The 56578-nt window shown below is 68.8% G+C and carries 44 protein-coding genes and 15 pseudogenes (1 of these 59 cut by a window edge); 27 read left to right on the top strand and 32 right to left on the bottom strand.

The genetic code is table 11. The annotated features are described in order from the left end of the window. Positions 1-596: the 5' portion of a MerR family transcriptional regulator gene (locus ACH4F2_RS32315; RefSeq protein WP_398136296.1), read on the bottom strand. Its footprint begins 358 nt before the window's first position; only the first 596 of its 954 coding nucleotides appear in the window; it begins with the start codon at positions 594-596; its stop codon lies off the left edge, out of view. Between the two features lie 584 nt (positions 597-1180). Between ACH4F2_RS32315 and ACH4F2_RS32310 the strand changes: the two genes are divergently transcribed. The 3 genes and pseudogenes from ACH4F2_RS32310 to ACH4F2_RS32300 form a co-directional block, all read left to right on the top strand. Next, positions 1181-1660, top strand: a complete 480-nt coding sequence (locus ACH4F2_RS32310) for a DUF6545 domain-containing protein (protein WP_398136295.1) — start codon at positions 1181-1183, stop codon at positions 1658-1660. A gap of 668 nt (positions 1661-2328) precedes the next feature. Next, a complete protein-coding gene (locus ACH4F2_RS32305; protein ID WP_398136294.1) occupies positions 2329-2652 on the top strand; it encodes a hypothetical protein in 324 nt (107 codons plus the stop codon). Positions 2653-2656: 4 nt separating this feature from the next. Further along, positions 2657-3007 (top strand): annotated as a pseudogene (locus ACH4F2_RS32300) (transposase); the annotation flags it as partial. Positions 3008-3517: 510 nt separating this feature from the next. On the opposite strand, the gene ACH4F2_RS32295 reads toward ACH4F2_RS32300, so the two are convergent. After that, complete coding sequence (locus ACH4F2_RS32295) at positions 3518-4345, bottom strand: enoyl-CoA hydratase/isomerase family protein (RefSeq protein ID WP_398136305.1); 828 nt, start codon at positions 4343-4345, stop codon at positions 3518-3520. Positions 4346-4465: 120 nt separating this feature from the next. On the opposite strand from ACH4F2_RS32295, the gene ACH4F2_RS32290 reads away from it, so the two are divergent. Further along, entirely contained in the window at positions 4466-4861 is a 396-nt protein-coding gene (locus tag ACH4F2_RS32290) for a winged helix-turn-helix transcriptional regulator (RefSeq protein WP_398136293.1), read from the top strand. A gap of 328 nt (positions 4862-5189) precedes the next feature. Here the strand turns inward: ACH4F2_RS32290 and ACH4F2_RS32285 are convergent. Next, a pseudogene (locus tag ACH4F2_RS32285) lies at positions 5190-5623 on the bottom strand (transposase); the annotation flags it as partial. Positions 5624-5640: 17 nt separating this feature from the next. Between ACH4F2_RS32285 and ACH4F2_RS32280 the strand changes: the two are divergent. From ACH4F2_RS32280 to tpg, 3 genes and pseudogenes are all read left to right on the top strand, one after another. Beyond that, a pseudogene (locus tag ACH4F2_RS32280) lies at positions 5641-6307 on the top strand (IS256 family transposase); the annotation flags it as partial. 489 nt (positions 6308-6796) lie between these two features. After that, positions 6797-9042, top strand: a pseudogene (tap, locus tag ACH4F2_RS32275) (telomere-associated protein Tap). Positions 9043-9054: 12 nt separating this feature from the next. Continuing rightward, positions 9055-9612: a telomere-protecting terminal protein Tpg gene (gene tpg, locus ACH4F2_RS32270; RefSeq protein WP_398136292.1), complete on the top strand. Its 558-nt coding sequence runs from the start codon at positions 9055-9057 to the stop codon at positions 9610-9612. A 364-nt stretch (positions 9613-9976) separates the two neighbouring features. Here the strand turns inward: tpg and ACH4F2_RS32265 are convergent, their stop codons facing one another. Beyond that, on the bottom strand, positions 9977-10372 hold the full coding sequence (locus ACH4F2_RS32265) for an endonuclease domain-containing protein (RefSeq protein ID WP_398136291.1): 396 nt from the start codon (positions 10370-10372) through the stop codon (positions 9977-9979). Positions 10373-10582: 210 nt separating this feature from the next. Between ACH4F2_RS32265 and ACH4F2_RS32260 the strand changes: the two genes are divergently transcribed. Then, positions 10583-11431, top strand: a complete 849-nt coding sequence (locus ACH4F2_RS32260) for an NlpC/P60 family protein (RefSeq protein WP_398136290.1) — start codon at positions 10583-10585, stop codon at positions 11429-11431. A gap of 2080 nt (positions 11432-13511) precedes the next feature. On the opposite strand, the gene ACH4F2_RS32255 is transcribed toward ACH4F2_RS32260, so the two are convergent. The 7 genes and pseudogenes from ACH4F2_RS32255 to ACH4F2_RS32225 form a co-directional block, all read right to left on the bottom strand. Beyond that, a complete protein-coding gene (locus ACH4F2_RS32255) occupies positions 13512-13865 on the bottom strand; it encodes a hypothetical protein (RefSeq protein ID WP_398136289.1) in 354 nt (117 codons plus the stop codon). Between the two features lie 100 nt (positions 13866-13965). After that, positions 13966-14779 (bottom strand): annotated as a pseudogene (locus ACH4F2_RS32250) (IS5 family transposase). 67 nt (positions 14780-14846) lie between these two features. After that, on the bottom strand, positions 14847-15542 hold the full coding sequence (locus tag ACH4F2_RS32245) for a hypothetical protein (RefSeq protein WP_398136288.1): 696 nt from the start codon (positions 15540-15542) through the stop codon (positions 14847-14849). Between the two features lie 488 nt (positions 15543-16030). After that, positions 16031-16456, bottom strand: coding sequence for a transposase (locus tag ACH4F2_RS32240; RefSeq protein ID WP_398136287.1), 426 nt, complete (start codon positions 16454-16456; stop codon positions 16031-16033). Between the two features lie 16 nt (positions 16457-16472). Then, positions 16473-16691 (bottom strand): annotated as a pseudogene (locus ACH4F2_RS32235) (transposase); the annotation flags it as partial. 136 nt (positions 16692-16827) lie between these two features. Next, complete coding sequence (locus ACH4F2_RS32230; protein ID WP_398136286.1) at positions 16828-17268, bottom strand: DUF6010 family protein; 441 nt, start codon at positions 17266-17268, stop codon at positions 16828-16830. 316 nt (positions 17269-17584) lie between these two features. After that, positions 17585-18274: a DJ-1/PfpI family protein gene (locus tag ACH4F2_RS32225; protein WP_398136285.1), complete on the bottom strand. Its 690-nt coding sequence runs from the start codon at positions 18272-18274 to the stop codon at positions 17585-17587. A 201-nt stretch (positions 18275-18475) separates the two neighbouring features. Here ACH4F2_RS32225 and ACH4F2_RS32220 point away from each other — a divergent pair, with 201 nt between their 5' ends. Further along, complete coding sequence (locus ACH4F2_RS32220; RefSeq protein ID WP_398136284.1) at positions 18476-19414, top strand: GlxA family transcriptional regulator; 939 nt, start codon at positions 18476-18478, stop codon at positions 19412-19414. Positions 19415-19447: 33 nt separating this feature from the next. Here the strand turns inward: ACH4F2_RS32220 and ACH4F2_RS32215 are convergent. Then, positions 19448-20184, bottom strand: a pseudogene (locus tag ACH4F2_RS32215) (transposase). Positions 20185-20371: 187 nt separating this feature from the next. Here ACH4F2_RS32215 and ACH4F2_RS32210 point away from each other — a divergent pair. Together ACH4F2_RS32210 and ACH4F2_RS32205 are read left to right on the top strand one after the other, a co-directional pair. After that, positions 20372-21319 (top strand): annotated as a pseudogene (locus ACH4F2_RS32210) (salicylate synthase); the annotation flags it as partial. A gap of 215 nt (positions 21320-21534) precedes the next feature. Further along, positions 21535-22034: pseudogene (locus ACH4F2_RS32205) on the top strand (transposase family protein); the annotation flags it as partial. 194 nt (positions 22035-22228) lie between these two features. On the opposite strand, the gene ACH4F2_RS32200 reads toward ACH4F2_RS32205, so the two are convergent. Then, on the bottom strand, positions 22229-24607 hold the full coding sequence (locus ACH4F2_RS32200; RefSeq protein WP_398136283.1) for an Orn/Lys/Arg decarboxylase N-terminal domain-containing protein: 2379 nt from the start codon (positions 24605-24607) through the stop codon (positions 22229-22231). A 457-nt stretch (positions 24608-25064) separates the two neighbouring features. Here ACH4F2_RS32200 and ACH4F2_RS32195 point away from each other — a divergent pair. The 3 genes and pseudogenes from ACH4F2_RS32195 to ACH4F2_RS32185 form a co-directional block, all read left to right on the top strand. After that, positions 25065-25289: pseudogene (locus ACH4F2_RS32195) on the top strand (transposase); the annotation flags it as partial. 13 nt (positions 25290-25302) lie between these two features. After that, positions 25303-25551: a hypothetical protein gene (locus ACH4F2_RS32190; RefSeq protein ID WP_398136282.1), complete on the top strand. Its 249-nt coding sequence runs from the start codon at positions 25303-25305 to the stop codon at positions 25549-25551. A 124-nt stretch (positions 25552-25675) separates the two neighbouring features. Next, positions 25676-25882: pseudogene (locus ACH4F2_RS32185) on the top strand (DDE-type integrase/transposase/recombinase); the annotation flags it as partial. Between the two features lie 72 nt (positions 25883-25954). Here the strand turns inward: ACH4F2_RS32185 and ACH4F2_RS32180 are convergent. Next, entirely contained in the window at positions 25955-26503 is a 549-nt protein-coding gene (locus ACH4F2_RS32180) for an alpha/beta hydrolase (protein ID WP_398136281.1), read from the bottom strand. Positions 26504-26901: 398 nt separating this feature from the next. Here ACH4F2_RS32180 and ACH4F2_RS32175 point away from each other — a divergent pair, with 398 nt between their 5' ends. Beyond that, positions 26902-27507 (top strand): hypothetical protein, encoded by a 606-nt coding sequence (locus ACH4F2_RS32175; protein ID WP_398136280.1) that lies wholly within the window; start codon positions 26902-26904, stop codon positions 27505-27507. Between the two features lie 119 nt (positions 27508-27626). On the opposite strand, the gene ACH4F2_RS32170 is transcribed toward ACH4F2_RS32175, so the two are convergent. Then, positions 27627-31454, bottom strand: a complete 3828-nt coding sequence (locus tag ACH4F2_RS32170) for a DNRLRE domain-containing protein (protein ID WP_398136279.1) — start codon at positions 31452-31454, stop codon at positions 27627-27629. A 325-nt stretch (positions 31455-31779) separates the two neighbouring features. Here ACH4F2_RS32170 and ACH4F2_RS32165 point away from each other — a divergent pair. From ACH4F2_RS32165 to ACH4F2_RS32145, 5 genes and pseudogenes are all read left to right on the top strand, one after another. After that, positions 31780-31996, top strand: a pseudogene (locus tag ACH4F2_RS32165) (Tn3 family transposase); the annotation flags it as partial. Beyond that, positions 31987-32211, top strand: a complete 225-nt coding sequence (locus ACH4F2_RS32160; protein WP_398136278.1) for a hypothetical protein — start codon at positions 31987-31989, stop codon at positions 32209-32211. The pseudogene ACH4F2_RS32165 and the gene ACH4F2_RS32160, both read left to right, overlap by 10 nt. Before the next feature lie 229 nt (positions 32212-32440). After that, positions 32441-32908: a MarR family transcriptional regulator gene (locus tag ACH4F2_RS32155; protein WP_398136277.1), complete on the top strand. Its 468-nt coding sequence runs from the start codon at positions 32441-32443 to the stop codon at positions 32906-32908. Positions 32909-33258: 350 nt separating this feature from the next. Further along, complete coding sequence (locus tag ACH4F2_RS32150; RefSeq protein ID WP_398136304.1) at positions 33259-33408, top strand: hypothetical protein; 150 nt, start codon at positions 33259-33261, stop codon at positions 33406-33408. A 144-nt stretch (positions 33409-33552) separates the two neighbouring features. Beyond that, positions 33553-33699, top strand: a complete 147-nt coding sequence (locus ACH4F2_RS32145; protein ID WP_398136276.1) for a hypothetical protein — start codon at positions 33553-33555, stop codon at positions 33697-33699. Positions 33700-33803: 104 nt separating this feature from the next. Here ACH4F2_RS32145 and ACH4F2_RS32140 read toward each other — a convergent pair whose 3' ends face one another. After that, complete coding sequence (locus ACH4F2_RS32140; RefSeq protein WP_398136275.1) at positions 33804-34502, bottom strand: TetR/AcrR family transcriptional regulator; 699 nt, start codon at positions 34500-34502, stop codon at positions 33804-33806. A gap of 119 nt (positions 34503-34621) precedes the next feature. On the opposite strand from ACH4F2_RS32140, the gene ACH4F2_RS32135 reads away from it, so the two are divergent. Next, positions 34622-35140, top strand: a complete 519-nt coding sequence (locus tag ACH4F2_RS32135; protein WP_398136274.1) for a hypothetical protein — start codon at positions 34622-34624, stop codon at positions 35138-35140. 116 nt (positions 35141-35256) lie between these two features. On the opposite strand, the gene ACH4F2_RS32130 is transcribed toward ACH4F2_RS32135, so the two are convergent. After that, positions 35257-36195 carry an alpha/beta hydrolase gene (locus tag ACH4F2_RS32130; RefSeq protein ID WP_398136273.1) on the bottom strand — a complete coding sequence of 313 codons (939 nt, stop codon included), beginning with the start codon at positions 36193-36195 and terminating at the stop codon, positions 35257-35259. 107 nt (positions 36196-36302) lie between these two features. Between ACH4F2_RS32130 and ACH4F2_RS32125 the strand changes: the two genes are divergently transcribed. Continuing rightward, the gene (locus ACH4F2_RS32125; RefSeq protein ID WP_398136272.1) at positions 36303-36938 is read left to right on the top strand and encodes a TetR/AcrR family transcriptional regulator; all 636 of its coding nucleotides are present in this window, start codon (positions 36303-36305) and stop codon (positions 36936-36938) included. On the opposite strand, the gene ACH4F2_RS32120 is transcribed toward ACH4F2_RS32125, so the two are convergent. The 3 genes from ACH4F2_RS32120 to ACH4F2_RS32110 all read right to left on the bottom strand — a co-directional run bounded on the left by ACH4F2_RS32120 (position 36881) and on the right by ACH4F2_RS32110 (position 39169). After that, a complete protein-coding gene (locus ACH4F2_RS32120) occupies positions 36881-37324 on the bottom strand; it encodes a hypothetical protein (RefSeq protein WP_398136271.1) in 444 nt (147 codons plus the stop codon). The genes ACH4F2_RS32125 and ACH4F2_RS32120 overlap by 58 nt on opposite strands. Before the next feature lie 107 nt (positions 37325-37431). Continuing rightward, complete coding sequence (locus tag ACH4F2_RS32115; RefSeq protein ID WP_398136270.1) at positions 37432-37833, bottom strand: DUF6336 family protein; 402 nt, start codon at positions 37831-37833, stop codon at positions 37432-37434. Between the two features lie 121 nt (positions 37834-37954). Next, on the bottom strand, positions 37955-39169 hold the full coding sequence (locus ACH4F2_RS32110) for an NmrA family NAD(P)-binding protein (protein WP_398136269.1): 1215 nt from the start codon (positions 39167-39169) through the stop codon (positions 37955-37957). Between the two features lie 214 nt (positions 39170-39383). Here ACH4F2_RS32110 and ACH4F2_RS32105 point away from each other — a divergent pair. Further along, positions 39384-39521, top strand: a pseudogene (locus tag ACH4F2_RS32105) (HNH endonuclease); the annotation flags it as partial. Positions 39522-39622: 101 nt separating this feature from the next. Here the strand turns inward: ACH4F2_RS32105 and ACH4F2_RS32100 are convergent. The 7 genes and pseudogenes from ACH4F2_RS32100 to ACH4F2_RS32070 form a co-directional block, all read right to left on the bottom strand. After that, on the bottom strand, positions 39623-39853 hold the full coding sequence (locus ACH4F2_RS32100) for a recombinase family protein (protein WP_398136268.1): 231 nt from the start codon (positions 39851-39853) through the stop codon (positions 39623-39625). A 418-nt stretch (positions 39854-40271) separates the two neighbouring features. After that, positions 40272-40916 (bottom strand): transposase, encoded by a 645-nt coding sequence (locus tag ACH4F2_RS32095; protein ID WP_398136267.1) that lies wholly within the window; start codon positions 40914-40916, stop codon positions 40272-40274. Between the two features lie 96 nt (positions 40917-41012). Further along, positions 41013-41714, bottom strand: coding sequence for a response regulator (locus ACH4F2_RS32090; protein ID WP_398136266.1), 702 nt, complete (start codon positions 41712-41714; stop codon positions 41013-41015). Next, positions 41711-42952: a sensor histidine kinase gene (locus ACH4F2_RS32085; RefSeq protein WP_398136265.1), complete on the bottom strand. Its 1242-nt coding sequence runs from the start codon at positions 42950-42952 to the stop codon at positions 41711-41713. The genes ACH4F2_RS32090 and ACH4F2_RS32085 overlap by 4 nt, the downstream gene beginning before the upstream one ends. Positions 42953-43047: 95 nt before the next feature. After that, the gene (locus ACH4F2_RS32080) at positions 43048-45261 is read right to left on the bottom strand and encodes an MMPL family transporter (protein WP_398136264.1); all 2214 of its coding nucleotides are present in this window, start codon (positions 45259-45261) and stop codon (positions 43048-43050) included. A 190-nt stretch (positions 45262-45451) separates the two neighbouring features. Continuing rightward, positions 45452-45981, bottom strand: a pseudogene (locus ACH4F2_RS32075) (DUF4158 domain-containing protein); the annotation flags it as partial. 388 nt (positions 45982-46369) lie between these two features. Further along, entirely contained in the window at positions 46370-47962 is a 1593-nt protein-coding gene (locus tag ACH4F2_RS32070) for a hypothetical protein (protein WP_398136263.1), read from the bottom strand. 267 nt (positions 47963-48229) lie between these two features. Between ACH4F2_RS32070 and ACH4F2_RS32065 the strand changes: the two genes are divergently transcribed. After that, positions 48230-49039, top strand: a complete 810-nt coding sequence (locus ACH4F2_RS32065; RefSeq protein WP_398136262.1) for an alpha/beta fold hydrolase — start codon at positions 48230-48232, stop codon at positions 49037-49039. A gap of 130 nt (positions 49040-49169) precedes the next feature. On the opposite strand, the pseudogene ACH4F2_RS32060 reads toward ACH4F2_RS32065, so the two are convergent. The 3 genes and pseudogenes from ACH4F2_RS32060 to ACH4F2_RS32050 form a co-directional block, all read right to left on the bottom strand. Further along, a pseudogene (locus ACH4F2_RS32060) lies at positions 49170-49361 on the bottom strand (hypothetical protein); the annotation flags it as partial. Between the two features lie 1475 nt (positions 49362-50836). Then, positions 50837-51931 carry a barstar family protein gene (locus ACH4F2_RS32055; RefSeq protein ID WP_398136261.1) on the bottom strand — a complete coding sequence of 365 codons (1095 nt, stop codon included), beginning with the start codon at positions 51929-51931 and terminating at the stop codon, positions 50837-50839. 124 nt (positions 51932-52055) lie between these two features. Then, the gene (locus ACH4F2_RS32050; RefSeq protein WP_398136260.1) at positions 52056-52214 is read right to left on the bottom strand and encodes a hypothetical protein; all 159 of its coding nucleotides are present in this window, start codon (positions 52212-52214) and stop codon (positions 52056-52058) included. A 282-nt stretch (positions 52215-52496) separates the two neighbouring features. Here ACH4F2_RS32050 and ACH4F2_RS32045 point away from each other — a divergent pair, with 282 nt between their 5' ends. Further along, complete coding sequence (locus tag ACH4F2_RS32045; protein ID WP_398136259.1) at positions 52497-53234, top strand: dienelactone hydrolase family protein; 738 nt, start codon at positions 52497-52499, stop codon at positions 53232-53234. A 78-nt stretch (positions 53235-53312) separates the two neighbouring features. Here ACH4F2_RS32045 and ACH4F2_RS32040 read toward each other — a convergent pair whose 3' ends face one another. After that, positions 53313-53630, bottom strand: a complete 318-nt coding sequence (locus tag ACH4F2_RS32040; protein ID WP_398136258.1) for a hypothetical protein — start codon at positions 53628-53630, stop codon at positions 53313-53315. 2 nt (positions 53631-53632) lie between these two features. Beyond that, a complete protein-coding gene (locus ACH4F2_RS32035) occupies positions 53633-54079 on the bottom strand; it encodes a transposase family protein (protein WP_398136303.1) in 447 nt (148 codons plus the stop codon). 139 nt (positions 54080-54218) lie between these two features. Between ACH4F2_RS32035 and ACH4F2_RS32030 the strand changes: the two genes are divergently transcribed. Together ACH4F2_RS32030 and ACH4F2_RS32025 are read left to right on the top strand one after the other, a co-directional pair. Beyond that, positions 54219-55637 (top strand): HEAT repeat domain-containing protein, encoded by a 1419-nt coding sequence (locus tag ACH4F2_RS32030; RefSeq protein ID WP_398136257.1) that lies wholly within the window; start codon positions 54219-54221, stop codon positions 55635-55637. Next, positions 55634-56299 (top strand): HEAT repeat domain-containing protein, encoded by a 666-nt coding sequence (locus ACH4F2_RS32025; RefSeq protein ID WP_398136302.1) that lies wholly within the window; start codon positions 55634-55636, stop codon positions 56297-56299. The genes ACH4F2_RS32030 and ACH4F2_RS32025 overlap by 4 nt, the downstream gene beginning before the upstream one ends. The last annotated feature ends 279 nt before the right edge of the window (positions 56300-56578 follow it).

Genomic DNA, 56578 nt, shown 5'->3' with positions numbered 1-56578 from the left:
GCCTGGTACTCCGCCATGCGACGGACAGCGGCGCGGAAGTCGGGGTCCTGGGTGAGTTCGGCGAGTTCCACCCAGGCGTCGACCTGATGGGGTTCGGGGTCGTCCGGCAGTTCGGGCATGGCCGAGCGCATCATGTCGACGAAGTCGGCGTTGGCGTCGAACTCGCCAAAGGTGTCGTCGATGAAGTCGGTGATGAGGCGTCGGCGTTCGTCGTCGGAGAGCTTGGCAAGCTTGTGCATGAGGTCCATTTCCTCGGGGGTGGAGTCCCGTTTGGCCACCGCTCGCAGCACCGCGCGCCGCAGTCGCAGAGTGCGGATCTGCACCTCCAGGGCGTCGGCGTGTGCGGCCGCGACCTCGGGCACCGAGACCTCCCGGTCCAGCACCTGCCGGATGACAGCAAGGTCGAGCCCCAGGTCACGCAGGGTGCGTACCAGATCCAGACGCGCCAGTGCGCCGATGTCATAGAGACGGTAGCCAGCCGGGCTGCGGTCCGTCGGCGGCACGATTCCGGTGTCGGAGTAGAACCGAATGGTCTTGACCGTCAGCCCGGTCCTCCGGGCCAGGGCCCCGATCGTGAAGAGCGTGTCGCCGTCCATGCCTGCACCTTCGTGCCTCCCCCTACGGGAGACTCAAGCCCAGTCTCCCTGCTGGTGCTTCCACCCCACTGGGTGGTCGCCAATCCAAGGTCTTGACAAGTCCCCAGGGGCGTCTGTCTTCGTCCGCAGTGTTGTCGATCTGGCACGGCTCATCTCGGTCGGATGCGGCGAGTATCCGTAGCGGTCTGAGTGATGTGATCCTGAGACATTTCGCCACAACCGCTGCGCGCTCGCTGGCCCGGCGGCCCGGCGGCCCGACGATCACGGCGGTGCGGCGGGTGGCGTTGCTGCCGCCCCGGGCGGTGGCGAGAGTCGGGCAGGTTCGAGATCCGTCGCGGGCCTCTCTGATCACGACAGGAGGCTCTCATCGACGTGTATCGGCGCAGGGCACCGCATGGCCGGGCTGCACGGAGCCGCCCGATCACTCACTGCGGACCAGCATCCCGAAGCCGTCCGCCGGGCTGTCGAACAGATCCTCGCCTTGCACGCAGTGCCGCGCGAGGCCATCCTCACCGTGGCGGCACGTGCGGAATCAGCCTCGCAGCACGAGGTGGACGCGGAGACCTTCGGGCCCTGGGTTCATCGTGCCTCAGGTCGGCCCCTTCCTGCAGCAGCGGGTCCGTGAGAAGCGCGAGTACAGGCAGCTACGCCCGCTGTGGTTGACCGTGCGCGACGTGGTGCCCTCACCCGTCGCGCCGGCACTCGGCCGCCGGCTGCCTCTGGGCCTTCGTTTGGTGCAGCGTCAACAGAGGATCCACGATGCTCTGCGCATCCTGGCGCCCTATCTCGACCGCGACCTTTACCGGCGTGCGAGCAACGCTTTACCAAGCGGCGTCAACGAAGAGAAGGCGCGAGGCCTCGCCGGAGCTGTCACCATCCGCGCAGCCATCGACGCACACCGCGGCGAGAAGCCCGCGCGAGTGAGCCCCGAGAGGCAGCAACTGGGTGCCGATCTCAGCGATTACATCGACACGATTTCGCAGGCGCTGCGGCACCCCCGCCTCATCGACAGCATCCGCCAGCAGGCCACCAGCACACAAAGCGTCAACATCGATGTCCCCTAACAGCAGTCGGCCAACAGCAGTCGTCGTCGGAGCCAGCGCGACAGGGTTGTTCGCTGCCGCCGCACGACTCACCGACGTGATCAGCGACCCGTACGGCGAGGTGAGCCCCGTACGCCGCGCCGGACGGCGCTCTCTGCGCGGGCATGGCAGCATCCGGAACGATCGCAACGGTGATCGCCCGGTGGTCCGCCGTCATTGCTCCGGACGTCGCCACCGACCTACGCCACCGCGAGATCCGGTGGCTCCAGGACCCCGGCGTACAGGTCTGCCACTCCGGGCCCCTCCCTCGCAGCGGTAGACGGGAGCCCTGATGCCGACCGCTCTCGGGTGCCACGCTGCCCCGCGTCCCCGTCGCGGCAGGCACCTCTCCGGTGCCCCGGACGTGCCCCGTACGCGGTCCGGGGCACCGCCACATGTCAGGAACGCGCACTCTCACTCAGAGCACCGTCCACTACCTCAGACCTGCCACACCCACAGGTCAGCGTCTGAACTACGCCCCTGGCCATGCGGCCTGTGCACGACGGCCGCGCGGCCTTGTGCATGGCGGTGCGCGCCGGACGACCAGGCGTAGTTGGGTTGCCGAACTGGTGACATGATGCGATCACCTTGACCGGCGGTTAACTTGGAAAAGCGGGGGTGTGCTGCCTCATCGAGAGGACGGTCTTGAAATGGATGAAATTCGGACCGGAGAGGTCATCGACCCGAGGACCCTGGAACGCTCACAAGTCAGCGAATTTCCCACGCCTGCGCACTACTTCTGCTCAACCACGGGGCATGGGCTCTTCTCCCGCAGGTTCAACACGGCCGGGGTCAAGCCGAATCACTTCTGCCTCGCGACGATGAGTGAGGTGGACTCGCGATTTGTCCCGGTTTTCGGCGACGCGGTGCTGACCGTCCACAATGTGACACCACTGACCGACCAAGTCCTCATCCGGGCCGAGACAACTGGGTCGACAGACCTGCGGCTCATGATCTGGTTCTACATCTGGTAGTCATGCCACCCTCGAACTGCGCCACCGCCAGCGGGCCCGGGCCGAGGACCGCATCCGCGCCGCCCGCGTCACCGGCCTGCGCAACCTCCCCCTCCACGACGTCGCGCAGAACCAGATCTGGCTGGAGATCATCCAGGTCGCCCTGGACCTGTTGGCCTGGATGCCCCTGCTTGCCCTGACCGGCCAAGCCCGCCTGTGGGAGCTCTGCCGCCTGCGGCTTCGGCTGTTCTCCACTGCTGCCCAGCTCATCACCACCGGCCGACGCCGCTACCTCCGCCTGGCCAGACACTGGCCCTGGACCGATGTGATCACCAATGGCCTGGACCGGCCACAAGCCCTCCCGAATCCCGGCTGAGCAGCACGTTCCCCTCCCTGCGAGCACCCCCCCGACCGGAGACGTGGAACCCGGCGCGCACCCGACGCGACAACCGGGCCATCAGCCTGCCCAGACTCCGAAAACCCGCACCAGCACTCACCACAAAGGGACCGTCAGCAAAGCTGACGGTCCCTCATGAACGGTCGAGGTTAAGAATCAGATCAAGAGCTTCGACGGACCCGTCCACCTCCATCTCCGCCTCAAATCAGTAGCCGAGCAGCGCGTCGACGACATCGAGCAGGTCGTCGCCGGTGTTGCTCGCGAGGGTTTCCGTGTACGGGAACAACCCGGCGTGCTCGCGCAGCACGGGGATCCGTATCCGCACGCACAGGAGCTGCGCGGTGGCTTCGTCGCATTGGCCGCTCCTGTCTGCAGCAGGAACAGACGAGGCGCACCGTTCGCCGCGGCATGGTGACAACGCCCCTGCCTTTGGGACAGGTATCGTGCGGCTCAGGGGAGTGAGCCGAAGCTCAGAAGGCGCTCATTCAACTACCCGGCGAGATCGCGGAACAGACCCTCGAGATCCTGTTCGCCCTCCCGGGTCTGGGCGCCGTTGGCCAGCCCGGCGCCCATGAGCTGTGCTGTGGCGGGGCGGAATACGAGCCCGGCCCAGGCGTCGTTCTCCCGCGCCAGACCATCAGAATGATCGCGGAGGACGATGGCGCGCTTGGCCGCCGCGACGACGCTGCCGGGCAACGCGGCGATGTTACCGGCGAGGCGGTCGACGAACTCGTCGAGCTGATCGGCGGGGACGGCTCGGTTGACCCAGCCGTACCGCTCGGCAGTCTCGGCGTCCATCAGGTCGGCACCGAGCACGATCTCCAAGGCACGGTTACGGCCGACGCGCTCGGTGAGGTACTGCGTCGCGCCGCCACCGGGGACGATGCCCATGAGGGCTTCAATCTGGCCGAGCCCGGCCTTGCCGATCGCCGCGAACGCCATGTCCGCGGCCACGACGAACTCGGCTCCGCCGCCGCGCGCCTTGCCGGCGAGCTTGACGATGGTCACCTGAGGCTGGCGGCGTAGCTGCTCCCCGACGGCCTGAAAGACGTTGACGCCGTCCGGCAGGTCGGCCATGAGTCCGGCGAGGGCGTCCGGGGTGACGGTCATGTCGACGTGGGCGAGGAAGAAGTCGGGGTCCGCGCTGTCGAACACGATCACGCGTACGGTGTCGTCGCCGGCCAGCGTGGTGAGCAGGCGCCGCACATCCGTCATGACCGCGACGCTGAGGACGTTGACCGGCGGGTTGTCGATCGTGACCTGTGCGACTCCGCCCTTCTGGCTGACCCGCAAGGTTTGGTAGTCGTCGTGTCCCACAACTTTTCTCCTGGGTGTCTGACAGGACTCTGGTTCCTGTTGTATACCTACCGTGAAACCGTCCTTGACCTGCGTCAATAACGCACTTCAGGCATCCTAGGGATCGTGGAGGATACCGCCATGGCCACTTCCGAGGCCGTCTACCGGGCCATCGCCGAGCACGACGTGGCGTTTCGGTCCGACTGTCCGAGCCGGCCGATCCTCGATCAGATTGCCGACAAGTGGTCGATGATGGTGATGGCGGTCTTGGTCGAACCACGCCGGTTCAACGAGATCAAGCGCCGCCTCGAGGGCGTTACGCAACGCGTCCTCACGCAGACCTTGCGCCGGCTCGAACGCAACGGGATGATCGAGCGCCGCGTGCTGCCGACCTCGCCGGTCGGCGTCGAATACTCGCTGACCTCCCTCGGTGAATCCCTGCGCGAGCCGTTCGCTCACCTCTACGACTGGACTGTCGCGAACGCCTCCGAGATCCAAGCACGCCAGCGCGACTACGACCAGCGAGCCCCGCGCTGACACCACGATCATGAAGCCGAGCCGAAGCGAGCGGCACCTGCCCGGCCCGGTGACCTGTGCCGTCCGCCGACCACGACCGGCGACTCAAGCTCATGCGGAGAGACGTGACGGTTGGGAGGCGGTGCCGATGGCGTCATTGATGGGAGAACTGAGGGCCGCGGCTCGGGTGCGGCGGCGGTAGTGGCAGCGTCTCGCGATGGCCTGGTGGCGCCTGCGTCAGTGGGACCAGCTCCTCGCGTGGCCGGTCCGCCAGCGGTGTGTCGGTGAGGGGCGGCCAACTGCCAGGAGTCGCCGGACTTGGTCATGCCCCTTCTTGCGGTGTAGGCGATCAGTCGCCTGATGCGGTCGGCAGGACGATCGTGTCGTCGAGACAGAGGGCGTCCATGCTCTCGTTGGAGAAGTAGCGGCGGGGGAAGGTGAACCATTCGTCGTGGAGTTCGGCGAGGACCGCGGTGGCGAGGCGGAGGACTGCGGGTGGGTTCGGGAAGACCTGGACGACGTCGGTGCACCGTTTGATTTCCTGGTTCAGCCGCTCGAGCGGGTTCGTGGACGGATCTTCTTCCAGTGCTGGTGGGGAAAGTCCGCGAACGCGGTCAGATCCTCCTTGGCCTCCAGCAGCATCTTTCTGACCTTGAGGAATTGTCGGCCGAGCATGTCAGCGACGGTGTCGAGCTGGGCGCGGACCGCGTCCGCGGTGGGCTGGGCGAAGACCGTGCGGATCGTCGCGGCGACCATCTCCGCCGAGCCTTTCGGGATCGCGGCCCTCCCATGTTGAACTCGTCCGCGAGGTCGCCGAGCGACTACTGCAGGAACTGATCGAGGCCGAGGCCACCACAAAGATCGGCGCCGAGTGGGGCGAACACATCGACACCCGCACCACCTGGCGCAACGGTCACCGAGAGAAGACGGTGACCACGCAGGCCGGCGACCTCGAGCTCGCGATCCCGAAACTGCGGGCCGGGAGCTTCTTCCCCAGCCTGCTGGAGCGCCGGCGGCGCATCGACCAGGCACTCTGCGCGGTCATCATGGAGGCATACGTCCATGGCGTCTCCACCAGCGAGGTCTCCCGGATCTGCGCGTACCTGCACGAACAACTGGACGCCTTCCGCACCCGCCCCGCTGGACCACATCCGCTTCCCCCATCTGTTCCTCGACGCCACCTACGTCAAGGCCCGTGTCCACCACCGCATCGTCTCCCAGGCGACCGTCACCGCCACCGGCGTCACCCAGGACGGCGGCCGCGAAGTCGTCGGCGTCATGGTCGGCGACAGCGAGACCGAAGCCTTCTGGACCCAGTTCCTGCGTCATCTGGGAGAACGCGGACTGAGTGGCGTCCGTCTGGTCATCTCCGCCAGCCACAGCGGCCTGGTCAAAGCGATCCGCAAGGTCATGCTCGGCGCCGCCTGGCAAAGGTGTCGTGTTCACTTCGTCCGCAACGTCTTCGCCGTGACCCGTCCCCGCCGGCAGCCGAGGCACGAGTCCGTCTTCAAGCAGGTCCTCGATGTGGCTGTGTGGAACTCCTGGGTATCGGCGAGGGCGGACTCGACCACCGCGTCGAACCCGTGCGCTCGGGCATAGGCCTCGATCGCGGCCTGCCAGCGGCGCGTGTCCGGTCGACCCGCACACTCCGCGTACCGGGAGTGCACCGCCTCGTAGAGGCAGGATCCATACCGTGCTGCCCCGCTGGTCCAGCGCCATCTGAACGTGGTCGGCGGTCTGGATCTTTCTCGCGCCGGGCTGCCCGGCCTCTCGTGAACGTGGGGACGACCACCGGCTCCAGCGCCTAGCGGCTCTCCGGCTCGGGCAACGTCGTTCCCCCCTCGAGCCAGTCCTCCAGGCTCATCTTTTCGCAGTTCAAGGTCAACAATGATGTACGCGAAAGGTACGGCATCCGTACGCGTCGCGTCGCGCGTAACGTACGATTCATGGTGCAGAATGTTGTTCGACGCAGTCGACGCCCTGGTCGCGTCTCGCGCTACGTTGCCGCCGCCGACGGAGCGCAAGCGGCTGCGTGCCGCGCACGGCCTGACGATCGACGAAGTGGCCACCGCGCTGAAGGTGCGCCGGGCCACGGTGTCCGGCTGGGAGAACGGCAAGACCGAGCCCCGCCCGCCCGAGCGCGACGCCTACGCCCGGCTGCTGAACAAGCTCGGGGAGCTCTACCCCGTCGCCCCGGCCGACACGGCCACGCCCGCCCCTGACGCTGCGGTCCCGGCCACGTTCACCGCCGCACCCAACCCGGCGGAAGCGCGGACTCTGTCCACAGGCCCGGCGCCCGATGCTGCGGACACGACTGCAACCGAGAACGTCCAAACCTCTGCCCCCGCACCCGTCGCCGCTGCTGCTCCGGCGGCCGCGGCCCGTCCGGCGCGCACCCCCAGGACGTCGTCGGCGTCTCGACGCCCGGGTATGAAGAAGGCGGCTCCGGCCGGCCCCCCGGCGGGTTCCGCCGATCCGCGGTTCGGGAACGGTCCGCTGGCGGTCGTCGATGTCGACACTGACGGGCAGGTGCTGGCGTACTGCACCGGCGGCTTGGTCCTGGACGTGTCCGCCAAGAGCATCCCGGCCCTGGTGGAGTGGACGCTGCGTGAGGCGAAGCTCGGGCAGCCGAAACTCGCCGGGCCGGGCAAGGACGCCGACCCGCTGCTCGTCCTCACCGAGGCCGCGCTGGAGCGCTACGGCCTGCCCGTCGCGCTCACGGAGGAGGAGAAGCACGCCGGGCGGATCCCGGAGGGCCCAAGGTCGTCAAGCAGCTCGCGCGCGGGGAGTGGAAGCTGACCAAACGCGGCTTCGGCCCGTGGGCGCGGATCTACCGCCCCGCGACTGGTTCGGAGCGGGCCTGCGTGCAGCTGTGCATCCCCTCGTGGCACGCGCTGGATGCCCGGCATTGGGGGGAGGCCGGGCAGCTGGCGCCGGCCGAACTCGCCCGAGTGCTGGGCGTGTACGCGTCGAGGGTGATGACGCCGCGCGGATCGACCGCCGTGACCGGCCTGGAGCTGATGACCGCCCTGCACCCGCCGACCCGCGCCTCCGAGCCCGACGCCGATGGTAAGCGGCACTCCGAGCACAACCCCGGCTCGCTGGGCAAGAATCCGGTCGACCCGGCGCCCTGCGAGGCCCCCGACGGCCACCCGGTCCTCAAGGACCTGCCCCGCTTCCACGTGCGCGGCCCTGGCGAGAAGCTGTTCGAGGAGGCGTACGACTGGGCGCGGCCGATGACCGATGCCGAGTGCACCCTGCGCCACCTGGTCGGCATCGACGTCAACATGGCCTTCGCCGCCGGCGCCAACGGGCTGAACGTCGGCCTGGGCGAGGCGACGTACGTCACGCACCCGGTCTTCGACCCGAAGCTGCCCGGCTCGTGGCTGGTCGACCTGTCCCACGTCGACCTGTCGCAGGTGAAGGTCGGCAAGGAGTGGGTGGAGCTGGACGGCAGCCTGCTGCCCTCCCCGTTCACGCCGAAGGGCGAGCGCCCCGAAGGGCCCGCCTGGTACGCGACCCCCACCGTCGCCTACGCGGCGGAGCTCGGCTACGAGGTACGCCCGATCGAGGCGTACGTCCGCTACGAGAACGGCCGTTACCTGGACGGCTGGTACCAGCGGCTCCGTGACGCCTACCTCGCCACGATGGCCGACCTCGGTGTCGACGCCGACCTCGCCCCGGACGACTTCCTCGCCGCGATGGACGACTACAAGAGCCGCGACCCGGAGCTGGCGATCGTCGCCTCGGCGATCAAGGCGACGCTCAAGGGCGGCCTGGGCAAACTCCGCGAGCGGCCGAGGGGGGAGGGCTGGCGGCCGGGCGAGCCGTGGCGGGCCCTGGCCCGGCCCACGTGGCGGCCGGACATCCGCGCGGCGGTCATCTCCCGCACCCGCATCAACCTGCACCGCAAGATCGTCAAGCACGCGGCGTTCACCGGCCAGTACCCGGTCGCGATCCTGTCCGACTGCGTGGTGTACGCGGCCAACGGCGAGAGTCCGCTGGACTTCCTGCCCTACCGGGAGGGCAAGCCGCTGCCCGGCGGTTTCAAGCTGGGCATCAACCCTGGCCTGGTCAAGCACGAGGGCACCCAGAGCGTCCTGTGGGGCGAGGAGGTCCGCGAGCGGTTCAACACCCCGGAGCTGAACCTCGCTCGGTACATCAAGGACGGCACCGTCACCGACGTCGACAACGGAGAGTAGGAGTAGGCCACGATGAGCCTGTTCGGGGACGGCCTGGAGGCCGCGGTGCAGAAGGCATTCACCCGCCCGGCACCCAAAAGCGCGCCCGCGCAGATGCGGTACCTGGTCAAGCAGCTCAAGGGCACCAAGGCGGTCGCCCAGATGCTGCGGATCTCCCAGCGCACCGTCGAACGGTACGTGAAGGGCCAGATCAAGAAGCCCCGCCCGGACCTCGCCGTCCGCATGGAGCGCGAGGTGAAGAAGCGGTGGCAGCCGCAGGTCCGGGCCAGAGCCCGGCAGAAGGCGGCGACGACCGGTGGCATCGTCATCGACACCCGCGCCCGCATGGGCTACACCGCACCGATCGGCTCAACCGACGAGTCCCGCATCCGGCACCTGACCATCGCCCTGCCCCCACAGCACGCCGCCCGCCTCTTCGACGCCCAGGAAGCCGGCGCCAGCGACGCCCGGCTCCAGGACATCGCAGCCGAAGCACTCAAAGAGGTCTACTTCCAGGACAGCGGAAGCCGCGCCGGCTCCCTGGAGGAGGTCCGGTTCACCGACATCGAGCACCTCGAGTTCGACCTGTAGCAGCCGCGCCTCGAACAGCCCGCGAACCTCGGACGTCGATGGTCCGGGGCTCGCTCACATACGGGGGACGACGTCACGCCTGGAGCGTGGTGTCCGATGCCGGGCTGCATGGGGCCGGTACAACGGTGCCGGCCTGCTCGACGAACTCCCTCACGAGCGTCGCCGTCTCAGCGACCGTGACGTCCTTCGTCCACGTCGCCTTGTGCCACCAGCAGGACAGCTCGAGCCGGTACGCGCCAGGGGCGAGCCCCACGTGCTCGATGCACGGCACGTGCCTGCATCGGCGGGTGCGGGTGGTGTGGTCTTGCGTCGCCTCCACGTGCATCCGGGCGTGGGCGGCGTGGTACCAGGCGGGCAGGGAGCGTCACTCCAGGCAGCAGCGGCATTTCAGCAGGCGCAGGGCGGCGCCTTCCTCGGTCTGCAGGAAGGCGTGCGCGATGCTCTTTCCCTCGTAGGTGTTGCAGCTGCCGCACAGCGGGCCGCGGACCAGGCCGTGGTCGTGGCAGTGATCCCAGACCGCTGCCCGAGCGTCCGAGCACAGGCGGCACAGGTAGCCGTCGGCGCGGATGCTGCGTGTGCGGGCCGACTCGTACAGCAGGCCGCGCAGGTGGCCGGTGTACCGCTGGAAGGTGGCTCCCGAGCACGGCAGGCACAGGGTGACGTAGCCGAGGGGGCTTTGTGTGCGCCAGGCACCCCCGTGCGGGCCCTGGGCGCGGCAGCCGCTGCAGGTTCGGGCCCGGGTGACCAGGTCCTCCGTCACCTGCTCCCACCGGTCGAGGAGTTCGGCGTAGGCCCAGGCTGCGGCCGGAGCGGGTCATCAGCTCCAGCGGCCGGGTGTTAGCGACGTTCTGGCGGCGTCCGTGCTACTGGGTCTGCCGGCACGGCACTTCGCCCGGCCCTCCGCCGGGCCGGCACGGCACTTCGCCCGGCTCTCGGCAGGCACGCACGCCCCTCACCCGCCCGGGCAGGAGTGCGCAAGGCCGTACGGGTCACGCAGACCGTGCTGGCCCTGGGCGTGACCGGGATCGTCTGCGTGCTGCTCGGTGCGATCCTCAGCTTGCAGGGACCCTCTCCCACTGCCGCGCCGCCCGACCGGTCCGTACTGGTGGAACAGGCACCGAAACCGCCACCGCCGGCACTCGCACAGACCGGGCCCAGGCCCCGACCCGCCGCGCCCACAGCAGTGGTCTTGCGGCCCGGCGACACGCTCTTCGCCCTGGCCGAGCGGTACGACAGCACGGCCAAGGAGCGGCAACGCCTCAACGGTCTGGGCCAGTCGACTCTCATCTACGCCGGTGGCACCCTGCACCTGACGCCCGCAGCCGCGGCCGCCGGCGCCACGTCCACGAGGCGGTCCGGGCCCGCCCCCGCGCAGCGCCCTTCGCCCGGCGGGCCCGGCAAGGACACGTGCCGCAAGGACTCATCGGGCAGGAACACGTCCTCCCAGAGCCAGGGGCCCACCGCGAAGGGACGGGCCGCGGCAGCGGTCGCCTTCGCCAAGGCACAGACCGGAAAGCCCTACATCTGGGGTGCGACCGGCCCGAACGGCTACGACTGCTCCGGCCTGGTCATGCGGTCGTGGAAAGCCGCCGGTGTGAGCATCCCGCGGACCACCTGGCAGCAGATCCACGCCGGCAACGCCACCACCCGCCGGCGACTCGTCCCCGGCGATCGGGTGATCAGCTACGGCGGCGGCCACGTCGCCCTCTACATCGGTGACGGCAAGGTCCTCCACGCCCCCCGTCCCGGCAGCACGGTGACCGTCGCGCCGTTGCCGCCGGCCTCGCAGGTCGTCGGCTACCGCCACATCGCAGCATAGGAGGCGGCCCGTGACGGACCGGTCAGATGCAGTCATTGGTGACGTCCCAGCAGGTCTCTTCGGGGAAAGGATCACCGCCCTGGGCGGGCGGGGCCGACGGAGACGGTTCGTAGGAAGGCGGTTCGTAGGAAGGGGGAGGCGTTTCGTGGGGGTCGTAGGGAGGCGGCGGGTCGTACGGCGTCGACTCCGGCTGCCGCGAGGTCCGCTGCGGCCCGGGCTCACCGGGCCGGGCCGCGCTCTCGGACCCGGCGGGCAACGGGGCCTGCCGTGTGGCCCCTGGTGTGCTCTTGTCCTGGCCGGCGGGCGTGGCTGCCGGGCCGGAGGCGGTGCTGACCGGGGTACGGCCGGCCGTTTCCGACGGAGAGACCGTAACCATGACAGTCGGACCGGCCGGGGGCGTGCGCGGATCACCGGAACCGTCATCGGGAGCCAGGACGATCCCGGTCACCCCAGCCGAAAGCAGCGCAGCCAGGACGGCGACGAGGATCGGACCACGCCGGCGAGCGGGACGGCGCCCCACACCCTCTGGCCCCACCGGCGAGGCGTCAGCTTTCGCCCCTGCAGCAGCCGTTCCCTCCTGCGCCACCGCCGTACCAGCTGCAGCCGTGCCGGTGTCCGCCTCGATCCTGGTCTCGGTCTCGGTCTCGGTCTCGGTCTCGGTCTCGGGCTCGACTTCGGCAGAGACCCCCGTCTCCGCCCGGTCAGCGGCAGCCGGTGGTGCGGTCTCCGTGCCCTTCCCGCCAGGACGGGGCTCCCCGTCCTCTGTCGCCGGTATGCCGGTACTCGCCCCACCCGGCTCACCCGGCCTGTCGAGCGAACCGTCGTGCGGAGCCTGGAGCCGCAGACTGTGCGGCTCCAGGCCGCCTGTCGGCAGCCTGCGGGCAGAAGACTCGACGACGCCCGCAGCCCCGGACGCCTCGACGACGCCCGCAGCCCCGGAGGCAACGACTGCGGAAGCACGCCGCTCGGAGTCGACAGCCAAGCGCTTGCGGACACCCACCCACGCCTCGACGGTACTTCGCCCCCCGCCGCAGGCCCGGACAAAGGCAGCCAGCAACTCCTCCCGAGGAAGCTCCTCCCGGCCCAACGCGCCGGCCAGTGTGGCACGCGGGAGCACATCACCAGCAGCCTCGGCACGCCGTTCCAACTCGCGATAACTCACATGCGCCCACTGCCGTAACTGCCGCATCGCCGCGACGAACTGCGCAGCGTCCGCAGCCTCATGCGGCTGCGGCTGTCCCCCGTCCATCCCTGGCCCCCCAGGATCGATGCCATCCCAAGCTCGAACATCCGGCAGTCTAGAGCGCCCGCCCACAGGCGACCGCAACAGCACAGACACGGTCCCTGCCCGCAGCCGTGTGGCGGCGCCCGCGGGGAGGCCGGGACGGTGCAGTCCGACCACGGCAGGTCAGCGTCCTGTCAGCGACACTATGACGGTGCTGACCTCGGCTCCGACCGGGCGGTCGTCCTCCGTCCCGAGCGGCCGTCCCCGGCATCTGTGGTCTCCCCGACGGCGCCGGTGCAGGCCGGTGGGGGCCGGGCACGCCTGGGACTCGGGCAGGCGGCGCCGCTGGTGGTCTCGCCGGGACTGACGGTGCAGGGTTCGGCATCCGCTGGCAACTGCTGCGGCAACTCCTGCACGAACTGCTGCGAGTATTCTCGCGCGACCTGTCCGGCTGTCCATGCATTGCTGCTGGTCACTGCGCGGTCTTGGGCGTGGTCGGGGGCTGACACCCCTTGGTGCCTCCCTCAGCGGTCCACGATCAGGAAGTAGGAGAGTGCGGGGCGGGACTCGGGCGGAGGCCGGCCCGCCGGGGGACCGGGCGTCCTCGGGGCCGGTTGCGCGTCGGCCCGCCTCCGCGCTGCCCGGCCGGGCGGTGGAGGGGGGACAGCGGGCCGCGGCGGCCGGCGTGCGACGACTCCCAGCCTCGGGTCAGACCGGCTTCCGGCGCTGTTTCATGTTCACCCCCGTGGGACTAAGAACTCCTAACGAAATGCCATACGCGACAGCCGAGTGTGTCAGCGCTGACCGGATTTCTTGCGCGCCCGGCGTACACGCCACAGCACCACGGTCCCAGGATCAGAGCGCATGTGCGGCGGCACGAAACGTGCAGGGACGTTGAAGAGGATGATGCTGATCTCGCAGGCCATGCATGCCAACACGATGAGCACCGCGATCAGGACGACGGCTGCTTGACCCGGTCATCTCAGCGTCCAGCAGTCCCAAGAAGACAAGAGGAGCGATCGCCCAGAGCGAGGTGGCGGTGACACCCACGGAGCGGACCTCACCTCTTCTGACCTCCTGGCCGAACGGCAGGACAGCGAAGGAAGCCAAGAAGAAGTCCACCAAGTGCGCGTTGCGCCAGAGTTGGGCCGCCTTCCACGTCATGAAGGAAGCCCCTGACATCCACACGAGTCCGATCGCATAGGCCACGCCGCGTCCCCCGCTACTCATCGACCGTCTTCGCGCACTCTTACGGTACGCCGCCTTGCGTCCATGGCTCCGGATCGGTTTTGGCGAGCGCACTCAGGACTCATCGGGCCGCCCTGAGGCGCCTCCAGCGGATAAGCGCACATCCAAGGATCAGGAATGCCTCGTGGATGTCGTCGCGGATCTCCCAGCGGATTCGCAGACGGCGGAGCCAGTGCAGGTGGGCGAACGCGCTTTCACCGAACCGGCGTTGAGCGCCGAGCTCGGAGCCGTGCTCGATGCCCCGGCGAGCAATCAGCGGCTTTACGTCAAGATCACAGACCAGGCGGCGGTACTTGTCGTGGTCGTAGCCGCGGTCGCCCAGCACCACGTCCGGTCGGCACCGGGGCCGGCGCGCTTGCCCCGCACCGGCGGTACGGCCTGCAGCAACGGGCCGAGCTGGGTGACGTCGTTGCGATTGCCGTCGAAGAGGGTGGCGGCGAGCGGGATGCCGGTGGTATCGGTGATCAGGTGGTGTTTGCTGCCCGTCCTGACCCGGTCGACGGGGCTTCGTCCGGCCTTGGTGCCCCCTTAACGCCCGGATGTGGGAGCCGTCGACCGCCGCCCGGGAGAAGTCCAGGGCGTTCGCACTACGGAGTTTGCGAGGAGGGCCCCGTGCAGTCGGGGCCGTAGCCCGGCTTCGGTCCACTCGGCCAGGCGGCGCCAGCAGATCATGCCCGAGCCGAAGCCGAGCTCCTGCGGGCAGGTGCTCCCAGGCGATCCCGGTGTGCAGCACGAACAGGATGCCCTGGAACACCAGCCGGTCCAGATGCCGCTTGCGCCTCGGATGCTGGGGCCCGACGCTCAGTCTTGGGCGCAAGCGGCTCGATCACCGCCCACAACTCATCGTCAACTTCCCACGGCTTCGCCCGAGCCACCCCGCACCCCCGGATCTTCAGCTCCGGAGTTACCCAACCACCTTGTAGATCATTTCGTTGGGAGTTCTTACCCGTTGTCCCGCCGATTCAGCCGTATACAGCCCCACGTGCCTGCCGCGATGATCAGCGCTGTCAGGCCGCCGATCGTCCCTCGGTACGAGCCGGGTTCCAGCTCCACGTCCACGTCCTCCACCGGACCGGCTGCACCCTTGGGGTCGTACAGCACACGCAGCTTGTCGCCGGGCTCGACCCAATCCGCTTCGCAGCCGTCGCTCTCCGACAGCTGAGGTGAGATCTCCTGGCCGTCGCGGGTGCGGAGCGTGCACTTGTCGGTCTTGCGGTTCTCGACCTCGATCACGACGGCCTCGGCCCACCGGCCGCGTTCTTGCAGCGCCCGCTCGTTGCCGGCCTGGCGGGTGATGATCGCCAGCACGACTGCGGCAACGATGGCAACGGTGAGCGCGACTATGGCCAGTTTCGGCGGCTTCTTGTGAGGGATACGGCGGAGCAAGAGGGCCGGCACCAGGACCAGCGCCAGAGGTATCAGCAGCGCGGAGACGAGGAAGGCCGCGCCGCGTAGCAGGCCCGGCAGCGGGATCACCGGCGCGAGCCACATCAGGCTCACCGAGGCCGCAACGCACGTGCTGTTGAACAGAAGCCAGTGAATGGGTCCCGTACGGGGCCGGGGGTGGGCGTTCTCGGCAGGCTGGGCCGCTCGGTCGGCTTCTGCCGCGAGCCCGTGTGAGTCCTTGTCCCCTGCCATGCGCTCCTACTCCCTCACCAGTCTGCGTCGGTCGGTTAACGGACGAGCGTACGGGGTGCCGAATCCGGACTGATTGGCGAGGCGGCCCTCCACTGCGGCTCCTCGGCGCACGTCGGACGACGGAGGTGGGGAACCGAGGTGAGCAGTTCTGTCCCGGACCTGGAAGGGGGCTCTTCGGCCTGACCTCCCGCACTACTGAGCGGTAGGCCCAATTCGTACAAAACATCTGGGGCGACTACTTGCCGCCTGCACGGAACCCGAGGAATAGGGATGAGCAGGTAAACGCGACGCCGGCGGGGTGGGATGCACAAAGGTGGGAGCCCATGCACCATGTGGTCGCGACGGACCATCACGGGATCGCGACGTACTACTCGTTCCTGTTCAGACGCCGTCTCGTCCAGTGCTTCGTAAGGTTCTGCGCTGTCTACGGCGGCTTCGTCGGGCGGGCAGGGGGCGTCCGCAGGTGGTGCAGGTACCGGCCCAGCACCTCAGCAGGTCCTGAAGGACGTCGAGGACCTGGTAGAGGGTGAGGCCGGTGTGGACTTTTGGGTCGAGCCGCCTGAGGGTGAGGAATGCCTGGGCGGCGGTGACGAGGTGACGTGGTGGTGCCGGCCGCGCCAGGTGCGGCCCTCGAAGTGGTCCAGGCCGAGGCCGTGCTTGAGTTCGCGGTAGTCGTGCTCGATCCGCCAGCGTATCTTCGCCCACCGCACCAGGTCGGCGACCGGAGTCGAAGCGGGCAGATTCGGTATCCAGTAGTCCGTCGGAGCGTCCTGGCCGTGCGGCCATTCGACCAGCAGGGTCTGGGTGGGCAGGACTCGGTTCCAGTGGTTGCGGCCGCCGCTCGCCTCCTGGGCGGCGGCCAGGGACTGCTTGCCCGCAGGCCGGACGGTCAGGACCGCGAACCGTGAGGTCATCGCAGCCTTTGCTGCCGCGGCGCCAGGTCACCTCGGTGAACCGGCCGGCACCGGCCTCCACCGCAACGGTGGAAACGGCTCGTGGTGGGGTGCGGTAGCGGGGGAGGGTCGGCGGACCGAGCCCGTCGTGGACGGGCTGGTGCGGCTCGGCCTCCTCCGGGTGGGCGACTTCCTTGCCGGTCAGCGCGAGGACGTAGGAAAGTCCTCGCTCCTCGAGGCCGGACGGTGTGCTGATCCCTGGCCGCCTCGACAGCTGTCTCAGCGAGCGCGACGGCCTGCACCCTCATCTGCTACCGCAGACTCGATCGTCGCAAGAGGCGGGGGCGGTCTTCCGGCTCCCAGGCCGACCGTCGGATGCCGGTGCGGTCCGGTCAGGAGGGGGCGGAGACGTGATCGTGCGCGCGGTCTGCTGTCCGGCCGGGCCGGAACCGGCGGCGGACGAGTGGGATCAGGGAAGGTCCTCCGCGGAAGCACCACAGGGCGATGACCGGATCACAGATGGCACATGCCAGAGACGCGTCGTGGTAGAACGGCAGGATCGGATTGCCCTTGAGGTGGTGGGCCATGTCCCAGGCCGTGTGGAGCAGCCAGCCGACGCCGATGAAGGCCCAGGAGTCCAGGCCGCGGTAGGCGACGTAGGCCGTGAGTGCGACGAATGGGAGCTCCCACGGGCCGAAGCCGCCTCCGCTCAGATAGGCGGCGCCGGCTCCGCCCACCATGATCGCGTTGAAGTGGCGTCGGTGCGGTTCTTTGATCAGGGACATCAGCAGGCAGTAGATGATGCCGACGATCACTGGTGACACAAGGTTCATGAGGGGATGACTTCTTCCTCCTGGCGCGGGCCGAATCGCCGTGGTCGAGCTGTCGCAGCGCGAGCATTGACGTCTCGGCCAGAGCGCGGTCCCGGGTGGGCAGGATCAGGAGTGTCAGTACGCTGGCGGCCGTCGCGGTCAGCAGGACCGAGGCGATCAGTCAGGCGTTGGCGAGGGCGCGGCGCGGCGTTGCGGGAAACATACTCGCGGGCACGGTGTTCGGGTCGACGGCGACGGTGCCTTCGACGGACATGCTGATGTTCTTCCTGCTTGTGCAGGGGGGTGGTGAGCGACTGATCTGCGAAGGGCCGGGCGCTCAGAGGGTGGTGGGCGTTGGACCTTGCGCGCGCCAGACGGTGCCGCGCCGCTCGTGGGAGATGAGTTCTTCCACGGCGTGCGCGACGCGGGGGCCCACCTCGCGCTCCAGTAGGTACAGAGCCAGATCGAGACCGGAGGTCAAGCCGGCGCCGGTGATCAGGTCGCCGTCGTCCACGATGCGGGCGCGGACCGCGTGGGCGCCGGTGGCGTCCAGCATGTCGAGGCCCATGTGGTGGGTGGTGGCGTGACGTCCCTCCAGGAGGCCGGCCATGGCCAGGACGAGCGAGCCGCCGCAGACGGTGGCGACGGTGATGTCCGGGTCGTCCATTGCCTGTTTGAGGAGCGCAGGGAGCTCGGTGGTCAGTGTGCGGCCCAGCAGTACGGGGATGAACTCGTCCTGCTTCCGCTCGCCGACGCCCACCTCCTCTTCCGGGGCCTCGCCGGGTTCGCCCACGCGCCCGGAGGCGCCGGGTACCAGAAGCATGTCGGCGCGCTCCAGGTCGAGGGCGCCGACGGCGCGCAGCATCAGTCCTCCGATGCCGCTGACGACCTCACGAGGGCCCTCTGCGGTGACCAGCTCGACGGTCACCGCGCCGTCCGACGCCGAGCCGCCGGCGTACAGGACCTCGTAGGGGGCAATGGCATCGAGCGGGTCGAAGCCATCGAACAGGACGACCTGGGTGTGCATGGGTGTGGGGTTCCTTCGGCATCGATTTCCACCGGGACGCTCCGAAGTCAACCGGCTTCCTGGATGCTCGCCCAGTGGCACTGGTGACAGGTTGCAACGGAATAGTGCCAGCACTTCCTGAAGGGTGTGGACTGGGATGACGTGGGCCTTCCGGAAGGGCGGCCCGGGACCGTCAAGCTGGTGGGGAGGTAAGTTCTGGCCATGCATACGGTTGCCGTGCTCGCGTTGGATCAGGTGATCCCGTTCGACCTGTCCACCCCGATCGAGGTCTTCTCCCGGACCCGTTTTCCCGACGGGAGGCCCGGCTACCAGGTCCGGGTGTGCGCGGAGCGTGACGAGGTCGACGCCGGAGCGTTCACCCTGCGTGCCCCCTGGGGTCTGGAGGGCCTTCAGGGCGCGGACACGATCATCGTGCCGGGCGTCGCCGATCTCGCTGCCTCGCTCCCTCCCGCCGTGCACGATGCGCTGCGGTCGGCCGCTGCCGACGGCACCCGGATCGCCTCCATCTGCGTGGGTACCTTTCCCCTGGCTGACACCGGGCTTCTCGACGGACTGCGCGTCACGACCCACTGGCGCGCGGCCGGCCTGCTGGCTGCCGCCCACCCGGACCTCGACGTCGACCCGGACGTCCTCTACGTCGACAACGGCCAGTTGCTCACCTCGGCCGGCGCCGCGGCGGGCATGGACCTGTGTCTGCACATGATCCGCCGTGACTACGGCTCGGCCGTCGCCGCCGACGCCGCCCGCCTGTCAGTGATGCCTCTCGAACGAGAGGGCGGGCAGGCGCAGTTCATCGTCTACGACCACGCACCCACGCCGCGGGGCTCCGAGCTTGAGACGCTGCTCACCTGGCTGCAGGAAAACCTGGCCCGCGACCTCACCCTTGCCGACATCGCCGAGCGGGCCGGAACCAGCACCCGAACCCTGATCCGGCGCTTCCGCGACCAGACCGGCACCACGCCGCTCCAATGGCTCCACCGGGCCCGCATCCGCCAGGCACAGCACTTGCTGGAAACCACGGAGCACTCCGTGGAGCGCATCGGCAGCCAGGTCGGCTTCGGCTCACCCACCACCTTCCGTGATCGCTTCAAGCGCACCACCGGCGTCAGCCCGCAGACCTACCGGCGCACGTTCAGTTGAACGCTAAATGAGACGGCTTGGAGGGTATTTGATCTAGGCGTATTGCTCTGTATTTCCTAGTAGGTTCCCCTGCCAGGTTGGCGTGGTCTCGTCCGTTATGCCCTTGGAGAGGTTGTCGATCGAGGCGATGTGGATCATCGCCTCGGAGCTGGCCGTGAGCGTCCCGTAGTCGCGGGCGAGACGGCGGTGCATCGTGATCCAACCGATCCTCCGCTCCACTGTCCAGCGCCTTTTCACGACGTGGAATCCGCGCTTTTCTGGGTTGCGGTTGACGACTTCGACGTCGATTCCGAGACGTTCGCCGTGCTCGACGACGGCGTTCTTGCAGCCGGTGTCGACCCAGCTTCTCGCGATGGTTCGGTAGGTCTCTTTCGCCTGGTCGAGGAGGCGTATTCCCATGGCGTTCTCGGAGGGGCCGGCGTCGGCAACGGTCACGGCGAGGATGAGGCCGATCGTGTCGGTGAGGATGCCGCGCTTGCGGCCCGCGATCTTCTTTAGTTGAGCTGGGCGAGAATCCCCTCGTCACGCCAGGCGGCGTAGTAGAAGTAGACGGTGCCGTGGCCTGGGAAGTCGTGCGGGAGGTAATTCCAGGGGATTCCGGTGCGGTTGATGTAGGGGAGTGCATCGAACACGTCACGCAGTTCGACTCTGGCTGGCTGTCCTGTTGTGCGGCGTTCGAGGCGGGAGTTTCGCCAGGCCGTCAACGTCGGCTCGAGCAGGGCCCATCGGTCGTCGGGCGGGTCGCTGGGGTACGGCTCGCGCTCTCTCACAGCACAGCCTGATCATGGTCATGACGGAGGGTGTGTTCCGTTGGACCTCGGGCGGTTCCGTGACATTCTCACATCAGACGGGCCGAGCACAGGACCACATGAGGCGGGCAGCCGAGTACTCGGCCTTGCATGGAATGAACTATCCCTACCTGGCGAAGGATCGCGAAGCCGCTGATCCCGCCGTCGCGACCGGACCGTGGTCCGCGCGGTGGACGAGGCGTGGCTCCGCAAGGTCACCGACCTCCTGGCGGAGCCGACGCCTCGGCAGCCCTCACCCAACGGGACCACTCCCGAGGCGACCGAGCGCATCATCGCGGCCGGCACCGCCGCCTACGGCAGCGCGGTGTCCCGAACGGTCGAAGACATCCACGCCGGGCTCCTGGAGAAGGCCGTCGTCTCCCGGAAGGTCCCGCTGCCCGCCGGACCACCCGTGGACTTCTCCGCGACCTACCTCGCCGGTCGCCGAGCCAACACACCGGACCGTTCCTACCTGCTGAATCTCGGCCGCTACCGGGCGGCCGGGTTCAGCCCGGAGACCGTCCTGGAGGTCGGGGAGAACGGCCGCGTCAGCACCCAGCCACTCGCCGGCACCCGCGCCCGCGGTACGGACCCGGTGGAGAACGAGCGCCTGCGCGCGGAACTGCTCACCGATCCCAAGGAGATACACGAGCACGCCGTGTCCTTGCGCCTGGCCTGGGACGAGATGGCGGCCGTGTGTGAGCCTGGGTCCGTCGCTGTGGAGGAGTTCATGACCGTCCGGCCGCGCGGTTCGGTGCAGCACCTCGCCTCGCGGCCGACAGGCCGACTGCGGCCCGACGCCGGACCGTGGGACGCCTTCGCCTCCCTCTTCCCCGCGATCATCGCCACCGGCGTCTCCAAACGCTCCGCCCTCCAGGCACTGGCCCGCCACGCGGAGGGGCCCCGCGGTCTGTACGGCGGCGCGGTCTTCCGGGGGAGCACCGGCGGTGCCCTCGACGCCGCCCTCGTCCTGCGCACCCTCATCGGTGAGGGCAATGAGACGTGGCTGCGCGCGGGCGCGGGAGTCACCGCTCAGTTCAGCCCCGAACGCGAGATCGAGGAGACCTGCGAGAAGCTCCGCAGCGTCGCCCCGCGCCTGAGGATCGCCACGGGCTGACCGCGGTCCGCGTGATCCAAGCGCTCCTTCGGCGGCCGGGACCGGGCCCGTCGTGCCGAAACGTCAAGGAGCTTGGCGGCGCGGCGGACCTTCCGGAGACAGTGAGCCTCTTCCGACCTGGCGGGTGGTTGGACTGGTCCCCCGGTGGCGGGCATGAAGAATAGCTCCTGGTAGACGGGTTCACGACCAAGAACACCAGATCGCCAGGAGCTCTCGTGCTTATCTACCCGTCTGACAACGATCTGGTCAGCCGCATCCTGCGGCGTCCTGCCGGTCTGCTCGCGGGCCACGGTGTCGGATCGGCTCGCGCTGGCGCCGCCTCACTTGTGGCCGGCAGGCCCTGCTCGTCCTCCCGCACCTGCGCTGCGACGACACCTACGCCCGTCTCGCGCGGGTTTCCGTATCGGGGTCGCGACGGTCTACCGCTACATACGCGAGACCGTCGACCTCCTGGCCTCGCTGGCTCCGACGCTGGAGCAGGCCATGGAAACGGTCCACAGGAAGGCCTACATGATCCTCGACGGCACGCTCCTGCTGATCGACCGCATCGCCGCCGACCGCCCGCTCGGGTAAGAAGACGCAGCACGGCATGAACGTGCAGGTTCTGACCGACCCAGCCGGCCGCTTTGTCTGGGCCTCGGACGCACTGCCGTGAGCCACGCACGACCTGACCGCGGCCCGGGCCCACGGCGTCCCGGCCGCTCTGGCAGACGCCTGCTCGAAGCACAGGGCATCACCGTCGCGCCGGCCACCACCCCACCAGCCGCCCTGACAGCCCTCCAAGCCCAAGTCGCCACCGGAAGCAACAACCAACAGCAAGATCAAGACGACAGGTCAATGATCGGCAGACTTCTAACGTGTCCAGAACCTTTCCGTTGGGGCTCTGCCGATCTCTCCCGTGAGCAGGAGTCAATCCATCCTCTTGGCGCTCTGCGCCCTCCGTCGCTGCGCCGGTGTCATGGCAGCTTGGGGCCCTACCTGCTCGTCCGCGCGCAGGCACTCGATCAGGTAGTCGCCGGTGTCGGGGGCACGGGTCACCCCGTGCGTTTCGCTGCCGAAGCCGGGGAAATGACGGTCAAAGGACTCCAGGGCGCTGAGGTAGCGCAGGAGGGGACCGTCTTCCTCCCCGATCGCTTCGCCCGGCATGAGGACCGGGATGCCGGGCGGCGTCACCGTGACCATCGCTGCGGCGACCCGGCCCGGTGCGTCCGCCAGAGGGATCCGTTCTGTGCCGCCGCGGATCAGGCGCTGGTAGCACAGCTGAGGCGGGGTGACCGGCTCCGGGAGCTGCTGGAAGGCCTGGTCGAGTAGTTCGACCAGGCGGGCATCGCGCAAGTGGTCGTGCATCTCGTGGCACAGGTCGCGCAGACTCCGCTCCGAGTAGCGCCGGGGGTGCTGGGCGACCAGGGCTGGCAGCACCCGCTCCAGCGGGGTGTCACCGTCGTAGAGGTCCTTGAAGTCCATCAGGGCGTCCAGCAGAGTGCCCCATTTGCCCTTGGTGATGCCCATGGAGAACAGCACTAGCGTGGTGTAGCTGTCGGTCTTCTCCACGACGATGCCGCGCGTGGTCAGATAGGCGGTGAGGACCCGCGCCGGGATGCCCCAGTCGGACATCACACCGGTCGCGTCGAGCCCTGGACAGGTCAGGGTGACCTTGATCGGGTCGAGCATGCAGTAGCCGTCCGCAAGACCGGGAAAGCCGTGCCAGTCCGCGTCCGGTGCGAGGTGCCAGCAGGACGCCTCGGTCCGCAGCAGTTCCGCCGGAGCCTCGTCGAAGGGCAACCGTGCCCCGTTCGCGGGGTCGATCACCTCACCCGGCTGCCACACCCCGAAGAACCAAGGTGGCCGGTCCCCAGCGGCCTCGATCCGCCGCCCGATCCGCACCACCTCCTGGCGGAACCGGACCGCCTCCGAGACCGCCTCGTCGACCAGCCACTGCCCCTGCGGACCGTCCATCATCGCCGTGGCCACGTCCAATGAGGCAATCATCGGATACAGCGGTGACGTCGTGCCGTGCATCATGAGCGCCTCGTTGAACCGGTCGTGCTCCACCGGGGCCCGCGGGGCGGCGCGGACGTGCACCATGGCGCCCTGCGACAGTGCCGCCAGCAGTTTGTGGGTGGACTGGGTCGCGAAGACGGTCGGCCGGTCGGGGCCGGGGAAGGCATCCTCGTTCACCGACATGCCGTAGCGCCCCGCGTAGAGCGGATGGAAGCGGGCGTAGGCGAACCAAGCCTCGTCGAAGTGCAGCCGGGGTGTGCTGGCCGCGAAGGCCCTGGCCGTCACCGGTGCGTCGTAACACAGCCCGTCGTACGTGGAGTTGGTGAACACCGCGTACTGGGCACGCGACGACACCGCGCCCGCGGTGAGAGGGCTCTTGACGATCCGCGCCGCCACCGAGTCCGCCGCGAGCTCGGCCGGAGGCAGCGGTCCGGCGAGCCCATAGCCGTTGCGGGTCGGGACCAGGTACACCGGTCGGGCACCGGAGACGACCAGGCCGTGCAGGACCGACTTGTGGCAGTTGCGGTCCACCAGGGCGATCTCGTCACGCGTCACACTGAAGTGACCGACGAGACGGTTGCAGGTGGAATCGCCGTGCAGGACGAAGTACGTGTGGTCGGAGCCGAAGACCCGTGCGGCGTTGCGCTCAGCCTCGCCGATGGGGCCGGTGTGCTCGAACAGAGAACCGAGCTCCTCCACCGAGATCGACAGGTCGCTGCGCAGGAGACGCTCCCCGAAATATTCGTGGAACGCCTGGCCCACGGGCGACTTGAGGAAGGCGACGCCACCGGAGTGCGCCGGGGTGTGCCATGAATACTCGTGCGCGTTATCGAAATGCCGCAGGGCCTTGAAGAACGGCGGGAGCAGGGCGTCCTGGTAAGCACGCGCGGCAGTGGAGATCCGCCCCGCGATGAACGTCGGTGTGTCCTCCAACGGCCACACGTAGCCCACCACCGACTGCGACACCCACAGCGGCAGCTCACGCAGCCCCTCGTCCGCCATGACCAGGAACACCGGCAGCTTCTGGAACCGGCGCTCGATCCGGCGCAGAACCGTCGCGCCACCCGGTCCGTCCTCGGCTGCGGGCAGAAGGTCCCAGGCCACCACCGCAGCGGCCAAGCCAGCCTCCGTCCGGAGCACCGCCTCAGCGTCCGAGGCGCTTGTCACCCAGCGGACCTGCAAGCCGGCCGCCCGGATCCCTTCGACAATGCGAGACAACTGCCCAGCAGTGGCACACCCGTCGCCCGGATGCTCAGTCACCGCCATCAAAACTGTGCCGTCGGCCATGTCGTCCCCCTTGCCCGGTGGCCCGGCGCCACCCCCCACCAATGTTCGCGGCGTGCACGCGCATAGTCGCCCCGCGGCCGGTCAAACCACTCCGACCGGTCACGGCACGGGCCGCTCCTTGACGCGACAACATGGCGTGTCCGGCCCTCGCCCAGGACCAGCGCACACTGTCGCCACAACTGTCAAGGCACCGACACCCCCTGACACAGCCGCACTGTCGAACTGATCAACCCAGTTCAGAACACCCGATACTGGGCATCGCACTTGGCGCAGCAGGCATGGCTGGCGGGGTAGCCGAGTGAGTCAGCGGCCTGCACTGAGCTGTACCGAGGTTTTGTGGCGTTCCTGATGCCAGGGCTACGGTCCTGGCGAAGGAGAACCGTCAGCATCATGGCAGCACCCCGTAAATGCCCGGACGAGTTCCGCGAACGCGCGGTCCGAGAGGTCCGCACCAGGCCGGCCGATCGCCCACGTGGCGAAGGACCTGGGCATCCACAAGGAGGCCCTGCGTGGCTGGGTCCACCAGGCCGAGGTCGATTGCGGCGAGCGCGATGACCGGTTGACGGCCGCCGAGCAGGACGATTTGAAGCAACTCCCAGAAGATGCTGCGGAGTTGATGCGGGCGAGCGAGACCTTGAAAGTCGCCTTGGTATTTTTGTCCAGGCGATCGACCGTCCCCTGACGAGGTCGAGCAGGTGATCGACCACCAGCGTGACAAGGGTCTCGGAGTCGATTCCGTCTGCCGGGTGCTTCAGCTGTCGCCGTCGACGTACTTCGCCCGCAAGAAGCGGCCGAAGTCGGCCCGTCGGCTCCGTGGCGAACAGCTGATGCCGCTGATCAAGGAGACACATGCCATCTCGGTTGGCACCTATGGCGCCCGCACGATCCCCCCGCGCTTCGGTGCAAGGGCCACGAGGTGGGCCCCTGCACCGTTGAACACCTGATGGTCGAGGTGGGCCTGGAAGGTGTTGTCCGTCGCCGGCGCCGGGGCCGCACACGCTCCCGGCGCCATCGGCGCTCCGGCCGCCGGATTCGGTCGACCGCGATTCCACCGCGAGCCGGCCCGATCAGCTGTGGATGGCGGACATGACGTATGTCCGCACCTGGTCGAGCTGGGCGTACGTGGCGTTCGCCCTGGACGTGTACTCCCGGACAGTCGTCGGCTGGCAGGTCGCGAACCACATGCGGACCGAGCTTCCGTTGGACGCGCTGGAGATGGCCCAACCGGTCACAGCCCGACCAGCCGTACGACCCAGGAACTTGCAGCCGCTCTGACTTCTATCGGCCCCATTGAGGAGACTCCGACCGGGCAGCGGGGCGGACAGGGAAGCATCGCGTTCCGGCGGGTTACTTCTGGGTGGCGTCGGTGCAGTGGACGTCCTTGTCCGGCAGGTGGCCGGTGGCCAGGAAGCCGACGGTGGCCTTGTCGGCGCAGGCTGAGCCTGCGCCGTAGACGTAGTGCCCGCCGTTGTCGACGCCGACGAAGGCAGAGCCGCCGCCGAGGGACTTGTGCAGCCCGACGCCGCCTTCCCACGGTGTGGCGTTGTCCCGGCGGTTCTGCAGGATCAGGGTGTTGCGCGGGCCGCCCTTCGTGACCTTGACAGTCGTCTCAGCCGGCTTGTCCCAGTAGGCGCATGCCCAGATGTTGGCGGGCATGCCCGCGGTGAGCGGCCACTTCTCGCGGTCGGCGGTGGTGCGGGCGGCGTAGCCGTCGACGTCGTGCGGCCATTCGGCGTCGCCGCAAGTGAGAGCCATGAACATGGTGGCCTGGTTGTCCGCGGGGATGCCCGGGGACGTCGGTGTGGCGGCGAACACCTCCTTGAGAACCTCCTGGTCGGCGGCCGTGGTGCTGCCGTGGGTCAGGTTGTCGGCGGCCTCCCAGAACTTGGCGAGCATGGGAAGGGTGTTGTTGTGGGGGGCAGGTGCCTCGTTCTCTTCGACCTCACCCAGGACTTCGCCGGTTTCTGGCCCGGCTGCCCGCTGCGGGCCCCTGCCCCTCCTCGTCCGCCCCAGCAAGGCTCCGACCAGCCCATTCACCCGCCAACACAGGATGAAAGGAGTTCAATGATCTGGTGGGGGTGCGCGGAGGCTGCCCCACACCCACCGGGCCAGGAACCAGGCCGAACCCGCTGCCGAAAGCCGGAGGCTTCTCCACCGCCGACAACGCCAACCTCGCCTTATGCGTGGATACTTCGGTGGCCGGCACGTCCGCTACATCACCGACGAGTGAACCCTACAAGTTTCTGATCGATATGCCGCTTCGCCATTTGTTGACGGGCAGTAGGATCCCGATCATGAGTACGGAAATCGCGCAGGCATGGGTTCGGGTCGAGTCGTGGCTCGAGCGGAACGCACCCGCTTCCCATCGCTCTCTCAGGGCTCCGGCATCGGCTTACGACATCGACCGGGCAGCCGCGCACCTGCCGATCCACGGCGACCTCCGAACCCTGCTCACCCTGCACGACGGGGTTGAGGACTACCAGGTCGAGGGGGACGAACAGGGAGAGGTGAACCCCGCGGGATGGCTGCCCGAGGGCTGTGAGTGGCTTCCCCTGGACAGGATGCTCGGGCTGCCGGCTGTTGCCCTTGTCGGTGGACCGCGCCCACGGTGGGCGCCCTGGGCAGTGCCGGGTGACGGTGAGACCGGGTTCGGCGTCGACGGCGACACCGGACAGATCGTCCGCTTCCCCGACGAGGGCGGGGCCCCGGAGGGTGTGCTCTTTCCTCCGTTCCGCTCGGTCGCCGACTACCTCACAGCCGTGTTCCAAGCCCTGGAGTCGGGGACCGGGCCACTGATGACACGGGACGACGTACCGGGCCTCGCTCTGGGCTGCCTGTTGTGGGAGAACCCGGAGCGCGTATCGCTCCACGAGGTGGAGTGGCGGCCCCTGCACGGATGAGCCTGTGGCGTGAACGGGACAGGTGGAGCGGGGGTTGCGGCGAACGACGCAACCCCCGCCCGTGCGCCCGGTCGAGGCCACAGTTCCTGTCAGGGCATGTGGTCACCCGGCGGAGAACACTACTTCTTCATCGTGCACTTGACTTCCGGCCCGGACAGGTCGCACCCGGTGAACCACTCGTTACCCGGGTCGACCCAGAACTCGTCCTTGTCCAGCATGCGCATCTTCGACAGGAACGGATTGAGTCCAACGGTCATCCGGTCCATCGAGCCGCCGTTCACTGCGTTGGACATCGAGGAGCGGCCGCATGTCTCGTCCCAGGTGGGCGGGTTGTAACGGGTGTCGTCGACCAGGTGCTCGGAGCCGTCGTCCGCCTTGACCGCCACGGTCTGCACGCACTCGCCGCCACCGTTCGGACCGGCCGGCATCAGCCCACCGACCGAACTCGGCATGCCGGGGGACTGGTACGTCGCGGCGAACGGGTACTCGTCGCACGAGATGCTGTCCGGCGAACCCGTAGCGATCAGCTCGTGGTGGAGGAAGGTCTTCGGGTGGTTGAGGAAGAGCCTCTCGGGCACCCACCCGTCGGTCCTGCTCGAACGGGACTTGGGGCACATCACTTTCTCGCGCGAGTGGTTCTTGTTGTACCCGTTGGCCGGCCGGGAGGGCACCTTCTCACCCTTCTTGGGGCCCGGGATGTACTTCAGAGGGTTCAGCGGGCTCGCGCCGAGGCCCTTGTACTTGGCCTTGTTCTGGATCAGCCATGCGTGGGCGGAGGCGGCCGGGTAGGCGCCGGCATTGAACTTGTACCCCGGAACGTAGTCGGGGATCACGCACCCGTGCGTGGCGAACACCTTGTCACAGCGCACGTTCACGGCCTGGGTCGTCACTTCCACGTTGTTCCATGTGCCGTGGCCCGGCTCCATCACCTCCTGATCGGAGGTGAAGATCGTGTACACGTCGACGGGGAACTTCTTCGACAGGTCGATGTCACGCTTCCCCGCGTCGTTCTGCAGGGAGCCGTTCCACTTGTGGGTGACGTTGCCGGACTTCACGCTGGTGTCGCTGTTACCGGCCCAGGTCGGTTCGTCGTCTCCCGCCCAGGTGAAGGACGTGTCCTCTTCGACGCAACCGCCGGTGTCCTTGCCGCAGCGCGCCTTCGTGCCGAGCAACTGGACCGAGTCGGCACCGAAGAAGGGCAGGTAGCCGTCGTCCGGTGCCTTGTCGAGCGGCTTCATCTGGACGTAGGTCTCCACGAGACCGCTGTCGCTGGTCCGGTCCACCTGGACCTGGAGCATGACCTCGATGGTCTGCATGAACTTCTGCAGTCCGCCGGAGGTGGGATCGGTCGCCGACAGCTTCCACTGCTCGATCAGACAGGCGGCGTCACGGGTGTAAACCGACTTCTGATCGGGCTTGGCCGGGTCGCACACGGACTTGTCCTTGATGACAGGACCGGACATCGCCCGGGTCGAGACCGTGCCGGGCTCCCCGTCGGCCGCCACGGTTCTGCGCCATGCCTCGGACCGCTCCGGCAACGATGTGACCGTGACGCTGACCTGGCCGCTCGTGAAGGTACGCGAAGAGGTGCTGCGGGCGGATCCGCCCCCGGCCCTGCTCATCAGGGCCGCCACGGGAATCGGCGTGTTGATGTGGTCCGGCGCCGGTGAGGCCGTGTCCGGCTGCGGCAGCGCGATGTCGACCTTCTGAGCGCGGTTGTAGTCCCGGTTCCCGGCAGTGAAACCGTAGTCCTTGATCGGACCCACGTTGCCCGCCCGGTCCACGGTGCGCGTCTGCACCACATGGTTGCCGTCAGCGGCCGGCGTCGCGGTGTAGGAGGCCTCGGGCGCCACGGCCCTGCCGACCGGTGTGACGGTGCGTACGGATGTCCATCCGTAGTCGTCGGCGTCGTCCTCGAACGGGTTCAGGCGGTACTGCACCTCGTACGGGGACGCGTCGCCGGTCGTGACGTCGAAGGTGCCCGCGATGCCGGCGCCGCCGCCGCCCCAGTTCTCCGGATAGGTGGCCGAGGTGATGCTCTTCGGCTCGGCGGGGGCGGTGGTGTCGACGACGAACTGGGTCCAGGGGGACCAGCTCAGGTTGTAGTGGGTGCCGTCGTAGGCGTTGGTGCGGAACTTGTACGTCTTGCCGTCCCGGAGCTGCCCGGCCGGGACGGTGACGGAGGCGGGCTTTCCGGAGTCGACGAAGTCGGAGACGACCAGGCCCTCACCGGCGGGGGTCGTGATGGGGGTATTGGTTGCGGCGTCGTAGACCTGGAAGGTGACGTTGACCTTGTCGCCGTCGGGGTCGGTGACGGTGTCCCGCAGGATCGGCGTCGTGGTGTTGACCGCCCAGACACCCGCATACGACCTGAACGGCGCGCCGGCCTGCCGGTTCGTGCCGTCCGAGGGGCGGTAGTTGTAGGTGACGGACAGCTTGGGCTGGTTGGCCGTGTTGTTCGCGGAGTTGACCCGCTTCCACGCCTTGGTGTCGTCGGTGGCGGCGCGCAGGCCCATGTGGCCGCGGGTGGCCTTGGCGGACGCCCAGGACTGGACGAGGGTGTCGACGTCGGCGTTGATCCAGCCGTCGGGCTGGGTGGCGGTGCAGTCGAGGTTGCCCGCGGTCTGCGTGGAGGAGTGGTACTCCTGCTTCCAGGTGGGCTGCGAGGTCCAGCGCGAGGACGTGGAGGGGGCGCTGGTGTCCCAGACGGTCCACTTCTGGGCGGTGCAGTCGGTGTTGCCGGAGTGGAAGTTCCACAGCGCCAGGTTGGTGTCGACGATCAGTGCGTCCTGGATCGGCGTGGTGTTCCACGTGATGAAGGAGCGCGCTGTGCGCGGGGTACCGTCGGAGTTCTTGGTGCCCGGGTTGCCGAAGTCGAGTTCGGTGTCGGTGGACCAGTCGACGGTTTCGCCCTGCTGCACGTAGGTGTCGAAGGTGTTCGACAGGGCGGAGGTGGAGGGGTCCACGGTGACCGGGAACTTCGTGTCCGGGTCGGCGAGGAACTCGGCCGAGGGGGTGACGACCAGGTCGACCTCGCCTACGCCCTTGTCGATGACCTTCATGTCGACGCGTGCCCGGTTCGTGTGCTCACCGGAGACCTTGTCGACGGCCGCGTCCCACATCACCGGGGCGGGCATGGTGGCGCGTACGGCACCGGACTCGGCGTCGGTGAAGGTGACGGAGCCGTCCTTGTTCTCCGTCGCCTCCAACCCTTCGGTCCTGATCGGGAGGGTGTAAGAGTAGGTGCCTGTGGGCCGCTCGCCGATCTCGACGAACTGCTCGAATCCGGTGCGGGTGGCTTCGACGATCAGGTCCGCGCCGGGCACCGCGTTTTCGTAGCGGGCGCGGGTGCCGTCCAGCTTGGGCTGCGGCAGGCCGCCCTTCCACTGGAGGGTCACTTTGTCGTCACCGCTGCCCAGGGTGACCAGATCACGGGCGCTGTCGTCCTGCGCAGCACGCAGGGACTTCGGCAGCGTGCCGCCCTTGCCCGCCAGACGCAGACCATGAGGGTGCAGCTTGGGGGCGACGCTTCCGTCGGCGGCTTCGGCGAGGATGGCGTCGACCCTCTGCCACGCTCCGTTCTTCCAGACCCGCTCAGGCCCGGCGGTGAGTTCGGTGGTGAGAGTGCCGTCCGGGTTGGCGACGGTGTAGCTGGTGGGAGTCGTCTCGTCAGTGACGACACTCTTCTTGCCGGTCCGCTCGGCCTCGGCGAGCGCCCACGCCTTCGAACCGCGGGCATGTTCGGCCGCCCAGGCCATGTCGGACTTCAGGAGGTCCGCCTTCGAGGGGCCGGCCGACTCGGCCTGCCCGGCGGGCTGCGGCTCAGCGGCCGGTGCGGCCGACGCGCTGCCGCCGGCGATGAGCGCGGCCTCAGCGACCAGCAGCAGTGCCGCCCCGGCTGCTATTCGGGCCCGATGTCTGGATATCGGTGATCTGTACGGAGACACGAGTGTGCTGCCCTTCCCATGGATGAATCGAATGCATGTGTGATGCATGCAGCGGAAGGAGCCTAGGCGTGAAGATCAACAAGAGTAAAGATCACTTAAGGCCACAGCCCGAAAGTGGACTCTGGCGCTCCGTGAAAACGTGGGGCGGTCCGAGGAGCGGCAGCTCAAACGTCGGATGGATCACACCGACAGACAGGACCCGGGGCTGCGATGAGCGCCTCAGGTCATGTCCCGCCGTGTGGTGCAACGGTGATCACGGCGAAGTCCTGGTCGTGCCCTCGGCGGGCGCTGCCTCTATCGCCCGGACGACGCCCCGCCTGGCTGACCTGCGCTCGGCGGCTCGCTGACCCGGCCGATCCGCTGGGAACCTCATCGAGCAGCAGTGCGACCAGTTGGTCAAGTACGCCACAGCGTTCCGCCTGGGGACGGCGGAGGCCGAGCAAGTACTGCGGCGGTTCACCTGCGGCGGCCCCAAGCACCCCACCTGCACTGCTCTGGAAGAACTCGGCCGCGCGGTGCGCACCATCTTCGCGTGCGACTATGGTTCGCCCAGGTCAGCCGCAGGGCGACACGTCATCGACAGCAGCCACCGTCAGACCTTCCCGCCATCCTCGGCACAGTCACCGGCCTGTACATCCACGCCTCGCTCGCCGTCGTGGGCCTGTCAGCTCTGGTCATGCACTCCAGCCTGGCCTTCACCGCCGACAGGCTCATCGGTGCCGTCTGTCTCGTCACCCTGGCATTCGTAGTGCCGTGACGTAGAGCAAGCACCAACTGCTGGGTGCCGGCGAACGTCCGCCTCCCCAGACTCATATGCGTGCAAGCCCGACCATCAGATCGACGTGCTGCTCCGCAACACCCGTCCAGGCCCCCTCCCGCAACAAGAGCTCCCGGCTTGACCTCAATCGCACTTGAGTTCCTACGGTCTCCCTGTGACCCGGGCGAAGGTAGCAACTCCTGTCCGACGAACCTGAAAGGGCGATCCCATGACTGCTCAACCGACCTCTGACGCCGAACTCGCCGGACAACCCGCGGCATACTGGACCGGTGTGGCCTACGAGGCACTCATCGCCTACACCCGGGCCCAGCAGGCAGAGAAGGGCTACACCCAGCCTCAGTTCTGGCTGCTGCGCAACCTATCGCGCAACGACATCTCACCCGACGGCCAGGGAATGACTCTTGCCGCGCTGCAAGCCGCCATGAGCTCCTACATCCGGGCCGAGGACAACCTGGAGGCAGAGGCCGAAGCACTCCTGGAACGCGGCTGGCTGACCCGGGACGCACAGCACCGATTCTGGCTCACCGACGCAGGAGAACAGGCCCGCGTCGACCTCGCGCGCAACGCCCCGGCCATCCGCGCCGCCCTCCACCGGGGCATCGACGACGCGGACTACGTCACCACGGTGAAAGTGCTCCAGCAACTGATCCGCAACACCGGCAAGCCCATCACCTGAGAGAGGGTGTCACGCCGGCCACGGGCCGGCAGGGGCATGGGCGTGTGCCCAGCAGGCCCTCGGGCTGCGCCGGGGCGGGCCAGCCAGGTCATTCTCCCTTCGCTCCCAGGTCGCCGCTGATCACGCGGAGCCTAGCCCTCGCGCCGGTGGCCATTACTGCCTTCGGCGTTTCGGGGTCTGGTTCTGTGTCGGGACCGGTGGCGCGGTCCGCCCGAGCTGGTACGCCGGATGCATGCGGTATCCGGACGGGGGCGGGCTGACCGCCGAGCAGCGCGGGCGCCGGGAAGAGGTGCGGATGCGGCCCGTTGGCCTCCTACAGCGCCTCCGGGGTGACCCGGCTGCCGCACCGGATGGGCTATGGCGTGCAGATGCCCGCCCGGCCCGCCGCCGAACGCGACGAAGGCGCGGTCACCGCCTGGCGTGAGGCGACCTGGCAGGAGGTGCAACCCTCCGACCGGCGACCGGCGCGTTCATCTGCTTCGAGGACGAAGCAGGCGTAACCGGTCGGCCGCCCAAGGGCCGCACCTGGGGCCGGCGCGGCATCACCCCGAGGGTCAAGATGTCCGGCCGCAGCCGGGACGGCTCTCGGTGGGCGGGCTGCTGTGTCACCGGCCGGGGCTGCCGGCCCGCCTGTGCTACGGGCTGTGTCGGCACACCGGCTGCAAGGCGAGCGCCGCTCGCTGAGCGAGAGGGACTACATCAGCCTGCTGGACGGCGCCCACCAGCTGCTGAAGGCCCGGCTGATCGTGGTGTGGGACCGGCTGAGCACTCACTCCTCCAAGATGGGATGAGACAGGCGCAAGTCGCTTTCCGCCTCACCTGTCACCCCTGTGATCGACGCGTACTATGACGCCTCTTCATCGACGACAGGGCCTGCGGGCTGTTGCTGACCGGCTCACCGATGGGGCTTCGGTCCGGTCTCTGCGGCCAGTTCCTGCTCCAGGCCGTCGAGGAGGGCCCGGAGACCGAACTCGAAAGTCCCATCCGGAGCGGCAGCATAATCAGCTGCCGCCTGGGTATCCAGCCGGGCCCGCAGGCGCGGATAGCGCATGGCGATCTCCCGCGCCTCGGCCATGGTGTGCCGGAACTGCTCTTCGACGGTGCTTCCGCTTTCATCTCCTTTCCGTGTGAGTGAAGCGGACGCGGCGGCGCCAGCCGCGTTGCCCAAAATGTAGGTGAAGACGGCGCCCGCGGCGTGGTCGGACTGGGCGGCGGTGAAGCCGGCGGATTCGTAGACGGCAAGGCTGCGGTCGTCGTACCGGGCCTTGCCCTCGCCGTAAACGAGGTGTGTGGCAAGGACCTGTACCAGCCAGGGGCGCCGGGTGAACATCGCATGCAGGTCGGTGGCCATGACGGTGACTGCGGCGCGCCAGTCGCCTGCCCCGGGGTCGGGCAGGGTGAGCTCGCTCCATACCTGGTCGGTGGCGAGCAGGACGAGATCGTCCTTGCTCTTGACGTGCCAGTACACGGCGGTGGCGGCGGAGTCGAGTCTGTTGCCCAAGGCGCGCATGTTGAGCCCCGTGATCCCTTCCGCGTCCAGGAGTTCGACGGCGGTACGGACGATCTGGTCCCGGGTCAGCGTGTCGCGTGCCATGGTCACACCGTACGCAGCACTTGCACGATGTTCAAGAAATCACTTGCGCGGTGTTCAAGTGTGGACTTACTGTCTCATCGGGCAGCCGCTTGAACAAAGTGCAAGTCAAGGGAGAGTCAGTGAACATCCTCGCCGCCGTCATGCAGTTGCTCGTCGCCGCCGCCTTTGTCAGCATCCCGGTGGTCCGCCATCGCTTCGGCCCCGCCGCGAAGGCAGCCGCAGTGGCCGAGCTCCGACGCCAGAATGTGCGCCCGGAGGTGCTGGAGGAGAACAACCTCCGGTTCGACGCCGGCGGGCATGAGACGGCGGTCCCCGTGGCCGTGGCCGCCGTGATGACGGCCACCGCCGCCGTGAATTTCGCGGGCGCCGCTCCGGCCCAACCGTTGACCTGGATATTCTCCTCGCTGGTGCTGCTGATGAACGCGGTGATCGTCTACAGCAACCTCACCGCGGTGAGGTCCGTAGAGGCGGCCTTCCGCCGCAAGGAAGACCCGGAGCTGGCCCGCGTCGACGTCGGGCCTTTCCTCCAGGCCGCCCAGGACGCCTTCCCTCACTGGGTGCGCGCCCAGACCTATCTGCGCAACACCGTGGTCTTCGGCGGCTCCACCGTCGCGCTGGTCGCCGTCACTCTCATGTGACCACGCGTGTGGAGCAGGGCATCCGGCGGTACTGGGGGCGTAGCGACCGGAGGCGGTGAACTGCCCTCCACGCGCGTCGTGGGAGCGTTCGTCGAGAACTCCTTGCTCCGGCCAAGTCAGTTGAAGACTGCGGCCACGGCGTCCGAGAGCTGATTCAGTACGTCCCGCGAGAGCTGCACCGAGCCGGTGAACGAGAGGAAGCCGTGAATGGCTCCCTCGACCGGGAGGTGCTGGACCGGCACGCCGGCGTCGGCCAGCTTGCGCGCATAATGGTCGCCCTGGTCGCGCAGGGGGTCGTTCTCGGCGGTGGCGATGACGGCAGGAGCAAGTCCGGCCAGTTCGTCGGAGCGCGCCGGCGAGACCCGCGGGTCGGCGCCCTGGTCCGGGGTGCTGAGGTAGGCGCCCCAGAGCCACTCGAGGTAGGAACGTGAGAGGACCGGGCCCGCCATGTTCTCGTACATGGAGGGGCTGTCGTCGAACCGGTCGACCGCCGGGTAGGCGAGCACCTGGAGCGTGATGCGAGGTCCCCCGCGGCGCAGGGATTCCTGTGCGAGAACCGCAGCAAGGTTGCCGCCGGCGCTCTCGCCGAACACGGCGATGCGCTCTCCGTCGCCCCCGAAGCCGGGGGCGTTGCCCGCGACCCAGGTCAGCGCGGCGTAAGCGTCGTCGACCGCGGCCGGGAAGCGGTGCTCGGGTGCCAGCCGGTAGTCGACGGAGACCACGATCGTGCCGGAGCGGCTGGCCATGATGCGGGCCATGTTGTCCTGGGTATCCAGGTCACCGAAGACCCAGCCGCCGCCGTGGAAGAAGAGTGTCACGGGCAGCGGCCCGGCGTCCGGCTCGGTGAGGGGCCGGTAGATACGGACGGGTATGTCGCGGCCGGGGGCAGGGGCCGTGGTGTCCCGGACGTCGGCGACCGGTACGGGAGCGCCGGCCAGGGCGCCGAAGGCGCGCCCGAACGCGCGGTTCTCCGCCACCGTCAGGGATTCGGGAGCCGGTCCGCCTCCTGCGGCCACTTCCTTGAGCAGGGTCTCGATCTGGGGGTCGAGGGGCATAGCACTCACCTGTCCGAAGAGACGGCCACCCGAGGTGGAATGACCTTTCCAGGATCTTCGGTGGAGCATAGTTGGAATGTCAATTCCAACTTGGGTAGCGTGGGCATATGAGCGCACCAGTGAAGGCCGGAGAGTCGAAGAGGCAGCGGCTCACCAAGGGCGGCCGCGAAACCCGCGAACGCATCATCGAGACCGCTGCGGAACTGATGTTCCACCGCGGCGCGGGAGGCACGAGCATCCCGGACATCCAGGCGGCCGCCGGGGTCAGCGCGTCGCAGATCTACCACTACTTCGGCGACAAGCAGGGCTTGGTCCTGGCGGTCATCGACCACCAGACGGACACCCAGCTCGCCCAGCAGCGTCCGCTGCTGGACAACCTGGACAGCATCGAGGCCCTGCGCGAGTGGTGCGACAGGGCAGGGAGCCGGCAGGACGCAAGAGGATGCGAAGGCGGTTGCGAGATCGGCTCGCTCGCCAGCGAACTCGCCGACAGCGATCAGTCGGCGCGGGCCAGCCTCACTTCTGCCTTCGACCGGTGGGAAGGTCCCATCAGGTCGGGACTCGCGCGCATGCAGGCACGGGGCGAGCTGAGCGAGCGCGCCGATACCGCCGCGCTCGCCACCGCTCTGCTGGCTGCTATTCAGGGCGGCATGCTGCTGTCCCAGGTCCGCCGGTCGAGCACCGCCTACCGGCAGGCCGTGTCAGCGGTGATCGACCACATCGAGAGCCACCTCGTCCGGTAGCGGCTCGGGGGCGTCAGCTCACCACTGACACCCTTTGACCTGCTGATACAGAGTTCAGAAACAGGCACTGTAATCTCTCGCTGCACTTCCCGACCACAGGCCCGACCATGGGTTGCCGTTAGCCCGACCGCAGGCCCGACCACGGCAGTCCAACGCCCTGTTGGCGGCACCGTCATGCCGGGGCTGGCACCGCCTCCCTGGGTACTGGCCTGCGCGACGCCGAACACTCCGACCGCGCAGGCGACCCGGACGTCGGCGGCGGTCACCGTGACCGTGGTCGGCCCCTTCAGTGCCGGGCGGCGGTAGACGAGGACGCCGAGGCTGCCGACGAGCGCCGAACCGACGACGATGCCGATCAGCAGGACGAACAGAGCAAGCGTGGACACGCGATTCCCCTAGATCTCCTTGCCCCTCACAGGTGCTTTACTGGTGAACAGGCAGTGTCCTGGCCTTGCACTATTCATGTGACCGCTCGCCTCGGTGAGAGCAAGTTCTAGCTGTACAACCAGCTGTCGTAAGGTGCAGCGTCCACGAGTTGGTACAGCCCGAGAGCGGCAGCCCCCAGGACAAAGAGAAACAGCCCGGAGCGCAGGAACACCGGACCCACGACGGTGACTGAAACGGTCTGTCCCGTGAGGGTGTTCCAGTCCCGTACACGTCGGATGTCCCCCGCACTGGCCCACCAGAAGCCAGCACCGATCACAAGGAAGATGGCACCGAAGAGGCCCAGAATACTGACGACGGACAGGAAATCTCGTCGGTCGCTGTGGCCACTGATGCTCAAAGTCGCCACCATGAGCGGCACCACGCCCAACAGGCCGAAGGTTGCCCCTCTCCGCGCGACGTCGGCCGGCCGCAGTCGCGGCAGCATTACGCCATCCTGGTCCAAAGCCATGGCCAGCACCCTAGACCACCCAGCCCGAGCAGCCGCAACGTCCCCCAACCGATATTCACGTGGTGGCCGTACCCGTGACCGACCGGGTACGGCCACAAGGCTCACGGAACCAGACTGGAGATCAGGGCTGCGTGAGAAGGTTCTCCTTCGCCCACTGGGCGACGGTGAGTCCGGGACGCCCGAGGACGGTCTGGACGTCGTCGTGTTCCCGCACCTCGAAGGGCAGATTCCCGGACGAGGCCAGACGCATTTTCTGGACTGCGCTCTCGAGGTAGAGGCCGGTGCCGTGCTGGGGGATCTGCCGGGCGGCCTCGGCCAGGAAGTCGGCCCCCTGGTCCGTGCAGGTGATCTCCGTCCCGAGGGTGTCCGAAAGCACTTCGGCGACCTGGCGGCCCGACAGGAGCTGGGTGCTGAGCCAGTAGTTGGCGCCGCCGTGCTTCTCCGGTCCCTCGCGAAGGACTGCAGCTGCGACTGCGGCGATGTCGCGCGCCGCGACCCAGCCCTGCTGGGCTTCGCCGAATTGGATGGTGAAGGAGCCGGTCTCGGTGACCGGAGGGTTGGTGGCCAGGGTCGTCTCGATGATGTTGTTGGGGTGCAGGTGTGTCCAGGCGATCCCGCTGGCCTCGATGTAGGTCTCGAGGAGGTCGTGCCAGGTGTAGTGAGGCACCGGGTCCCGGCGGGAGCTGAAGACGCCGGAGTGAACGATGTGCTTCACGCCCGCGTCGGCGGCAGCGTCAACGAATGTCTTGCCCTGGAAGAGCATCTCGGCGGTGTACGTGGTCAGGAGGAAGACGCTCTCCACGCCGTCGAGTGCTTCGGCGAACGTCGTGGGGTCGTTCAAGTCGAACGCCAGGCCGTCGCGGCCCTCGGCCCGCCAACGCTCGGCGCCCTGGGGGAGGTTCGATGCCAGTCGAACCGTGAGGCCGCCGGAGTTCGCGTCGAGCTCGCGCCCCTCGCGACTTCTTCTGGGCCGCCAACCCCTCAGCATCGCGTCGCACATCGTGAGCGCGTCACGGTAGGCGGCGAAGCAGCAGTCCAGCCGCTGGAGCCCGACCCGCAGCCCTCGCTCGGAGGGCAGTGCGGGCCCGTGGGCGTGCCGCATGCCGGGCCGAACCTCGGTGACCCACGCTTCGATGACGACCGGCGTCCACTGCCAGATGGTCAGCACGCGGCGTCGCTTGGGCGGCAAGCCCTTCTTCGCCTTCCGGTGGGGCACCATCAAGGTGCCGTAGTCGCCGAACTCCCGGCCGTGCGGGTTGGGGTCGAAGTCGACCTCGTCGAGCATGCGGGTCTCGTTGCGGCGCAGGCCGTAGCCATAGGCCGTCTTGAGCAGCACCGCGTCCCGGAAGGCCGGCAGTCAGCCCTTGCGGCCCTTGCCCCGGACGGGCATCACACCGGTGCAGTGCAATTTCCCGGCGGCCGCCGCACACGAGAAGGGATGCATCCTGAAGAAGAACAGCCACCCTGAATGGCCGGTGCAGCCATGGCCGTCACGCTGCTCGCCGGAACCGGCCCCGCCCAGGCAGTCCCGCTCTCTCGCGTCAGCGTGATCGGCCCAACGCCGGGAGGCGTACGCCAACGACCAGGGCGCGGCCGCCGGCTTGGGCGCGGTCACCGCCCGCTCGAACCGGTCCAAGGCCGATATGGACCCTACCGAGTGGCTTCCCCCAGCGGAGCAAGCGCACTGCCCGCCGTGTTCTCTGTCGTGCTCACCGGGCTGGCCCTGCGAGCCGTCAACGTTGCGCGGGACGTCACCTTCCAGGACCGCGACCGTCTGTCCTGGTCCCTGTCACCTCCCGGGCAGGGGTCCGGCGAGTATCTCCAGGACCAGGCCGTGGGCGGTGAGGTGGTCGGCGAGCGCGGTGAGTTCGGCGGCGACACGTCCGAGGCGCTTCATCTCGTACACGGTGAAGATGACGCGGCAGTGCGGGGCGGGGGACTTGATCTGCCGGGCGAGCGCGAGCGCGGCCTCGAACTGGGGGCGGACGCGTACGCGGGTGCTGATCCTGTCGGAGAACACTTCGTCGCGCGGGATGCCGTGCTCGGCGAGGACGTCGAGCTGGGACTGGAGTTACTGGGCGTGCGTCGAGCACCGAGCGTACCCGATGCGGATGTCGGCACTCGGGGTGCCCGGCGCGAGGGCGAGCGGCACGGCGAGCCGGGTTCGGCTCGGCAGCGCGGGCACGGGTGGCACTCGACGTCGTCAGCATCGTTCGGGAAAATTTCTTGCGGCGCCGTCATGCCGGTGGATGCTGTCAAACATTTCTCAGAAGTACCCCGGAGCCCTTTGAGCTCGTGACCCGATCTTGATAGGGCCTTGTCGGGGCGTCGCCGGCAGATCGGGGTGCAGGCCAGAGAGAGGAAGGCGTCGTTGAGTTCGGTGCGGTGTTCCGATCGCACGGCGGGGGTTTGAAGTGGTGGGGCAGGGCGGAGGTCTGCTAGACGATGCAGCGGGGTTTGCCCAGGCCTTTGATGTTTGGGGCGCCTTTGTGGGAGATGACCGGCAGGGTGCGGCGCTTGCGCAGTGCGTCGCGGTTGGGGTTGGAGTCGTAGCTTGTCGTCGGGCAGGGCATGGGGGCGTCTGCGTGGACGGCCGGTGACGGGCGGGGTACCGTCGACCAGCGCGAGGGCCTGAGTGATGTCGTTGGCGTTGGCCGCGGTGGTGATGGCCTTGAGCGGGGTGCCGCGCCCGTTGCAGATCTGGTGGTGTTTGTTGTCCGTCTTGCGCCGGTCGACCGGCGACGGACGGGTGTCGGCACTCCCTTTTTGGCGCGGATGTGGGAGCCGTCCATACACGCGCGAAACCGGTCGAGCTCGTCGGCAGCGTTCAACTCGGTGAGCGAGATGCGGTGGAGTTGGTCGAAGGCGTCGGCGTACTGCCAGTGTTCCATGCGGTGCCAGCAGGTCTGTCCCGAGCTGAACCCCAGCTCCAGGGGGAGCAGTTGCCAGGCTATGTCGTTGTGGAGAACGTTCAGAATGTCCTGCAGGTGCAGTCGGTCGTTCACCGGACGCGGCTCCGGCGCCCGTTCGGGCCGGGGAGGCAGCAGCGGCTCGATCAGCGCACACAAGTCGTCGTCCGTCATCCACGGCCGAGTACTCATATCCTCACGAACGGCCGAATCACCGGCGCCGAACTCCCGACCGGTCACGCACGGCCAGGACATCTCAACAACATCGTGTTACGAGTTCTGTGCCTCGGCGGGGGTGCCGTTGTCCCTTCCCGCCTGCACCAGGCCCGTCTGGTACGCGATGACGACGAGCTGTGCCCGGTCGCGGGCGTTGAGTTTTGTCATCGCGCGGTGGATGTGCGTCCGTACCGTCAGCGGGCTGACCACCAGCAGCTCGGCGATCTCCGCGTTGGACTTGCCCTCGGCCGCCAGCGCCATCACTTCCCGTTCCCGTCCGGTGAGGTCGGCGAGCCGTTCCTGGGGCACCAGGTGGGTGCCGACCGGGGAGGTGAGGAAGCGGGTGATCAGGGTGCGGGTGGCGCCGGGGGAGAGCAGCGCCTCCCCGGAGGCCACCGTGCGAATGCCGGCCAGCAGGGCGTCCGCGGTGACGTCCTTGCCGAGGAAGCCGCTGGCCCCCGCCCGCAGCGCCTGGGCGACGTAGTCCTCGGTTTCGAAGGTGGTCAGGATCAACACCCGGGTGGTCGCCAGCTCCGGATCGGCGCAGATCGTCGCGGTGCCGGACAGGCCGTCCGTCTCGGGCATGCGGATGTCCATGAGCACCACGTCCGGGTGGTGGGTACGGGCCAGCTCCAGCGCCTCCGCCCCGTCGGACGCCTCCCCGACGACCTCCATGTCCGGGCAGGAGTCGATCAGGATGCGGAACGTGGCCCGCAGCAGGGCCTGGTCGTCCGCGAGCAGCACCTTCACGGTCATGGAGACTCTCCTTCGATGACGGCGGACGGTTGAAGTGGCAGCGCGGTGGCGACCTCGAAGCCGCCCTCGGGGCGGGGGCCCGCGCACAGGTCGCCGCCGATGGACTGGGCGCGCTCCTGCATGCCCCGCAACCCGAAGCCGCCGGACGTCCCGTTGACGGCGGTGGCGGTGGCCGGGCCGTCATTGCTGACGGTGATGAGCAGCCGGGAGTCGGCGTAGGTAAAGCTGACGTGGGCGGTGCGTTCGGGGGCGTGCTTGGCGACGTTGGTAAGGGCTTCCTGCACGATCCGGTACGCGGTCAGGTCCACGCCCGGCGTCAGCGGGCGGCGCACACCCTCCTGGTGGACGACGACTTCCAGGCCCGCCGAGCGGTAGGAGTCGATCAGCTCGGGAAGGCGGGCGAGTCCCGGCGCCGGTTCCAGGCCCTCGCCTTTGGGCCGGTCGTCCTGGCGCAGCAGGCCCAGGGTGGCCTTGAGCTCGCGCAGCGCCGAGGAGGTGGTGCCGGTGAGGTCGTCGAGGATCTTCCGGCTCTGCTCGGGGTTGCTGCGCGAGAGGTAGGCGGCGGTGCCGGCCTGGGCGTTGGCGAGGGCCAGGTGGTGGGCTACTACGTCGTGCAGCTCGCGGGCGATGCGCATGCGCTCCTCGGTGACCCGTAGCCGGGCCTCCTCCTCCCGGGTGCGTTCGGCGTGCTCGGCGCGGGACTTGACCGCTTCCAGATAGTCGCCGCGCAGCCGGGCCAGGCTGCCGCCGACGAGGGGCAGGGCCATCCAGAACACCGGGCCGATCACGGTCAGTACGGGGGAGAGGTCGCGCATGCCGTCGGAGAACAGGTTCACGGTCAGCAGGGCCACCGTGACGACGAGCGCGTACAGGCGGACGGTCCGGCGGTCGCACAGGATGGCCAGCCAGTACATCGCGGCTAGCAGCGGGGCCAGCAGCATCGGGGTGAGCAGGTAGCCGCGCGCGATCGCGGCGATGGTGACCCCGGCGACCACGACCACGACCGTGCGGGTGTGGGTGCGGTACTTCAGCAGGACGAAGCAGGACAGGCCGAGCATGACCTCCAGCGACTTCCCCGTGTCCGGGCGGTTGACGCCGGGGAAACTGAGCTGGGTGCCGAAGAAGGCGCAGCCGATGAGGGCCAGCACCATCATCACGTCCAGGATGCGGGGGAAGCGCGGGAAGCGCGACGCGTACTGTTCCACGCGCTCGGTGTAGCGCTCCAGGCTGGTGCTCATGGTCGGCTCTCTCGGTGAGGGGCTGTCATCCATGGTGGACGATGCGAAGCCGCCCGGGTCGCTGGGGCGACCCCGGGCGGCTCCTGCGCACCCGGTCAGGTGCGGGCGAGGTCCTTCTCGGCCGGTTCCGCCTCGGGCTCGGTCGGGCGGGTCAGGGCCTCGCCCTCCACGTCGACCCGGGGCAGGATACGGTCCAGCCACTTCGGCAGCCACCAGGCCCGCTCGCCGAGCAGGGCGAGGACGGCGGGGACGATCGCCATCCGGACCACGAAGGCGTCGAGCAGGACGGCCGAGGCGAGGCCGAAGCCGATCATCTTGATCATGGCGTCGCTGTCCCCGATGAACCCGGAGAACACCGCGATCATAATCAGCGCGGCGGCCACGACGACCCGGGCGCTGTGCTGGAACCCGGAGACCACGGCCTGGGCGGGCCGCTCGCCGTGGACGTACGCCTCGCGCATCCGCGAGACCAGGAAGACCTCGTAGTCCATGGCGAGGCCGAAGACGATGCCCACCAGGAAGATCGGCATCAGGCTCATGATGGGGCCGGTGGTCTCCACGCCCAGCAGGTCGGCGCCGTGGCCCTGCTGGAAGACCACGACCACCGCGCCGAGCGAGGCGAGCACCGAGAGGAGGAATCCGACGGCCGCCTTCAGCGGGACCAGGATCGAGCGGAAGACCACCAGCAGCAGGATCACGGCGAGCCCGACCACCACGAGCAGGTACGGCACCAGCGCGGACTGCACCTTCTCGGAGATGTCGATGTTCATCGCGGTAGTGCCGGTGACCTCGAAGGTCGCCCCGGCCTCGGACTCGATGCCGGGCCGGTCGCCGCGGATGGTGTTGACCAGGTCCTTGGTCTCCTGGTCGGTCGGCGCAGTGGTGGGGACGACGGAGAAGACGGCCGTGTCACCGGATTCGTTGAACTGGGCCGGGGACACCGACACCACGCCCTCGGTGCCACCGATGCGCTCGGAGACGGTCCCGGCCGCGGCCTTCGGGTCGCCGGCGTCCTTGGCGTCCACGACCACGGTCAACGGGCCGTTGAAGCCGGGGCCGAAGCCCTCGGCGAGCGCGTCGTAGGCCCGCCGCTGGGTGGTCTCCGTGGACATGGCCTCGTCGCCGGGCATACCGAGCTGGAGGTCGGTCATCGGCAGCGCCAGGGCGCCGAGGCCCGCGACGGCCGCGAGCAGCACGGGCAGCGGGCGGCGCAGCACGAAACTCGCCCAGCGGGTGCCGCCGTTGACCTTGCGCGTCCCCTGCGGCGTACCGCCCGCTCGGCGGGCCTTGCGGTCCTTGCGGGTCAGTACGGCGTTGGGCCAGAAGCCGAGGAAGGCCGGGACCAGGGTCAGCGCGATGAGGACGCCGACGACGACCGCGCCCGCAGCGCCCAGGCCCATCTCGGTCAGCATCGGGATGCCGACGACGGAGAGACCGGCGAGCGCGATGACGACGGTGAGCCCGGCGAAGACCACGGCGGAGCCCGCGGTGCCGGTGGCGAGGGCGACGGCCTCCTGGGGCGCCCGCCCCTTGGCGCGCTCCTCGCGGTAGCGGAAGACGATGAACAGGGCGTAGTCGATGCCGACGGCCAGGCCCAGCATGATCGCCACGGTGCTGGTGGTGTCGGTCAGGCCCAGAGGACCGGCCAGGGCCGTGAGGGCGAACAGGCTGATTCCGACGCCGATGAGCGCGGTGAGCAGCGGGAGTCCGGCGGCGGCCAGCGAGCCGAAGGTGATCAGCAGGACGACTGCGGCGACGGAGATGCCGATCGCCTCGGCGGTGCCGCTGGGTCCGCCCATCTCCTGCATGGCGTCGCCGCCTGCCTCGACGGTGAGCCCGGAGTCACGGGCGTGCTCGAGCGACTCGTCCAGGTGACTGCGGCTGGCGTCGGTGAGTCCGGCGGCGTCGACCTTGTAGGTCACGGTCGTGTACGCGGTCAAGCCGTCCTCGCTGACCGCACCGGACTCGTACGGGTCGACGGTGCTCGCGACCTGCGTGCCGTCCCCGAGTTCGGCTATCGCGGCCTCGACGGCCTCCTTGTTCTCGGTGGCGGTGACCTTCTCGCCGTTCGGCGAGACGAAGACGACGCGGGCGGTGGCGCCGTCGGCGGCGGCGCCGGGGAACCGCTCCTCCATCAGGTCGAAGGCTTCCTGCGATTCCATCCCCGGCATGGAGAAGGGTTCCTCCTCTGCCTCCGGCGCGGTCATGCCGGCGAGTCCTACGGCGACCAGCACGGCGGCCCAGACAAGGGCAACGGTCCAGCGTCGCCTGAAGGCCAAGCGGCCTATTCGATACAGAAAAGCAGCCACGGGGAGGTCTCCACATCCGGGTCTCGAAGGTGCCTCCAGACTCCTGAAGAGGGGGGTGTCCTGTCGTCGTCCGGCTGCCGACACTGCACGGTACTGAATCCGCAGTACTACGCCCTCCGCGGGTCCCACCCGGGGATGAGAGCGGGTCGGCCTCAGGTCGCGGGTAGGCCCGCGGGTCGCCCCACTTGGAGGAGTTCTTCAGCCGCTGATTCGCCGCCTCCCGCACGACAGCCACCAGACAGGCCAGCGCGGTCACGCCTGGCAGCAGCACCCGTCGCTCGTGCAGCCACCCCACCGCAGCGTCGAACAGCCCCTTCGGGCCCTCCCGGGTCAGCGCGTCCACCCATGCCCGCAACTCCGCTTCCACCTCGCGTACTTCGTGTACTCCAGGACCTCGCGCAGCTCCCACACGTGCTCGAACCGGGTCTTCTCCCTCTCGCCGTCCGTCTTCAGCAGCGAGACGTCCGCGATGCCGAGCTGCTCGGCGAGGTAGTCGGCGACCTTCGCCGGGATGGCCGTCGGGTCGTCCAGGAACACCCCACAGGTGGCGCCCGGTCGTCAGATGGGCGGCGAAGCCCAGCCGGTTATGGGACCGACCGACGCTTGAACTTGATGAGAACCCGGTCCGCGTCGTCCGGGAAGAAGAACCGCTCCAGCTCGGCGCGCCGGCGCCCCGTCGTACGCCGAACGCATCGCACGTGGCGACAGCCTTCGCGCCATCGCACGCGACCTCCAGCTCAGCCGCGGCACAGTCAACCGCTTCGCCGCGCCGCCGAAGGCGAGGAGCTTCTCATCGCATCCCTCCACAGGCCCACCCTGATCGACGACTACCGTCTCTCCCTGCACCATCGCTGGATGGAAGGCTGTACCAACGCGTCCGCCCTTACGCGGGAGATGCAGCGGCTGGGCTACCGCGGCGACGTCAACACCGTCCGACGGCACCTGAAGCCCTACCGTAGAACGCGTACGCTTCCTGTACTGGGTCACGGCGCTCCGCACCGTGGTCGTCGTCGCGTACATCGAGGTCTGAAGCGTCGTGGCCCGGCAGAGCCGGGCCATGACGCCCCACACGACCACCTGTCGGTCCGCGCCCACCCGTCCGTCGCGGCTATGGACGGTCGTCGAGCCAGCTCAGCTTGTGCCCGTACAGGACCCGCTGGCAGTAGTCCGTGCCCCCCGGGTCACCGGCGCCCGGGTTGTCCGTACAGTCGTCGGCCGTCCCCGGGCGGTGCTCGGAGACGGACCACAGGCGTCCCGTGCCGCGCTCGACGTACAGGTCCTCCGCGCCGCGGGCGGTCGGGACGGCCTGGCCGTCCTGGACCAATTGCCCGTTACTCCACTTGTAGCGCCATAGACTGCCCGGCTCGTCCGTGCCCTTGGACTGGTTCACGTACAGCGTCCCGTTGTACGCCGCCGCGCCCTGGGCGCCGCCGCTGGTCATCGGCAGGTAGTTGGCCCAGCCCTGAGCGGGCACGTCGGCCGAGCGGCCCGACAGGTCGGCGACCGCGTAGGAGGCGACGCGCCCGGTGGAGGGGTAGCCGCTCTCCGGGCGGCAGTACTCACCCATGATCAGCCGGTCCGGGACCGTGCTGCGGTCCAGGGAGATGTACGAGGCCTTCGGGGCACCGGTGGAGACGCAGGCGTAGGAGCCCTTGGGGTTGCTCTGGGTGGCCTTGAACTTCCACGCGGCGACCTGCGGCATGACGTAGCGGTAACCGAAGCTGTACCAGACGTTGTTGTGCCGGCCGACCTTCGTCTTGTCCTGGACGTCGGCGGTGGTCTTCACGCCGTCGGTGTCGGCCCCCATCGCGTCGTTCGTGCTCGCGTCGCCGTCCGGGTTCAGGTCCATGATGTAGCGCATGTCGAAGACGCGCAGGCCGTTACGGGTGTCCGCGACGTAGAGGTAGTTGCCGTACCAGACGATGCCACCTGCGTGGACGCCCTTCTGGATCGGGTACTCGGAGGCGTGCAGCCCGTCGAAGGAGATGTGGTCGGCCGAGTTCACATACGTCCAGCCCAGCAGGACATGCCGGTACTTGACCTCGGGGCTGCCGGTGGCCGGATTCGTGCGGCTCTGCACGAAGGTGACCCGGACGCCCTTCTGGTTGCAGGCGTCGTTGTCCTCCAGTTCGCCGGCGGTGCAGTCGCCCCCTGGGTTCGGGTCGTCCTCACGGCCAGGGTCCCAGCCGTCGTACGAGGCGAACAGCTGGATGTTCCCGGCATCGCCCCACAGCTCGTTGTCCTTCGCGTCGGAGACGCCGCTGAAGCCCTGCGGGACCCATTCGCGCGAGACGGAGTCGTCGTTCTCCAGGCAGTACTTGAGATCAGGGTCCGGCGCGGTGCCGAACGGGTCACGCGAGCACCACGGCCGGGCGTCGCGGTTCGCGCCGGCCAGCAGGTTCTGCACGCCCATCTTGGGCAGCACCGAGTCGAGGCGGGTCACCCGCCGCGTGGTCTCGGCGTTCATCGCGCCGGGCGACAGCGTGAAGTCGCCGGGCGATGCCTCTCCGCCTGGACCGGTCCAGGCGCGGGCCAGACCGGGCGTGGGCGTCCCCTCGGCCGCTCGGGGCTCCTGGATCCAGGAGTCCGGCACGTCCGGCGGGAGGTCGTCTGCGTGACCCGGCACCGAAAGGCCGGTGAACGCGATCGCTGCCGCCGCGGCGGCGGTGAGCCAGGCACAACGTATTCGACTTCTCAGCATGTGGGGGGAGTCCTCCGTTGCTCGCTCGACACTTGAGTCGAACGGAGGGTCCCAAAACAACCGTTCGAGCGCAACGTTGATTAACCGTCAGCGCGGAGTGCGCTCCCGCCGCGTCCACCGGCCACGCCATGTCCACGGCCCCGGCGAGACCGTCGTGGAACCGGCCGAGCGGCTCGCCCTGGCGTCCGGCCGCCGGCGGCGTTGCGGGCACCCTGGGCACGCCGGCAACTGGTCGGGAGTGTTGTCGGCCGGACGGGGCCTGGAGCGATGGGCTACTACGCGGATCTTCCTGGGGTCAGGACCTGGTACGAGGCAGAAGGGGACCGGGACCCCTTGGTCCTGCTGCACGGCAGCTTCTGCACCAACGACACGTGGGATGCCCAGCTGGCCGAGCTGACCGCCGCCGGCTACCACGCCTTCCTGCCGGAACGCCGGGCGCACGGGCACACGCCCGACGTGGCGGGCCCACTCACCTACCAGGACATGGCCGACGACACCGTGGCCTTCCTGGAGACCGTGGTGGGAGGGCCTGCGCACCTGGTGGGGTGGAGCAACGGGGGCATCATCGCGCTGCTCGTCGCAGCCGCCCGACCCGACCTGGTCCGCGAGGTCGTGGCGATCGGTGCCGACTTCCGCCCCCGCTCCGAGTGCTTTGCCGCGCCCGGGATGCTGGATGAGATGACGCCGGACAGTGCCGACCTGCAGTTCTTCCGCGAGCTGTACGAGTCCGTGACCCCGGACGGCCCGGACCACTGGCCCGTGGTGGCGGCGAAGATGACCGACATGTGGCGCACCGAGCCGACGCTCACCACCCAGGACCCGGTCCGCGTCGTCGCGCCCACCCTCGTGCTCGTCGGCGACGACGACCTGATGACGCCGGAGCACACCACCGCCCTCTACCGGGCCATTCCGGAGTCCCGGCTCGCCGTGGTGCCCGGAGCCTCCCACCTGGTCCCCCTGGAGCAGCCGGACCTGGTCAACCGGCTGATCCTCGAGCACCTGGCCCAGGACGCGGTTGAGACGATGATGCCCGTCCGGCGAGCGGCGACCGCAGGGGCGGACGCGCACACCCGCTGACGCCGGCGGCGCGGCGGAGCCGACCCCTGCCACCCTGCGCAACCACCGCGACCGCTTCCTCGACGACCACTCCTGGGGCCGCCACCGCTACGGAGGCCACCGCTAGGCGGTTCCATGTCACCGCTCTCCCTCAGCCGACGGTGACGACCCGCGCCCAGGGCGGTGGGGTGTCCGGGATGTAGTCCGGGTCCTCCTCGTTCACGGCGCGGGCGGGACGGGGGAAGAGACCGACGACGGTGCGGCAGGGCGGCTGCGCGGAGGGCCACGGTGCCTGACCGTCCGTCAGGGCGACGATCACGTCCGGGCGCGGTCGGCGGCGGATGGGAAGACGTACGGGACACCAACATCGAGGGTCTCGGCGACGATGAACCTCCCGGACCACAGGCCAGCCCTGGTGCGACCGAAGATCACACGACTCGCCTCCCGGATCTGAACGTGCGCTGTCACGTCACCGCGGCCGACAACTTCCTCACATGGCTCACCGGCGAAGGGCTCACGCTGGGAATCTGCACAGCGCATAGGACGCGACGAGCGGCCCATCACCCACGAGGTCCTCAACGAACTGCCCTTCCAGGTGGATACCGCCAGCGGCATGCCACTCTCGCCGAGCCAGAACAGGGCCGGCTCCAGCCCCGCATCCGTCTCCACGAGCAGCCGCCGACGTTCGTGCGGGCCCAGGAGCCGGACGTCCACGCGCCGCTTGGCGAGCGCACCGGTGGTGTAGCGGGCGGTGTTCGCCCTGGCGCGGTCTCCACGATCAGCGGGCGACGGATCTTCTCGTAACGGCCTTCAGCCTGTGCCTCTTCCACCACGGCGGCACGGTCGTGCAAGGCGTAGTCGGTCAGATCCCTCCGGACCGAGGCGGGAACGTAGATCAATCCGGCTGAGTTCCGCTTGGCGATCGCGCCCGGGAGCCAGAACCTGCTGTATCCCGCTGGCCCGGGTCCGGTGGGTGCTTCCCACTCGACCAGGTGAGCCTGCTCGGACAGGCGCAATCCGGTGCGGGCCATGCAGTCACAGAAGGTGGCGTTGCGCTCGCTTCATCGCCCCCGAAACCCAGCCCGAGGGCGCCCGTCGAGCCCATAGCCCCGCACCCTGACGTCTCGCCAGTGGCGGTAGGACACGGCTGGCAGCCATTCGATGCGCTCGCCGCCCTGGTCATGGGCGTAGGTTGCCGGCACCGTCTGGCTGTCCGGCCTGCGCGGGCGGGGAACCTGATGCCCCAACCGGTCCCTGCGTGGCCGCTGTGGGATGGGCGCCTCGCTGACCCACCCTTCGACAGGGCGTGGAGGTAGAACTGCTGGAGATGTGACACCTCCTGGCTCCACGTACCGCTGTCGACCCAGGGACCGCGCATGTCACGACGCCGCCAGTGGTGGTAGGCGAAGTGATCGGCCTCGGTGGCGCCCCGCCGTCCCTTTCCGTCACGGTTCGAGTGCAGGAAGTTCAAGAACCGTTCCAAAGCCGACGCGCTGTTGTTCTGGCTGTTGAGCGGGCCCTCCAGGAAGTCCACCTGATGGAGGTACGAGTTCAACCGGATGTCGTAGACGAAGGCGAGAGGAGGTACGGAGTGCCGTCGGGAATGCCCAGGTCATCCAGCCATCGCTCCCACTCGGTCGGGCCAAGGCGCAGGTAGCCTGCGGGTTCCACCGGCTCGGGCGGATCCTTCGTGGTGAAGTGGGTTGACCAGGTTCCAAGCCGCAACACTCGCGGACCGTAGGCCATCGCGGCCAATGACACGGCGCGCAAAAGTCAGAACCGTCGGACAGAGTCGATGCCCGGCGGGCGGACAGCAGCTCACGCCAGGGTGACGTGCATGCCGCCCTGGGCCAGGACATCGAGGACCACGCCGAACAGGTCGTAGGGCTGGCCGTCCGGTGTCAGGGCCTGGGACAGGTGCTCGCGCGCCGTCGCGGCTTCGCGCCAGAGCAGGGTTGCGGGGGCGGTGTAGCCGAAGGTGCCGCGCAGGCAGTCGTCGAGGGCGGCCAGACAGCCGCCGAAGTAGCCGCCCGGACCGTTCACCGCCTCGCCGAGCGCCAGGTAGAGGCCCGGTTCGTCGGTGACATGTCGGCCGTCGAGTTCGTAGGCGTGACCGGCTGGCCGGTCACGGTGGGAGCGCCGGCAGGCCCGCTCTCGGACGAGGTCGAGCCAGGCTCCGCGGCGCCGGGTGCCGAGGCTGGCCCAGGCACCCTGGGTGTCCGGCGGCCCGGCGAACCACCGCTCCCAGATGGGCCGGGCGTATTCGGGAACGGGCGTGAAGAGCTTTCCGTCGAGCTCCAGGTCGATCCGATCCGTCCCGTAGGAGGATGGGCGCCAGGCGCTGACTCTGGCCCAGAGCAGGCGTTCGGTGAGCGGCTCGCCCTGGTCGTCCTGTATCTCCAGGGCGGCCTGTTCCAGGTCCAGCGCCCGCCGGGTGCCCTTCGTCAGTGCCGCCCGTAGCTCATCACCCTGGGCGAGTCCCCGCAGGACGAGCGGGGGCGCCGACTGTTTGGACGGCAGGACGCGGCCGAATTCACTGCAGGAGCCCAGCCAGCGGTGCCCGTCGTGCACGCGAACTTGGCCCCTGTGTCCCTCGGGTGGGCCTTCGTAGTCGTCCAGGCCGGTGAGTACGAGACTGTCTGTCCCCAGGGGCCGACCTACGCTCTCCGCGTCCTCCAGCAGCCAGGGATCGAGCGTCTCATCGTCCGGCACCAGCCACACTCGGTCGCCGACCCAACCGCGCACTTCTGCCTGTGGAACCCAGCCGAACAGCTCGTAGGCCCCCCGCTGAGGCTCCCCGAACAGCCCTTCCACCTCGGCGCAGACGCCCCAGGCATGCCCGTGCTCGTCCTCAGCCAGCGTGTACCGCCCGCGCCCGCGATGGCCCTTGTCTTCATGCACGGTGGGAATCATGCCGGGACCAGGTTTCCGCGGCGAAGGCATTTCTCGCGTAGTCGGTCGCGATGCCTCAAGGCAGCTGGTCATTGACCACCCGTACACAAGCGATGCAGGAGCGGGTCGGGGTGTCGATCACTGCTCAGAAGCTGTTGGAGGTCTCGGAGGCCAGATGCGTCTCCGGGGTCGCGGTGGCGATCCGGTGGGCCACGGCGGAGACGATGTCGCCGGCGGCGTCCAGCACGATGATGAACGCGCAGACGCTGGCGAGGCTGAGCGCCGACTTGATCCAGTTGGCCATCCCGTGCCAGCCCGCGAACCGCGCGTGCCGGACGTCCTCCCACCGCCGAGCCGACGAGTTCGCGGATTCTCGGGGTGGAATCGCGGGGAACCGGAGGGGGGAAGTGGCACCCGCTGGCGGAGTAGCTGACGGGTTGGGGTGTGACCGAGGTACGCGCCAAAGGGGAGGTGATCTTGAAGCGCTGATGGCTCGGCCTCCGCGTTTCAGAGGGACACGCGCGCTGTTCTGCCAGCGGCAGAACAGCGGCCGGGCCGGGCTCGACGATCACTACAGTCCAGTCTCATGACGGCGATTACGACGCGTACGGTCGAGTACCAGGCGGACGGTTTGACGATGATCGGGCACCTCGCGCTCCCGGCCGGTAGCGACCGCCGGCCCGCGGTGTTGCTCGGACCAGAGGGCATGGGGCTCAGCGACGTCGAGCGTCGCCGGGCCGATGCTCTCGCCGAGCTGGGATACGTAGCGCTGGCCTTCGACCTTCATGGCGGGCGCTATTTGGGCGACCCCGAGGAGATGCTGGCCCGTTGCCTGCCGTTGCTCGCTGATCCCGACCGGATGCGGGGCATCGGCCATGCGGCGCTCGACGTGCTGCGCACCGAACCGCGGACCGACCCCGACCGGATCGCCGCCATCGGCTACGGCACCGGAGGCGCCGTCGGGCTGGAACTCGGGCGCGGCGGCGTCAACCTGCGCGCGATCGGGACAGTCAACGCACTGACCACGGGTCGACCGGGCGAGGCAGCGCGCATACGCTGCCCGGTGTGGGCTGGGGTCGGGTCGGAAGACCCGATCATGCCGTCCGCGCAACAGAACGCGTTCACCGCCGAGATGCAGGCCGCGGGCGTCGACTGGCGCCTCGCGGTCTACGGTGGCGCCTTGCACGCCTTTCATCACCCGTCGGTCGACCACCCCACGGTCCCCGGCGTCGGCTACCACCCACAGCACGCGCAGCGAGCCTGGCGCGACGTCGTCGATTTGCTCGCCGAGTGCCTGCCCGTGACGGAGGATCTGGAAGCATGACCCAGGCAAACAGCCTGGCGCCGGGCATGGTCCGCGCCGTGCACTGACAGTTCCCTCCCCTCAAGTCCGCACAGCCGATCAGGCTTGGGTGGGCTCTGGCCCGAATCGGTGGGGGTGGGCTGCTCTGACGTACTTCGGTGCGGTCGTGTCGGAGATCCCGAAGACCCGCATCAGGTGTACGGGGTCGGCAGTTTCGTGTGCCTCATCGAGCAGCCGGTCGATGCGGAGCTTCCGGGGCTGGATACCGAGCTTTCTGAACACCAACCGCAGCCCGTCCCTGGACACCGGACGGCCGTTGGGGTCGACCGCGGTGACCTGCGTGACGATCAGGTGCGGATTGGTGCTGCGGGGCCAGTGCTCAGCCCGTGCGCGGAGCCAGTCGCTCAGGAGCTTCATGGTCAGTTCGTCGAGATAGACGACGTGATCACCGAAGCGGCGGCGGACGACCAAGCGCCCTGCCGGACGGTCGAGGCCGGTCCGCCGCGGCTGGCGTTGCCGGGGATCGGGCGCAGGTTGGTGCGTAACAGCGTGGTGCACCGGCTATGGCGAAAGGTCAGGTCCGGCATCTGCTCGGCGAACGTCTTCTTCGGGCAGTCCGAGTTGCCGCAGAAGAACCGGCGAATCTGCAAGTGAAGGACGGTCTGCTGGTTCGATATCGCCGTGTCGGGCATCTTCCGCTCGTAGCGGCTGTGTACCCGACCCGACACCGTGAGTGATCGCCGCCGTCGCCGACCGGCACTTCGGCCTGCCTCTGGTACACGGCGCGACGCGGGGGTGAACCAGCACAGCTGGAAACGCCACACCGGCGGCAGCGACGGCGGCTCACATTTCCTCGACCAATACATGAACAACCGGCCCATGGCTCAGCGGTGACGTGCATGCTTTGCAGGTGCCCGGGCTCGGGCTCGCGGCCGTTGTGTTGACCGCGCTGGAGCCGACCGCTCTCAGGCGGCGATGTCAGTGCCCTCCGGCATAGTGCCGTTCATGATCAACGATCTGGAGAGCATCGACTGGGCGTCGATGAGCCATGCCTACGGTCCGGCCGGCGACGTTCCGGTGGGGCTGCGGTCCATGGTTTCACGCGACCCCGAGGTGCGTGAGAAGGCGCTCGGCGACTTCTACAGCGCCGCCCACCACCAAGGTGACGTGTACTCGTGCACGGTGGCCAGTCTGCCTTTCCTGTTCGCCCTTGCCGACGAACCCGCGACCCCTGACCGTGCGTCGATCGTCGAGCTCCTGCTCAGCATCGGCCGTGCAGCTGCCGAGCGCAGCGACGGCATCCACTTCGCTCCGGACGGCACCGAATCGACGGCCGGTGCGGACAGCGTCGCGTTCATGCGCGAACGCGTCGACACCTTCATCGCCTGTGCCGCGGACCAGGATCCGCGCATACGGTGTGCCGGTATCGAGGCGGTCGGTCTCTTCCTGGACGACGCCGACCGGGCGGTAGCACTGCTGCGGGACCGGCTGCCCAGTGAGGACCAGACCGCGGAGCGCGTGCGCATCGTCCGTACGGCAGCCGACGTGGCGCTGCGGCTGCCGGCCGCGCGGGCCGCCGCCACGGCGTGGCTGGACGCCCTGGCCGAGGAGAGCACCGGGGAGGCCGACATCCGCCTCGCCGCGCTCGTCCACCAGGCCCGCTGCTCCGCCGCGGCCGTCGACGCCGCCACCGTGTCCACCGCGGTCGATCTGCTGCGCCGACTCACACCCGCGCCGGCGCCGCAATCCGACGGCGAGGGGTGCCGGGGCAGTTCCGGAGCATGCGCCTGCACCGCCGAGGCCGAAGCCCCGTCGACCCAGGATGCCCCGCCGCAGATCGCCGCCGCGTTCGCCGACCTCGAACGGCACAACCGCGTCCACGCGCCCACCACGCCCCTCCTGACCACCTTCCACTCGGTCCTCGATACGCGCCTGACCGAGCGCACCGCCCTCCTCACGGAACAGCTCCGCAGCAGAGACCCCGGCACCCGCTACGACGCGATCCGCATGGCCAAAGAACTGATCACCTCCTGGCGCGGTGACCACACCGGCCTGATCCGGCTCCTCGCCGCGTGCCTGCTGCCCGAGGACCCTTACACCGCCGCGGCGGCGGCCGAGACTCTCGGCTCCCTCGCGCCCGTCTCGGAGCCGGCCCGCGAGGCGCTCGCCGCCTACGTCGCCGCCCACGAACCTGGCGTGTGGGGGACGCCGAAGCCGTTGCTGCGCCGTACCCACCAGGAAGCCGTCATGGCGCTGGCCCGACTCGGGGATCTCCGTGCCCTGCCGAGTCTGCTCACCGCACTGGACACCGGCATCGACACCTGGCGCGCCGTGCAGGTCTGCGTCCTGCTGCCGACGAGATGGCGCCGCGGCTGTCCCGGCATCTCGCCCAGGTCGACTTCACGCAGCAGTGGCCCGCCATGAGCGCCGGCGCGCTGATGTCCGCCCTCGCCGAGCTGGGCCACCCGGTGGCTGTTCCCGCACTCACCGACGCCGTCACCACCGCGGTCAGGTACGAGCAGTGGCGCACTGCCGCTTCCGCCGTGAAGGCACTCGCGTCCTTCGGTACCTCGGCCGCACCGGCCCTTGATGTCGTACGGCCGCTGGCAGACGCGGACGACGTGGACCTCCGCGCGGCTGCTGCTGCACTGTGGGACCTCGGACGTGATGCGGCCGGTGCCCTACCGCGACTGGAACGCCTGCTCGGCAGTCACCAGCGGCACGATGCCGCCGATGCCCTCGGTCGGATCGGCCCGCCCGGCGAGGCCGCGCTGCCCGGCCTGCGGAAGATGCTGGACTCCGGGTACGCGTGGACCCGGGTCCACGCCGCGGCAGCGCTGTGGGACATCGCGGGTGAGGCAGAGGCGGCAGCGGTCGTGCAGACGCTGCTGGCCGCCTGGGAGGAGAACGACTACACCTCCTCCCACGTGCTGGCCTGCCTGAACCGGATGGGGTCGGCCGCGGCACCAGCCCTGCCCCGCATCCGGGCCGAACTCGCCCTGTCCCGCCGTGGCCGCTCCCGAAGCCTCGCCTGTGACGAGGAGGTCCAGCACACCTGCCACGCGATCCTGGCGTCGAGAACGTAGACATTCGTGGCCTGCCCCGCGGTGCCGCCGAGCCGCTTGCCCGGCGAGCTCGGCAAGGAGCGCCGTTTGGCCGCTTTTTGCCGAGCCCGGCACCGAGGTCCTCGCACCCCCCTGTTTCGTATGATCCTTCTTTGCTGCGACCGGTGAATGCGGACAGTGGCGCGAAGCGGTGAGCGCGGCCCGAGGACGATCTCGAGCCAGACCTTGTTCTGGGCTGTGGTGTGGAGGGGCAGGTTGCGCAGGCCGGTGGCCCGGGCGGCCCGGATCCGGTCCTCCGCC

Origin of the sequence: Streptomyces sp. NPDC017890 (assembly GCF_044328675.1) — a bacterium.
Lineage (GTDB): Bacteria > Actinomycetota > Actinomycetes > Streptomycetales > Streptomycetaceae > Streptomyces.
The sequence above is the reverse complement of the archived record's forward strand: the minus strand, read 5'-3'. Positions and strand labels throughout refer to the sequence as shown.

Bases quoted from the DNA above. Each gene is read 5' to 3' on its own strand.
- ACH4F2_RS32305 (WP_398136294.1), top strand. From the start codon at position 2,329: ATGGATGAAATTCGGACCGGAGAGGTCATCGACCCGAGGACCCTGGAA.
- ACH4F2_RS32290 (WP_398136293.1), top strand. From the start codon at position 4,466: ATGGCCACTTCCGAGGCCGTCTACCGGGCCATCGCCGAGCACGACGTG.
- tpg (WP_398136292.1), top strand. From the start codon at position 9,055: ATGAGCCTGTTCGGGGACGGCCTGGAGGCCGCGGTGCAGAAGGCATTC.
- ACH4F2_RS32245 (WP_398136288.1), bottom strand. From the start codon at position 15,542: ATGGCAGGGGACAAGGACTCACACGGGCTCGCGGCAGAAGCCGACCGA.
- ACH4F2_RS32240 (WP_398136287.1), bottom strand. From the start codon at position 16,456: ATGACCTCACGGTTCGCGGTCCTGACCGTCCGGCCTGCGGGCAAGCAG.
- ACH4F2_RS32230 (WP_398136286.1), bottom strand. From the start codon at position 17,268: ATGAACCTTGTGTCACCAGTGATCGTCGGCATCATCTACTGCCTGCTG.
- ACH4F2_RS32225 (WP_398136285.1), bottom strand. From the start codon at position 18,274: ATGCACACCCAGGTCGTCCTGTTCGATGGCTTCGACCCGCTCGATGCC.
- ACH4F2_RS32220 (WP_398136284.1), top strand. From the start codon at position 18,476: ATGCATACGGTTGCCGTGCTCGCGTTGGATCAGGTGATCCCGTTCGAC.
- ACH4F2_RS32200 (WP_398136283.1), bottom strand. From the start codon at position 24,607: ATGGCCGACGGCACAGTTTTGATGGCGGTGACTGAGCATCCGGGCGAC.
- ACH4F2_RS32180 (WP_398136281.1), bottom strand. From the start codon at position 26,503: ATGCTCGCCAAGTTCTGGGAGGCCGCCGACAACCTGACCCACGGCAGC.
- ACH4F2_RS32175 (WP_398136280.1), top strand. From the start codon at position 26,902: ATGAGTACGGAAATCGCGCAGGCATGGGTTCGGGTCGAGTCGTGGCTC.
- ACH4F2_RS32155 (WP_398136277.1), top strand. From the start codon at position 32,441: ATGACTGCTCAACCGACCTCTGACGCCGAACTCGCCGGACAACCCGCG.
- ACH4F2_RS32150 (WP_398136304.1), top strand. From the start codon at position 33,259: ATGGGCTATGGCGTGCAGATGCCCGCCCGGCCCGCCGCCGAACGCGAC.
- ACH4F2_RS32140 (WP_398136275.1), bottom strand. From the start codon at position 34,502: ATGGCACGCGACACGCTGACCCGGGACCAGATCGTCCGTACCGCCGTC.
- ACH4F2_RS32130 (WP_398136273.1), bottom strand. From the start codon at position 36,195: ATGCCCCTCGACCCCCAGATCGAGACCCTGCTCAAGGAAGTGGCCGCA.
- ACH4F2_RS32125 (WP_398136272.1), top strand. From the start codon at position 36,303: ATGAGCGCACCAGTGAAGGCCGGAGAGTCGAAGAGGCAGCGGCTCACC.
- ACH4F2_RS32115 (WP_398136270.1), bottom strand. From the start codon at position 37,833: ATGGCTTTGGACCAGGATGGCGTAATGCTGCCGCGACTGCGGCCGGCC.
- ACH4F2_RS32095 (WP_398136267.1), bottom strand. From the start codon at position 40,916: ATGACGGACGACGACTTGTGTGCGCTGATCGAGCCGCTGCTGCCTCCC.
- ACH4F2_RS32090 (WP_398136266.1), bottom strand. From the start codon at position 41,714: ATGACCGTGAAGGTGCTGCTCGCGGACGACCAGGCCCTGCTGCGGGCC.
- ACH4F2_RS32085 (WP_398136265.1), bottom strand. From the start codon at position 42,952: ATGAGCACCAGCCTGGAGCGCTACACCGAGCGCGTGGAACAGTACGCG.
- ACH4F2_RS32070 (WP_398136263.1), bottom strand. From the start codon at position 47,962: ATGCTGAGAAGTCGAATACGTTGTGCCTGGCTCACCGCCGCCGCGGCG.
- ACH4F2_RS32065 (WP_398136262.1), top strand. From the start codon at position 48,230: ATGGGCTACTACGCGGATCTTCCTGGGGTCAGGACCTGGTACGAGGCA.
- ACH4F2_RS32055 (WP_398136261.1), bottom strand. From the start codon at position 51,931: ATGATTCCCACCGTGCATGAAGACAAGGGCCATCGCGGGCGCGGGCGG.
- ACH4F2_RS32050 (WP_398136260.1), bottom strand. From the start codon at position 52,214: ATGGCCAACTGGATCAAGTCGGCGCTCAGCCTCGCCAGCGTCTGCGCG.
- ACH4F2_RS32045 (WP_398136259.1), top strand. From the start codon at position 52,497: ATGACGGCGATTACGACGCGTACGGTCGAGTACCAGGCGGACGGTTTG.
- ACH4F2_RS32040 (WP_398136258.1), bottom strand. From the start codon at position 53,630: ATGAAGCTCCTGAGCGACTGGCTCCGCGCACGGGCTGAGCACTGGCCC.
- ACH4F2_RS32035 (WP_398136303.1), bottom strand. From the start codon at position 54,079: ATGTATTGGTCGAGGAAATGTGAGCCGCCGTCGCTGCCGCCGGTGTGG.
- ACH4F2_RS32030 (WP_398136257.1), top strand. From the start codon at position 54,219: ATGATCAACGATCTGGAGAGCATCGACTGGGCGTCGATGAGCCATGCC.
- ACH4F2_RS32025 (WP_398136302.1), top strand. From the start codon at position 55,634: ATGAGCGCCGGCGCGCTGATGTCCGCCCTCGCCGAGCTGGGCCACCCG.